The 56,518-nt window shown below is 58.3% G+C and carries 55 protein-coding genes, 1 tRNA gene and 3 pseudogenes (2 of these 59 running past the window's edge); 32 read left to right on the top strand and 27 right to left on the bottom strand.

Annotation, left to right across the window (positions count from 1 at the left end):
- The 5 genes in view from L9B60_RS01830 to L9B60_RS01810 are tightly spaced (at most 16 nt apart) and all read left to right on the top strand, a layout consistent with a single transcriptional unit that may run on beyond the window.
- On the top strand, positions 1-488 hold the final stretch of the coding sequence (locus L9B60_RS01830; RefSeq protein ID WP_249675581.1) for an ABC transporter permease. 499 nt of this gene lie to the left of the window's left edge; the window shows 488 of its 987 coding nt (coding positions 500-987); the start codon falls outside the window, past its left edge; its stop codon occupies positions 486-488.
- Positions 489-491: 3 nt separating this feature from the next.
- Positions 492-1,514 (top strand): LacI family DNA-binding transcriptional regulator, encoded by a 1,023-nt coding sequence (locus tag L9B60_RS01825; RefSeq protein WP_249675580.1) that lies wholly within the window; start codon positions 492-494, stop codon positions 1,512-1,514.
- Positions 1,515-1,530: 16 nt separating this feature from the next.
- Positions 1,531-2,451, top strand: coding sequence for a ribokinase (gene rbsK, locus L9B60_RS01820; protein WP_249675578.1), 921 nt, complete (start codon positions 1,531-1,533; stop codon positions 2,449-2,451).
- The gene (rbsD, locus tag L9B60_RS01815) at positions 2,448-2,852 is read left to right on the top strand and encodes a D-ribose pyranase (protein ID WP_249675576.1); all 405 of its coding nucleotides are present in this window, start codon (positions 2,448-2,450) and stop codon (positions 2,850-2,852) included. Before rbsK ends, rbsD begins: the two co-directional genes overlap by 4 nt.
- The gene (locus L9B60_RS01810) at positions 2,804-3,793 is read left to right on the top strand and encodes a nucleoside hydrolase (RefSeq protein WP_438866050.1); all 990 of its coding nucleotides are present in this window, start codon (positions 2,804-2,806) and stop codon (positions 3,791-3,793) included. The genes rbsD and L9B60_RS01810 overlap by 49 nt, the downstream gene beginning before the upstream one ends.
- A gap of 6 nt (positions 3,794-3,799) precedes the next feature.
- Here the strand turns inward: L9B60_RS01810 and L9B60_RS01805 are convergent, their stop codons facing one another.
- Positions 3,800-4,045, bottom strand: a complete 246-nt coding sequence (locus L9B60_RS01805; protein ID WP_249675571.1) for a hypothetical protein — start codon at positions 4,043-4,045, stop codon at positions 3,800-3,802.
- 189 nt (positions 4,046-4,234) lie between these two features.
- On the opposite strand from L9B60_RS01805, the gene L9B60_RS01800 reads away from it, so the two are divergent.
- Together L9B60_RS01800 and L9B60_RS01795 are read left to right on the top strand one after the other, a co-directional pair.
- A complete protein-coding gene (locus tag L9B60_RS01800; protein WP_249675569.1) occupies positions 4,235-4,540 on the top strand; it encodes a hypothetical protein in 306 nt (101 codons plus the stop codon).
- Between the two features lie 133 nt (positions 4,541-4,673).
- On the top strand, positions 4,674-5,006 hold the full coding sequence (locus L9B60_RS01795) for an I78 family peptidase inhibitor (protein ID WP_249675567.1): 333 nt from the start codon (positions 4,674-4,676) through the stop codon (positions 5,004-5,006).
- A gap of 73 nt (positions 5,007-5,079) precedes the next feature.
- Here L9B60_RS01795 and L9B60_RS01790 read toward each other — a convergent pair whose 3' ends face one another.
- A complete protein-coding gene (locus L9B60_RS01790) occupies positions 5,080-5,292 on the bottom strand; it encodes a cold-shock protein (RefSeq protein ID WP_003234260.1) in 213 nt (70 codons plus the stop codon).
- A 290-nt stretch (positions 5,293-5,582) separates the two neighbouring features.
- On the bottom strand, positions 5,583-5,885 hold the full coding sequence (locus L9B60_RS01785; RefSeq protein WP_249675564.1) for a hypothetical protein: 303 nt from the start codon (positions 5,883-5,885) through the stop codon (positions 5,583-5,585).
- A gap of 354 nt (positions 5,886-6,239) precedes the next feature.
- Between L9B60_RS01785 and thrS the strand changes: the two genes are divergently transcribed.
- From thrS to L9B60_RS01735, 10 genes are all read left to right on the top strand, one after another.
- Complete coding sequence (gene thrS, locus L9B60_RS01780) at positions 6,240-8,162, top strand: threonine--tRNA ligase (RefSeq protein ID WP_249675562.1); 1,923 nt, start codon at positions 6,240-6,242, stop codon at positions 8,160-8,162.
- Positions 8,162-8,713 carry a translation initiation factor IF-3 gene (infC, locus tag L9B60_RS01775; protein WP_249679637.1) on the top strand — a complete coding sequence of 184 codons (552 nt, stop codon included), beginning with the start codon at positions 8,162-8,164 and terminating at the stop codon, positions 8,711-8,713. Before thrS ends, infC begins: the two co-directional genes overlap by 1 nt.
- Positions 8,714-8,773: 60 nt before the next feature.
- A complete protein-coding gene (gene rpmI / locus L9B60_RS01770) occupies positions 8,774-8,968 on the top strand; it encodes a 50S ribosomal protein L35 (protein ID WP_002553160.1) in 195 nt (64 codons plus the stop codon).
- A 29-nt stretch (positions 8,969-8,997) separates the two neighbouring features.
- Positions 8,998-9,354: a 50S ribosomal protein L20 gene (gene rplT / locus L9B60_RS01765; RefSeq protein WP_007905879.1), complete on the top strand. Its 357-nt coding sequence runs from the start codon at positions 8,998-9,000 to the stop codon at positions 9,352-9,354.
- Between the two features lie 109 nt (positions 9,355-9,463).
- Positions 9,464-10,480 carry a phenylalanine--tRNA ligase subunit alpha gene (gene pheS, locus L9B60_RS01760; RefSeq protein ID WP_249675560.1) on the top strand — a complete coding sequence of 339 codons (1,017 nt, stop codon included), beginning with the start codon at positions 9,464-9,466 and terminating at the stop codon, positions 10,478-10,480.
- Positions 10,481-10,501: 21 nt separating this feature from the next.
- Complete coding sequence (gene pheT / locus L9B60_RS01755; protein WP_249675558.1) at positions 10,502-12,880, top strand: phenylalanine--tRNA ligase subunit beta; 2,379 nt, start codon at positions 10,502-10,504, stop codon at positions 12,878-12,880.
- 3 nt (positions 12,881-12,883) lie between these two features.
- Positions 12,884-13,186, top strand: coding sequence for an integration host factor subunit alpha (ihfA, locus tag L9B60_RS01750; RefSeq protein WP_002553164.1), 303 nt, complete (start codon positions 12,884-12,886; stop codon positions 13,184-13,186).
- On the top strand, positions 13,167-13,523 hold the full coding sequence (locus L9B60_RS01745) for a MerR family transcriptional regulator (protein WP_249675556.1): 357 nt from the start codon (positions 13,167-13,169) through the stop codon (positions 13,521-13,523). The genes ihfA and L9B60_RS01745 overlap by 20 nt, the downstream gene beginning before the upstream one ends.
- A 107-nt stretch (positions 13,524-13,630) precedes the next feature.
- Positions 13,631-13,707 (top strand) — tRNA-Pro (locus L9B60_RS01740).
- A gap of 29 nt (positions 13,708-13,736) precedes the next feature.
- Positions 13,737-14,327 (top strand): hypothetical protein, encoded by a 591-nt coding sequence (locus tag L9B60_RS01735; protein WP_249675552.1) that lies wholly within the window; start codon positions 13,737-13,739, stop codon positions 14,325-14,327.
- Here the strand turns inward: L9B60_RS01735 and L9B60_RS01730 are convergent.
- From L9B60_RS01730 to L9B60_RS01720, 3 genes and pseudogenes are all read right to left on the bottom strand, one after another.
- Positions 14,328-15,439, bottom strand: a pseudogene (locus L9B60_RS01730) (phage integrase Arm DNA-binding domain-containing protein).
- Positions 15,439-15,651, bottom strand: coding sequence for a hypothetical protein (locus L9B60_RS01725; RefSeq protein WP_249675549.1), 213 nt, complete (start codon positions 15,649-15,651; stop codon positions 15,439-15,441). The pseudogene L9B60_RS01730 and the gene L9B60_RS01725 overlap by 1 nt, the downstream one beginning before the upstream one ends.
- Before the next feature lie 39 nt (positions 15,652-15,690).
- Positions 15,691-16,014, bottom strand: coding sequence for a hypothetical protein (locus tag L9B60_RS01720; RefSeq protein ID WP_249675547.1), 324 nt, complete (start codon positions 16,012-16,014; stop codon positions 15,691-15,693).
- Between the two features lie 118 nt (positions 16,015-16,132).
- Here L9B60_RS01720 and L9B60_RS01715 point away from each other — a divergent pair, with 118 nt between their 5' ends.
- Positions 16,133-16,423, top strand: a complete 291-nt coding sequence (locus tag L9B60_RS01715; RefSeq protein ID WP_249675546.1) for an excalibur calcium-binding domain-containing protein — start codon at positions 16,133-16,135, stop codon at positions 16,421-16,423.
- 53 nt (positions 16,424-16,476) lie between these two features.
- Here the strand turns inward: L9B60_RS01715 and L9B60_RS01710 are convergent, their stop codons facing one another.
- From L9B60_RS01710 to L9B60_RS01695, 4 genes and pseudogenes are all read right to left on the bottom strand, one after another.
- Positions 16,477-16,863: a DUF7694 domain-containing protein gene (locus L9B60_RS01710; RefSeq protein ID WP_249675543.1), complete on the bottom strand. Its 387-nt coding sequence runs from the start codon at positions 16,861-16,863 to the stop codon at positions 16,477-16,479.
- Positions 16,860-17,180, bottom strand: a complete 321-nt coding sequence (locus L9B60_RS01705) for a hypothetical protein (protein ID WP_438866049.1) — start codon at positions 17,178-17,180, stop codon at positions 16,860-16,862. The genes L9B60_RS01710 and L9B60_RS01705 overlap by 4 nt, the downstream gene beginning before the upstream one ends.
- 179 nt (positions 17,181-17,359) lie before the next feature.
- Positions 17,360-17,581, bottom strand: coding sequence for a hypothetical protein (locus L9B60_RS01700; RefSeq protein WP_249675539.1), 222 nt, complete (start codon positions 17,579-17,581; stop codon positions 17,360-17,362).
- 276 nt (positions 17,582-17,857) lie between these two features.
- A pseudogene (locus L9B60_RS01695) lies at positions 17,858-19,840 on the bottom strand (DNA cytosine methyltransferase).
- A gap of 419 nt (positions 19,841-20,259) precedes the next feature.
- On the opposite strand from L9B60_RS01695, the gene L9B60_RS01690 reads away from it, so the two are divergent.
- The 4 genes from L9B60_RS01690 (at position 20,260) to L9B60_RS01675 (ending at position 24,482) form a co-directional block, all read left to right on the top strand.
- Complete coding sequence (locus tag L9B60_RS01690) at positions 20,260-20,880, top strand: hypothetical protein (RefSeq protein WP_249675537.1); 621 nt, start codon at positions 20,260-20,262, stop codon at positions 20,878-20,880.
- A gap of 34 nt (positions 20,881-20,914) precedes the next feature.
- On the top strand, positions 20,915-22,036 hold the full coding sequence (locus L9B60_RS01685; protein WP_249675536.1) for a hypothetical protein: 1,122 nt from the start codon (positions 20,915-20,917) through the stop codon (positions 22,034-22,036).
- 751 nt (positions 22,037-22,787) lie between these two features.
- Positions 22,788-23,687 (top strand): LysR family transcriptional regulator, encoded by a 900-nt coding sequence (locus tag L9B60_RS01680; RefSeq protein ID WP_249675533.1) that lies wholly within the window; start codon positions 22,788-22,790, stop codon positions 23,685-23,687.
- A 432-nt stretch (positions 23,688-24,119) separates the two neighbouring features.
- The gene (locus L9B60_RS01675) at positions 24,120-24,482 is read left to right on the top strand and encodes a hypothetical protein (protein WP_249675531.1); all 363 of its coding nucleotides are present in this window, start codon (positions 24,120-24,122) and stop codon (positions 24,480-24,482) included.
- Positions 24,483-24,692: 210 nt separating this feature from the next.
- Here the strand turns inward: L9B60_RS01675 and L9B60_RS01670 are convergent, their stop codons facing one another.
- The 5 genes from L9B60_RS01670 to L9B60_RS01650 all read right to left on the bottom strand — a co-directional run bounded on the left by L9B60_RS01670 (position 24,693) and on the right by L9B60_RS01650 (position 29,860).
- On the bottom strand, positions 24,693-25,016 hold the full coding sequence (locus L9B60_RS01670; RefSeq protein WP_438866117.1) for a type II toxin-antitoxin system HicB family antitoxin: 324 nt from the start codon (positions 25,014-25,016) through the stop codon (positions 24,693-24,695).
- Between the two features lie 5 nt (positions 25,017-25,021).
- Positions 25,022-25,276 carry a type II toxin-antitoxin system HicA family toxin gene (locus tag L9B60_RS01665; protein WP_249679636.1) on the bottom strand — a complete coding sequence of 85 codons (255 nt, stop codon included), beginning with the start codon at positions 25,274-25,276 and terminating at the stop codon, positions 25,022-25,024.
- A 156-nt stretch (positions 25,277-25,432) separates the two neighbouring features.
- Positions 25,433-27,823 carry a membrane-bound PQQ-dependent dehydrogenase, glucose/quinate/shikimate family gene (locus L9B60_RS01660; RefSeq protein ID WP_249675525.1) on the bottom strand — a complete coding sequence of 797 codons (2,391 nt, stop codon included), beginning with the start codon at positions 27,821-27,823 and terminating at the stop codon, positions 25,433-25,435.
- 38 nt (positions 27,824-27,861) lie between these two features.
- Positions 27,862-28,626 (bottom strand): SDR family NAD(P)-dependent oxidoreductase, encoded by a 765-nt coding sequence (locus tag L9B60_RS01655; protein ID WP_249675523.1) that lies wholly within the window; start codon positions 28,624-28,626, stop codon positions 27,862-27,864.
- A gap of 31 nt (positions 28,627-28,657) precedes the next feature.
- Complete coding sequence (locus tag L9B60_RS01650; RefSeq protein WP_249675521.1) at positions 28,658-29,860, bottom strand: multidrug effflux MFS transporter; 1,203 nt, start codon at positions 29,858-29,860, stop codon at positions 28,658-28,660.
- Positions 29,861-30,542: 682 nt separating this feature from the next.
- On the opposite strand from L9B60_RS01650, the gene L9B60_RS01645 reads away from it, so the two are divergent.
- On the top strand, positions 30,543-31,034 hold the full coding sequence (locus L9B60_RS01645) for a (R)-mandelonitrile lyase (RefSeq protein ID WP_249675519.1): 492 nt from the start codon (positions 30,543-30,545) through the stop codon (positions 31,032-31,034).
- 143 nt (positions 31,035-31,177) lie between these two features.
- Here L9B60_RS01645 and L9B60_RS01640 read toward each other — a convergent pair whose 3' ends face one another.
- Both L9B60_RS01640 and L9B60_RS01635 read right to left on the bottom strand, forming a co-directional pair.
- Complete coding sequence (locus L9B60_RS01640; protein WP_249675516.1) at positions 31,178-32,299, bottom strand: alkene reductase; 1,122 nt, start codon at positions 32,297-32,299, stop codon at positions 31,178-31,180.
- A 48-nt stretch (positions 32,300-32,347) separates the two neighbouring features.
- The gene (locus tag L9B60_RS01635) at positions 32,348-33,538 is read right to left on the bottom strand and encodes an MFS transporter (protein ID WP_249675512.1); all 1,191 of its coding nucleotides are present in this window, start codon (positions 33,536-33,538) and stop codon (positions 32,348-32,350) included.
- Between the two features lie 108 nt (positions 33,539-33,646).
- Between L9B60_RS01635 and L9B60_RS01630 the strand changes: the two genes are divergently transcribed.
- Both L9B60_RS01630 and L9B60_RS30535 read left to right on the top strand, forming a co-directional pair.
- The gene (locus L9B60_RS01630) at positions 33,647-34,567 is read left to right on the top strand and encodes a LysR family transcriptional regulator (RefSeq protein ID WP_249675510.1); all 921 of its coding nucleotides are present in this window, start codon (positions 33,647-33,649) and stop codon (positions 34,565-34,567) included.
- A gap of 3 nt (positions 34,568-34,570) precedes the next feature.
- A complete protein-coding gene (locus L9B60_RS30535; RefSeq protein WP_349631960.1) occupies positions 34,571-34,804 on the top strand; it encodes a MarR family winged helix-turn-helix transcriptional regulator in 234 nt (77 codons plus the stop codon).
- A 4-nt stretch (positions 34,805-34,808) separates the two neighbouring features.
- Here the strand turns inward: L9B60_RS30535 and L9B60_RS01625 are convergent.
- Positions 34,809-35,186, bottom strand: a pseudogene (locus L9B60_RS01625) (site-specific integrase); the annotation flags it as partial.
- A 631-nt stretch (positions 35,187-35,817) separates the two neighbouring features.
- Between L9B60_RS01625 and L9B60_RS01620 the strand changes: the two are divergent.
- The 3 genes from L9B60_RS01620 (at position 35,818) to L9B60_RS01610 (ending at position 40,166) form a co-directional block, all read left to right on the top strand.
- Entirely contained in the window at positions 35,818-37,050 is a 1,233-nt protein-coding gene (locus L9B60_RS01620; protein ID WP_249675509.1) for an MFS transporter, read from the top strand.
- A 66-nt stretch (positions 37,051-37,116) separates the two neighbouring features.
- Entirely contained in the window at positions 37,117-38,103 is a 987-nt protein-coding gene (locus L9B60_RS01615; protein WP_249675507.1) for a DODA-type extradiol aromatic ring-opening family dioxygenase, read from the top strand.
- A gap of 146 nt (positions 38,104-38,249) precedes the next feature.
- Positions 38,250-40,166 carry a TolB-like translocation protein gene (locus L9B60_RS01610; protein ID WP_249675505.1) on the top strand — a complete coding sequence of 639 codons (1,917 nt, stop codon included), beginning with the start codon at positions 38,250-38,252 and terminating at the stop codon, positions 40,164-40,166.
- A 387-nt stretch (positions 40,167-40,553) separates the two neighbouring features.
- Here the strand turns inward: L9B60_RS01610 and L9B60_RS01605 are convergent, their stop codons facing one another.
- Positions 40,554-41,543, bottom strand: coding sequence for a hypothetical protein (locus tag L9B60_RS01605; protein ID WP_249675502.1), 990 nt, complete (start codon positions 41,541-41,543; stop codon positions 40,554-40,556).
- Positions 41,544-41,966: 423 nt separating this feature from the next.
- Positions 41,967-42,905 carry a helix-turn-helix domain-containing protein gene (locus L9B60_RS01600; RefSeq protein WP_249675500.1) on the bottom strand — a complete coding sequence of 313 codons (939 nt, stop codon included), beginning with the start codon at positions 42,903-42,905 and terminating at the stop codon, positions 41,967-41,969.
- A gap of 275 nt (positions 42,906-43,180) precedes the next feature.
- On the opposite strand from L9B60_RS01600, the gene L9B60_RS01595 reads away from it, so the two are divergent.
- Positions 43,181-44,488 (top strand): MFS transporter, encoded by a 1,308-nt coding sequence (locus L9B60_RS01595; RefSeq protein ID WP_249675498.1) that lies wholly within the window; start codon positions 43,181-43,183, stop codon positions 44,486-44,488.
- 60 nt (positions 44,489-44,548) lie between these two features.
- Positions 44,549-45,700, top strand: a complete 1,152-nt coding sequence (locus tag L9B60_RS01590) for a lactonase family protein (protein ID WP_249675496.1) — start codon at positions 44,549-44,551, stop codon at positions 45,698-45,700.
- A 25-nt stretch (positions 45,701-45,725) separates the two neighbouring features.
- Here the strand turns inward: L9B60_RS01590 and L9B60_RS01585 are convergent, their stop codons facing one another.
- From L9B60_RS01585 to L9B60_RS01555, 7 genes are all read right to left on the bottom strand, one after another.
- A complete protein-coding gene (locus L9B60_RS01585; RefSeq protein WP_249675493.1) occupies positions 45,726-47,273 on the bottom strand; it encodes a phosphoenolpyruvate carboxykinase in 1,548 nt (515 codons plus the stop codon).
- 189 nt (positions 47,274-47,462) lie between these two features.
- Positions 47,463-48,341 (bottom strand): substrate-binding domain-containing protein, encoded by an 879-nt coding sequence (locus L9B60_RS01580; RefSeq protein ID WP_249675490.1) that lies wholly within the window; start codon positions 48,339-48,341, stop codon positions 47,463-47,465.
- Between the two features lie 28 nt (positions 48,342-48,369).
- Positions 48,370-49,920 (bottom strand): acetolactate synthase large subunit, encoded by a 1,551-nt coding sequence (locus L9B60_RS01575; RefSeq protein ID WP_249675487.1) that lies wholly within the window; start codon positions 49,918-49,920, stop codon positions 48,370-48,372.
- 4 nt (positions 49,921-49,924) lie between these two features.
- Complete coding sequence (locus L9B60_RS01570) at positions 49,925-50,782, bottom strand: HpcH/HpaI aldolase family protein (protein ID WP_249675485.1); 858 nt, start codon at positions 50,780-50,782, stop codon at positions 49,925-49,927.
- Positions 50,783-50,811: 29 nt separating this feature from the next.
- Positions 50,812-51,657, bottom strand: coding sequence for an amidohydrolase family protein (locus tag L9B60_RS01565; RefSeq protein WP_249675483.1), 846 nt, complete (start codon positions 51,655-51,657; stop codon positions 50,812-50,814).
- Positions 51,658-51,671: 14 nt separating this feature from the next.
- Complete coding sequence (locus tag L9B60_RS01560) at positions 51,672-52,697, bottom strand: amidohydrolase family protein (RefSeq protein ID WP_249675480.1); 1,026 nt, start codon at positions 52,695-52,697, stop codon at positions 51,672-51,674.
- A gap of 17 nt (positions 52,698-52,714) precedes the next feature.
- Positions 52,715-53,674, bottom strand: coding sequence for an ABC transporter substrate-binding protein (locus tag L9B60_RS01555; protein ID WP_249675478.1), 960 nt, complete (start codon positions 53,672-53,674; stop codon positions 52,715-52,717).
- 246 nt (positions 53,675-53,920) lie between these two features.
- On the opposite strand from L9B60_RS01555, the gene L9B60_RS01550 reads away from it, so the two are divergent.
- Positions 53,921-54,877, top strand: coding sequence for a LysR substrate-binding domain-containing protein (locus L9B60_RS01550; RefSeq protein ID WP_249675475.1), 957 nt, complete (start codon positions 53,921-53,923; stop codon positions 54,875-54,877).
- A 198-nt stretch (positions 54,878-55,075) separates the two neighbouring features.
- Positions 55,076-56,518 carry the 5' portion of an aldehyde dehydrogenase (NADP(+)) gene (locus L9B60_RS01545; protein WP_249675474.1) on the top strand. Its footprint extends 84 nt past the window's final position, so 1,443 of the gene's 1,527 nt are visible here — the first part of the coding sequence; it begins with the start codon at positions 55,076-55,078; its stop codon lies off the right edge, out of view.

Here is a 56,518-nt window from a genome sequence, read left to right as displayed (position 1 = left end):
CCATCGCCCTGGGCATTTCACCCTCGTTCATCATCGCCTTGCTGGTGATCATCGTTGCCCAGGCCGTGCTGACCCGCACGGTATTCGGTCGCTACTTGATCGGCATCGGCACCAATGAGGAGGCGGTGCGCCTGGCGGGCATCAATCCAAAACCCTACAAGATCCTGGTGTTCTCGCTGATGGGGCTGTTGGCGGGCCTGGCTGCCCTGTTCCAGATATCTCGCCTGGAGGCTGCCGACCCGAACGCCGGTTCCGGCCTTGAACTGCAGGTGATCGCCGCCGTGGTCATCGGCGGCACCAGCCTGATGGGCGGGCGCGGCTCGGTGATCAGCACCTTTTTTGGCGTGCTGATCATTTCGGTACTGGCCGCAGGGCTGGCCCAGATCGGTGCCTCCGAACCGACCAAACGGATCATCACGGGCGCGGTGATCGTGGTCGCCGTGGTGCTGGATACTTATCGCAGCCAACGCGCTCGCAAACGGACCTGAACCATGGCAACCATCAAAGATGTCGCGGCGCTGGCGGGCATTTCCTACACCACCGTATCGCATGTACTGAACAAGACCCGCCCGGTTTCCGAGCCGGTGCGGCTCAAGGTAGAGGCCGCCATTGCCCAATTGGACTACGTGCCCAGTGCCGTGGCGCGCTCGCTCAAGGCCAAGAGCACGGCGACCATCGGCTTGCTGGTGCCCAACAGCACCAACCCCTATTTTGCCGAACTGGCCCGGGGTATCGAGGACCATTGCGAGCGCAATGGCTACTGCGTGATCCTATGCAACTCCGACGATGACCCGGGCAAGCAGCGCAGCTATTTGCGCGTGTTGCTGGAAAAGCGCGTCGACGGCCTGATCGTTGCCTCGGTGGGTGCCGATGGCGACCTGCTGAGTAGCCTGGCCGCGGTGCGCACGCCCATGGTAGTGGTCGACCGCGCGCTGGAGGGGGTGGACACGGACCTGGTGTGCATTGATCACGAACTGGGTGGTTACCTGGCGACCCTGCACTTGCTGGAGCTGGGCCATCGCGACATTGCCTGCATCAGCGGGCCTTTGGCCACCAGTGTCGCGCAGATGCGCCTGGCCGGTTATCGCCGGGCCCTGGCCGAATTCGATCTCAAGGTGGTGCCGGAGCGCGTCATCGAAAGCGACTTTACCGGGCAGGGCGGCTACGAAGCCGCGGGTCAATTGCTCGACGACCACCCGCCCACCGCTATTTTCGCCGCCAACGACATGATCGGCCTGGGCGTGCTGCGCGCCGCTGCCGAACGCAATGTGCCGGTACCGGCGGCGCTGTCGGTGATCGGTTTCGATGACATCCAAATGTGTCGCTACGTGTACCCCGGGCTGACCACGGTCGGCCAGTCCATCCGTGAATTGGGCGAGTTGGCTGCCGAGCGCTTGCTCACTCGGGTGGCTGGCAAGGGGCAGGGGCAGGCGATGAAACAGGTGGTGCCACCGCTGATCATCCTGCGTGAGTCTACGGCCCCGCGTACTGATCTCTTCAACGAATACCGCTGATACAAGGCAACGTCACATGCAAGCAAAAGTTGTGGTAGTAGGCAGTCTGAACATGGATCTGGTCACGCGCGCACCGCGCCTGCCGCGCGGCGGGGAAACCCTGCATGGCGACTCGTTCGTCACGGTGCCGGGTGGCAAGGGGGCCAACCAGGCCGTGGCCGCCGCTCGGTTGGGGGCGCCGGTGGCAATGATCGGTTGCGTGGGCGGTGACGCCTATGGCGAGCAATTGCTCGCCGGTTTGCTGGTGGAGGGCATCGATTGCCAGGCCGTCACCCCGATCGCCGATGTCGCCAGCGGCGTGGCATTGATCGTGGTCGACGACAGCAGCCAGAATGCCATCGTGATCGTCGCGGGCGCCAATGGCCGGGTGTCACCGGCCTCGGTGCAGGCCGTCGACCACTTGTTGGTGCAGGCCGAGGTCATCATCTGCCAGTTGGAAGTGCCTAACGAGGCGGTGGCCTTTGCCCTCAAGCGCGGCCGTGAGCTGGGCAAGACGGTCATTCTCAACCCGGCGCCTGCCAGCGGGCCTTTGCCCAGCGACTGGTACGCGGCCATCGACTACCTGATCCCCAATGAGAGCGAGGCGCAGGCCTTGACCGGCCTGGTGGTGGACTCGCGCGCCAGTGCCGAGCAGGCGGCCAGCCAGTTGCTGGCCATGGGCGCGGGCAAAGTGATCGTGACCCTGGGCGCGCAGGGCTCGTTGTTTGCCGATGGCCAAGGTTTCGAGCATTTTCCGGCGCCCCAGGTCAAAGCCGTGGACACCACCGCAGCCGGTGACACCTTCGTCGGTGGCTTTGCCGCCGCCCTGGCCCGTGGCGACACTGAGCGCCAGGCCATTGCCTTCGGCCAGGTCGCCGCCGCGCTGTCGGTGACCGCTGCCGGCGCCCAGCCGTCGATTCCTACCTTGAAAGAAGTACAGGCCTTCACACCGCTATGAAAAAGACCCCCCTGCTCAACATCGCGCTCTCGCGCCTGATCGCCTCCCTTGGGCATGGTGACATCGTGGTGATCGGCGATGCCGGGTTGCCGGTGCCGCCCGGCGTCGAGTTGATCGACCTGGCCTTGACCCAGGGTATCCCGGGCTTCGTGGCCACCCTTGAGGTGCTGCTCAGTGAATTGCAGGTGGAAAGCCACGTGCTCGCCGAAGAAATCCTGCAGGCCCGGCCGCCGGCCCTGGCGGCGCTGCAACGCCTGCAAGGGGAGGGCGCCCTGGGCCGCGAGCGCCTGGTCAGCCACGCTGACTTCAAGCGGTTGTGCAGCCAGGCGCGGGCGATCGTGCGCACCGGCGAATGCCAGCCCTACAGCAATATCGCGCTGGTGGCCGGGGTGACCTTCTGATGAGCATCGACCTGATCATCGACACCGACCCGGGCGCCGACGACGTGGTGGCGCTGTTGCTGGCCCTGGCCTCGCCCGAGCAATTGAGCGTGCGTGCCATCACCACCGTCGCCGGCAACGTCACGGTCGACAAGACCTCGCGCAATGCTCGCCTGGCACGCGAATGGGCAGGCCGTGAAGAGGTGCCGGTGTATGCAGGTGCCGCGCGCCCTTTGGTACGCGCGCCGATCTACGCCGAGCACGTGCATGGCCAGGAAGGCTTGCCGGGTATCACGGTGCATGAGCCGGTTGCGCCGTTGGCCCAAGGCGGCGCGGTGCAGTACCTGATCGACACCTTGCTCGCAGTGCCGGCCGATAGCGTGACCATCGCCATGCTCGGCCCGCAGACCAACCTGGCGCTGGCGCTGGACCAGGCTCCCGATATCGTACGTGGCATCAAGGAAGTGGTGGTGATGGGCGGCGCGCATTTCAATGGCGGCAACATCACCCCGGTGGCCGAGTTCAACCTGTATGCCGACCCCCATGCCGCCCAAAGGGTGTTGGCCAGTGGCGTCAAACTGACCTACATCCCGCTGGACGTGACCCACAAGATCCTCACCAGTGAGTCGCGCCTGGCGCAGATCGCCGCCTTGGGCAACCGTGCCGGGCAGTTGGTCAGCGATATTCTCAATGAGTACGTCAAACTCGACATGGTGCACTACGGGCTACCGGGCGGGCCGGTGCACGATGCCAGCGTGATCGCCTACCTGCTAAAGCCCGGGCTGTTCAGCGGCCGCCACGTGCACGTTGCCGTCGACAGCCGCGACGGTCCCACCTCGGGCCAGACCATTACCGACTGGTACGGCACCTTGAAACAACCAGGCAACGTGTTTTGGGTCGAAAATGGCGATGCCCAGGGCTTTTTCGACCTGTTGACCGAGCGACTGGCACGCTTGCAATAGCCGGCGTCAGGCAGGAAAGGGCGGTGGCTCTGCCGCATGGGGGGCCTTTGCGTGGTGCGCGGCATGCCCGTGGTCGGCGGAGTACTTTTCGAATACCTGGGTGATGAACGACAGCGCCGCGTCGTTGCCGATGTCCTTGACCAGCAGGTCGATGGCGATGATAGCCAGTTCTTCCGGGTTGCCGGGGCTGTAGGAGCCCTGCGCCTGGTCCCACTTGGCCTTGATGTCAGCGTCTACGGTTACGTTGGCCATGAAATATCGTACTACCTGTGAGCGTTGGAAGAGCGCGAGCGGTACCGGTTCCCTGGTCGTCGCGGCCGCGGTGGTCTGCCTCACCGTGCACTACCAGTAAACCATTACCGGCGAAATTTGGCACTGCTACTTAGGCATAAGGCCGCTGGCATGCCAAACTTGGGCCTCTTTGACCGGCTGGAGACCCTTGTGCAGATCGATTTGAATGACCCGCAAGCCTTGACTCTGGACGCGGTGCGGGGGCTGATCGCCTCCGGCAACAACGCCGTGCATAACCAGTTGCGCGTCAGCAAGGCAGGCCAGGCCTGGCTTTCGACCAGCGCGGTGGGGGGCGTGGCCGTCGACGGCTTGGCCTTTCGCTTGGAAACCTGGGCGGCGGGGTCCGGTTGCGTTGGGCCGGTACCGGCTTGCGACGATGTCTGGGTGCAGCAGATTTTCAATGCGTTGAAAGATAATTGGCCCAAACCGTCGTCGGACTACATCGACGTCTACTGAGTATCTTCGTTAACATTCAGTCACGATTGCGCTGCCTCAAGGCCGGCGCGCTCGGGCAGACTGATGATCTTTTGCAACCCGAGGGGGCCTGCGCGGTCCCATGGGTTCTGACTTTTTTCAACAAGGAGGCTACATGTCTTGCGTACGCGCATCTTGGGTAACCCTGCTGGCTGCAGTGGTTTTGGCGGGCTGTTCGACATCGGGGTCGCCTGAAAAGGCGTCGGGTACTTCGGCTGCACCGGCTCCGGCCGTTGCCAATGACGGGCGCTGCAACGCCGACGGCGCGCAATATGCGATAGGCAAACCGGCTTCAGCAGCCCTGCTGGAAGACGCCCGCAAGCGCTCTGGCGCGCAAATCGCTCGCATCCTCAAGCCCACCGACGTGATGACCCTGGAATATCGTTCCGATCGGGTCAACCTCAACACCGATGACAAGGGCGTGGTCGATCGCGTCAACTGCGGTTGAGGTAAGCCCTGGCTAAACGCCAGGCATAAAAAAACCCGCCACCAGGGCGGGTTTTTTTTAGTTCAGCAGAGAATTACTCGCCGCGAACTTGAGCAGCTTGCATGCCCTTTTGGCCTTTCTCAGCCACGAACGAAACGGTCTGGCCTTCTTTCAGGCTTTTGAAACCGTCGGATTCGATAGCTTTGAAGTGTACGAACAGGTCGTCACCGCCACCTTGAGGAGTGATGAAGCCGAAGCCTTTCTCATCGTTGAACCATTTTACGGTGCCGGTCTGGCGATTAGACATGGTGTATCTCCAAGAAACATAATATTCAGTAGTGCTGTGCTGCTCAGGCCAACTGGGCACACGGAGACATCATAGTCTAAATGTTCGGCCCGGTAGCTGTTTAGATGTGCGATTAGTCCGGGTATTTTTGTCCGCTGCCGGTCATAAATCCGCTAAACCCCTTATTTCATTGGGTTTTGCCAGAAAAAATGGCGTGAAAAAAAAGCCGTAAAAAACTCGAAAATTTGTAGGAAATGGCATTTTTTCAGTGTGAGGGGGCGCCGGCGGGGTCGCTCGGCGCCTCAAAAGGTCTATTTCTTGGTGCGGCAACCCTGGGCTGCGTCCATCATTTTCTTCTGCAGGGCAGGGTCCACCCCCTGGTCGGAATTGGCTACAGACTTAAGTTCATCAGAGCTCATTTTCGAGCTGATGGCTTTTTCACTGCATTCGCAATGGGTCTTGGCGGCCGCCGCACCCACGCGTTCCCCGGCCGCGCTTTCGCACTGGCTGAGGAATGAGGCCTTGGCGCCCGCAGGCCACTCACCGGCGTGGGCGCTGATAGGCAGGGCGAAGGCCAGGCAGGCGGCGAGGGGGAAGAGAGACTGGAAACGCATAGCGAGGTGCTCCTTTGTGGAAGAAGTAACTTACTTTACATAGGAGCCAGAAATGTAAGTGCAAGTTCCTCAGCCGTTTCCTACCGCCGGCGGCGCCTGCGGGCAAGGTTTTTTAGCGTTTATCTGTGCTAGGATGTGCGGCCTTGATGGTGTCTGGTCGCTGCTTTGGCAACCGCAACATCGGGTTTTCTTTATTACTATCCAGTCACTCTGGTTCGGTTACCGGTTGGCCTAATAGGCTCCTGCCGTTGTAAGGCAGGCGTTCGCATGCGAACGGCCTGGTACGAATCGCGTACTGGCTCATCCCAACCCACGTGACCTTTGGTAGGGGTCACCACTAGGAGAGGAGGCGCCATGCCAACTATTACTCTTCCCGACGGCAGTCAGCGTTCGTTCGATCATGCGGTATCGGTAGCCGATGTCGCCGCATCCATTGGTGCAGGCCTGGCAAAAGCCACCGTGGCCGGCAAGGTCAATGGCCAGTTGGTCGACGCCAGCGACATGATCACCAGCGACGCCACCTTGCAGATCATCACCCCCAAAGACGAAGAAGGGCTGGAAATCATCCGCCACTCTTGCGCGCACCTGGTGGGTCATGCGGTCAAGCAGCTGTACCCGACGGCGAAAATGGTGATCGGCCCGGTCATCGAAGAAGGCTTTTATTACGATATCGCGTTCGAGCGCCCGTTCACCCCGGACGACATGGCTGCCATCGAAGCGCGCATGCAGCAACTGATCGACACCGAGTACGACGTGATCAAGAAAGTCACGCCGCGTGCCGAAGTGATCGAGGTGTTCAAGGCCCGTGGCGAGGAATACAAGCTGCGCCTGGTCGAGGACATGCCCGATGAACAGGCCATGGGCCTGTACTATCACGAAGAATACGTCGACATGTGCCGCGGTCCGCACGTGCCGAACACCCGCTTCCTGAAGTCGTTCAAACTGACCAAGCTGTCGGGCGCCTACTGGCGTGGCGATGCCAAGAACGAGCAATTGCAGCGCGTGTATGGCACGGCCTGGGCTGACAAGAAGCAGCTGGCAGCCTACGTCAAGCGCATCGAAGAGGCCGAAAAACGCGACCATCGCAAGATCGGCAAGCGCCTGGGCCTGTTCCACCTTCAGGAAGAAGCGCCGGGCATGGTGTTCTGGCACCCCAACGGCTGGACCACCTACCAGGTGCTCGAGCAGTACATGCGCAAGTTGCAGCGCGACAACGGCTACCTTGAGATAAAGACGCCGCAAGTGGTTGACCGCAGCCTGTGGGAAAAATCCGGGCACTGGGCCAACTACGCCGAGAACATGTTCACCACCGAGTCGGAAAGCCGCGACTACGCCATCAAACCGATGAACTGCCCGTGCCACGTACAGGTGTTCAACCAGGGCCTGAAGAGCTACCGCGAGCTGCCGATGCGCCTGGCCGAGTTCGGCGCGTGCCATCGCAACGAGCCTTCGGGCGCGCTGCACGGCATCATGCGCGTGCGTGGCTTCGTTCAGGACGACGCGCACATCTTCTGCACCGAAGAGCAGATGCAATCCGAATCGGCTGATTTCATCAAGCTGACCATGGACGTGTATTCGGACTTCGGCTTCAAGGATATTCAACTTAAACTGTCAACTCGTCCGGAAAAGCGTGTAGGTTCCGACGAATTGTGGGATCGTGCCGAGGCTGCGCTAGCCGCTGCTTTGGATAATGCAGGTCTTGCGTATGACCTGCAGCCGGGCGAAGGCGCCTTCTACGGTCCGAAAATCGAATTTTCCCTGAAGGACTGCCTGGGTCGCGTCTGGCAGTGCGGTACGCTGCAACTCGATTTCAACCTGCCGATCCGTCTGGGTGCCGAGTACGTCACCGAAGACAACGGCCGTAAACATCCGGTCATGCTTCACCGCGCAATTCTCGGCTCGTTCGAGCGTTTTATCGGTATCCTGATCGAGCACTACGAAGGTGCATTCCCTGCCTGGCTCGCGCCAACGCAGGCAGTGGTCATGAATATCACTGATAAACAAGCAGAATTTGCCCTCGAAGTAGAAAAAAACCTGGCTCAGAGCGGATTTCGTGCCAAGTCTGACTTGAGAAATGAAAAGATCGGCTTTAAAATCCGCGAGCATACTTTGCTCAAGGTTCCTTATCTCCTCGTCATCGGAGATCGGGAAGTCGAAACGCAAACTGTCGCTGTGCGTACCCGTGAAGGCGCTGACCTGGGCTCCATGCCCGTCGCCCAATTCGCCGAGTTCCTTGCACAAGCGGTTTCCCGGCGTGGTCGCCATGATTCGGAGTAATTATTATTAAGCGTGAAATGAGACAAGATAAACGAGCTGCACCGAAGGCCCCGATCAACGAGAATATCTCGGCACGCGAGGTTCGGTTAATTGGCGCTGACGGCGAGCAGGTTGGCATCGTCTCGATTGATGAAGCGCTTCGTATCGCTGAAGAAGCGAAGCTGGACCTGGTGGAAATTTCCGCCGACGCAATCCCGCCAGTCTGTCGCGTGATGGACTACGGCAAGTCGATCTTCGAGAAGAAGAAGCAGGTTGCTGCGGCGAAGAAGAACCAGAAGCAGATCCAGGTCAAAGAAATCAAGTTTCGTCCAGGGACGGAGGAAGGGGATTACCAGGTAAAACTACGCAACCTGGTACGTTTCCTTAGTGATGGGGACAGGGCCAAGATCTCGTTGAGATTTCGCGGCCGTGAGATGGCGCATCAGGAGCTGGGGATGGAGCTTCTCAAGCGGGTCGAAGGTGACCTGCTCGAGTACGGCTCGGTCGAACAGCATCCTAAGATGGAAGGACGCCAGCTTATTATGGTCATCGCCCCCAAGAAAAAGAAATAACCACCAGGGCACGGCAGGCCTTGCGGTTATGTTTATCAACTGAATGCGGAGTATCCGAACATGCCAAAGATGAAGACTAAAAGTGGTGCTGCTAAGCGGTTTCTGAAAACTGCTAACGGTATCAAGCACAAACACGCTTTCAAGAGCCACATCCTGACCAAAATGTCGACCAAGCGTAAGCGTCAACTGCGCGGTAGCAGCTTGCTGCATCCGTCTGACGTGGCAAAAGTCGAGCGCATGCTGCGCCTTCGTTAATTTTTGGTTAAGACTAGAGGAGTTTACTCATGGCTCGTGTAAAGCGTGGCGTCATTGCCCGTAAGCGTCACAAAAAAATTCTGAAACTTGCTAAAGGTTACTACGGCGCACGCAGCCGCGTGTTCCGTGTTGCCAAGCAAGCGGTAATCAAGGCAGGCCAATACGCCTACCGTGACCGTCGTCAGAAAAAACGTCAGTTCCGCGCTCTGTGGATCGCTCGTATCAACGCCGGTGCACGTATTAACGGTCTGTCCTACAGCCGTTTCATCGCTGGCCTGAAAAAAGCGTCCATCGAGATCGACCGTAAGGTTCTGGCTGATCTGGCAGTGAACGAAAAAGCGGCGTTTGCTGCGATTGTCGAGAAAGCTAAAGCCACCTTGGCTTAAGTAACCCCCGACAATCACCCAAGGCCGTTTCGGCGGCCTTCGGTGTTAAACGTCTTAAACAGGGGAAGAGCCTTAAGCTCTTCCCCTGTTTTGTATCTGGAGTCTGTACATGGAAAACCTGGATGCGCTGGTCTCTCAAGCTTTGGAGGCCGTGCAAAACGCTGAAGACATCAATGCCCTGGAGCAGATCCGGGTTCACTACCTTGGCAAGAAAGGCGAGCTGACTCAGGTGATGAAGACCCTGGGCAACCTGCCGGCCGATGAACGCCCGAAAGTCGGTGCGTTGATCAACGAAGCCAAGGAACGTGTCACAGAAGTCCTGAATACGCGCAAGGCCGGCTTTGAAGAAGCTGAACTGACCGCCAAGCTCGCCGCCGAACAAATCGACGTGACCTTGCCGGGCCGTGGCCAGACCTCCGGTGGCCTGCACCCTGTCACTCGTACGCTTGAGCGTATCGAGCAGTTCTTCACCCACATTGGCTACGGCATCGCCGAAGGCCCAGAGGTTGAAGACGACTACCACAACTTCGAGGCGCTCAACATCCCAGGCCACCACCCGGCCCGGTCGATGCACGACACCTTCTATTTCAATGCGAACATGCTGTTGCGCACCCACACCTCGCCGGTGCAGGTCCGTACCATGGAATCTTCGCAGCCACCGATTCGCATTGTGTGCCCGGGCCGGGTATATCGCAGCGACTCGGATATCACCCACTCGCCGATGTTCCATCAGGTCGAGGGTCTGCTGATCGACCGCGATATCAACTTCGCGGACCTGAAAGGCACCATCGAGGAATTCCTGCGGGTGTTCTTCGAGAAAGAACTGGCGGTGCGTTTCCGCCCCTCCTACTTCCCCTTCACCGAGCCTTCGGCTGAAGTCGATATCCAGTGCGTGATGTGCAGTGGCAAAGGCTGCCGCGTCTGCAAGCAGACTGGCTGGCTGGAAGTCATGGGCTGCGGCATGGTGCACCCCAACGTGCTGCGCATGTCCGGTATCGACCCTGAAGAGTTCCAGGGCTTTGCATTTGGCATGGGCGCCGAGCGCCTGGCGATGCTGCGTTATGGCGTCAATGACTTGCGCCTGTTCTTCGACAACGACTTGCGCTTCCTCGCGCAATTTCGCTAAACGAATTATTAGGAGAGCAGGATGAAATTCAGTGAACAATGGCTGCGCGGCTGGGTAAGCCCGCAGGTTAGCCGCGATGAGCTGGTGGCTCGTCTGTCCATGGCCGGTTTGGAAGTGGACAGCGTCACCCCCGCGGCCGGTGTTTTCACAGGCGTCGTCGTCGGTGAAGTCATCAGCACCGAGCAACACCCCGATGCCGACAAGCTGCGCGTGTGCCAGGTCAGCAACGGCAGCGAGACCTTCCAGGTCGTCTGCGGCGCGCCCAACGTGCGCCCGGGCCTGAAAATTCCGTTCGCCATGATCGGTGCCCAGCTGCCAGGCGACTTCAAGATCAAGAAGGCCAAGCTGCGCGGCGTCGAGTCCAACGGCATGCTCTGCTCGCAGTCCGAGCTGCAAGTGGGCGAAGGCAACGACGGCTTGATGGAACTGCCGGCCGATGCGCCGGTGGGCGAAGACTTCCGTGTGTACCTGGAACTTGACGATGCCAGCATCGAGGTCGACCTGACCCCGAACCGCGGCGACTGCCTGTCCCTGGCCGGCCTTGCCCGTGAAGTGGGCGCCCTGTACAACGCCCCGGTCGCCCGCCCAACCGTGGCCAGCGTACCGGCCGTGAACGACGAAGTGCGCCCGGTCGACGTACTGGCCCCCAACGCTTGCCCACGTTACCTGGGCCGCGTAGTGCGCAACGTCGACGTGAGCAAGCCGACCCCGCTGTGGATGGTCGAGCGCCTGCGCCGCGCCGATGTGCGCAGCATCGACGCCATCGTCGACATCACCAACTACGTGATGCTGGAACTTGGGCAACCGCTGCACGCCTTCGACCTGGCTGAAATCAACGGCGGCATCCGCGTGCGCATGGCCGAGGAGGGCGAGAAACTGGTCCTGCTGGACGGCCAGGAAGTCACCCTGCGTGCCGACACCCTGGTCATCGCCGACCACTCCCGTGCACTGGCCATTGCCGGCGTCATGGGCGGCGAGCACAGCGGCGTTACCGCCAACACCCGCGACGTTTTTCTGGAAAGCGCCTTCTTCGACCAGATCGCCGTCGCTGGCAAGGCCCGCTCCTACGGCCTGCACACCGATGCCTCGCACCGTTACGAGCGTGGCGTGGACTGGCAATTGGCCCGTGAAGCCATGGAGCGCGCCACCGGCCTGCTGCTGGACATCACCGGCGGCGAGCCAGGCCCGATCATCGAGACCGTCAGCGAGCAGTACCTGCCGTCGATCGCGCCGATCACCCTGCGTGCCGAGCGTGTTTCGCAGATGCTGGGCATGGACATGGACAGCGTCGAAATCGAGCGCCTGCTGTCTGCACTGGGCCTGGGCATCACCGCCCAAGGGGCAGGGCAGTGGCACGTCGAAGTGCCAAGCCACCGCTTCGACATCAGCCTGGAAGTCGACCTGATCGAAGAGCTGGCCCGCCTGTACGGCTACAACCGCCTGCCGGTCCGCTACCCGCAAGCCCGCTTGGCCCCACAGGCCAAGGCCGAGGCGCGCAGTGACCTGCCGGAGCTGCGTCGCCTGCTGGTCGCCCGCGGCTACCAGGAAGCGATCACCTATAGCTTCATCGACCCGAAGATGTTCGAGCTGTTCAGCCCAGGCGTAGAACCGCTGCTGCTGGCCAACCCGATCTCTGCCGACATGGCCGCCATGCGCGCCTCGTTGTGGCCGGGCCTGGTCAAGTCGCTGCAGCACAACCTGAACCGCCAGCAAGACCGCGTGCGCCTGTTCGAAAGTGGCCTGCGCTTCATCGGCCAGTTGGAAGGCCTGAAGCAAGAGCCGATGCTGGCCGGCGTGGTGTGCGGTAGCCGCCTGCCAGAAGGCTGGGCACAGGGCCGCGATACCGTGGACTTCTTCGACGTGAAAGCCGACGTCGAAGCGGTACTGGGTTTCGCCGGTGCACTGGGTTCGTTCACCTTCGCCCCCGGCAAGCACCCAGCGTTGCACCCAGGGCAAACCGCGCGCATCGAGCGCGACGGTCGCGAAGTTGGCTACCTGGGCGCCTTGCACCCAGAGCTGGTCAAGCAGTTGGGCCTGGACCGTCCGGTGTTCGTCTTCGAGCTGGTATTGGCCGAAGTCGCCCTGGGCAAACTGCCTAAATTCCAGGAACTGTCGCGCTTCCCGGAAGTGCGCCGTGACCTGGCTTTAGTGGCCGATCGTGAAGTGGCTTCGAGCGCCGTACTCCAGGTAATCCGTGAAAATGCAGGGGAATGGCTCACAGACCTCAGCCTATTTGACGTTTACCAGGGTAAAGGCATTGATCCGCATAGAAAAAGCCTTGCAGTTGGCTTGACCTGGCAGCATCCATCGCGCACTCTTAATGACGATGAGGTGAATTCCACAACGCAAGCTATCCTCACCTCGCTCGAACAAAGGTTGAACGCCACGTTAAGGAAGTAGCGCATGGGGGCTCTGACGAAAGCTGAAATGGCGGAACGTCTTTATGAAGAGCTGGGCCTGAATAAACGGGAGGCCAAGGAATTGGTCGAACTGTTTTTCGAGGAAATCAGGCACGCTCTCGAAGACAACGAGCAGGTCAAATTGTCCGGTTTCGGCAATTTTGACCTGCGGGACAAACGCCAGCGGCCTGGCCGCAATCCAAAAACGGGAGAAGAAATCCCGATCACGGCTCGCCGTGTGGTCACCTTTCGTCCAGGGCAGAAGTTGAAGGCCCGAGTTGAGGCATATGCTGGAACCAAGTCATAACGACGAGCTTCCGCCGATTCCTGGCAAACGCTACTTCACCATCGGTGAGGTCAGTGAACTTTGCGCTGTAAAACCCCACGTACTGCGGTACTGGGAACAGGAATTTCCCCAGCTCAACCCGGTCAAGCGCCGCGGAAACAGGCGGTATTATCAGCGCCAAGACGTGCTGATGATCCGCCAGATCCGCGCGCTGCTGTACGACCAGGGCTTCACCATCGGCGGCGCACGCTTGCGCCTGTCGGGTGACGAGGCCAAAGACGACACCACGCAATACAAACAGCTCATCCGCCAGATGATTTCGGAGCTGGAGGATGTGCTGGTGGTGCTCAAGAAGTAGGCAACGCAGGCACAAAAAAATCTGCGGGAAAATACTTCCACAATTCAAAAGCTTAAGGTATATTCTTAAGCGTTCCCTGAGGTTAGGGAGCAAGTTACACGCCTAGTCGGGGCGTAGCGCAGTCCGGTAGCGCACTAGCATGGGGTGCTAGGGGTCGAGTGTTCGAATCACTCCGTCCCGACCATATTTTGATAAGGGGATCAGTCACTTACGGTGCTGATCCCCTTTGTCGTTTCTGGCTTGCGCAAAACCCGCGCAAAACTGGCGCAAAACGAACGGGAAAACTTCGTCCTACCGGAGGGCTGCATGGTCAACGTGGAGTTCAGCGAAAAGCACGACGAGCGATTCGAAAAGCACTTTTCGTCACAGATGGATGACATAACGCTCATCTTAAAATGCCACTTATTGCTTGAAGAGATGCTTCGCGATTTTTGCTCAGAGATGGTTCCCCAGTCCCAGTTTTTGAAAGACTCGCGTTTTACATTTGCGCAGATTTTGGACCTATCCCGAGCCTTGTATCCGGCGGACATAAAGCTCGGAAGCATGGCGGAACTGTGGTCAGTCTGCGAAAAGATCAATCGAATCCGCAACATGATGGCCCATGCGCTTGATCCGGACTCCTCCAAACTAGAAAGTCACAAGGCCAGCATCATTGAAGCCATCAGGCTGCGGGGGGAGGGGAACACCTCTTCCTTGGAGTTCGCGGGATGCCTCACATACGTCTTGGGTGCGTTTAGCCTCATCCTGCAGGTGGGTGTTACGCACAAAAATGGCGAAGACTTTCGGCATATCCCCAGGAAGTAGCTATGAACCTCTGCCTTCACTGATATCTAGATCAGGCACAGCGTCTGACCAGATTACATTCGCGTGATCCTTCAGATAGTTTTTCGTCATCTCCTCGCTGGCGTGCCCGGCGATCTTCTGCCCGTCTTTTCCGGCTTTCTTATACAGGAATAGCGAAAGCGCCCTGACTTCGAGCCCGGCATCTCTTCTTCCTTCCAGGCCTTGTAACAGTCCGCCGCCTCTCTGGCCTCCTTGAATGCTCTGGTCAAATACCGCTCCTCAATCTTGGTCCAGTGCTCTTTCGTTTCGGCCTGCTTCTGCTTTTTCCGCTCCGGCCGGCGGTGAATCAGGAACGGTGACACGACATTGTCGCGGCACCTGCTGATCACCCGCTGAAGTTCGTCTGTTACCTTGAATCTGACCCAGGCGGCATCGCTGGCTTTTGCCGTCTTCTGCTGGACGACATAGAGGTAACCGTCGCGCTGGTCCTCGAATTTCATGGCGAGGATATCGGTTCGTCGCTGGGCGGTGATAAGGGCGAAGTCGATTGCGTTCTGCAGCCAAATCGGCGACTTCTCGCGGATAGCCTTCAGCCCTTCGACGGTGTGGCGCTTTCGTGTCTTTATCTCGATGCGGTTGATGGTGCTCGCCGCAGGGTTGTCCGGGCACAACCCCTTTGACGCCGCGTGATTGAAGATATCGATCAGCAGCGCCCGGCATTGGTTTGCCGTGCGCGGCGTCAGTGAGTCCAGCATCTCCGCGACCATCCGAATGGTGATCTGGTCCACGGCCTTGCCCTCGAACGCCTTACGGAAGCGCCGGAAGTGTACGGCGTACAGCCCCAAGGTGCCCTTCGCCAGCTCGCGCTCGGGTAGGATCTTGGATTCGTAAAGGTCTAGGAAGGCCGTAAACAGGTCGGAAGTCTCGCCCAGTACGGCACCGACCAGGTCGGCACCCTTGAGGAACGCCAGGTTCAGCTGCTTCGCGGCATCTATAGCCTTGAGCCGGTCAGTGCAAAACTGGAACCACTTGCCATCCGTGGGGCGCCGGTACCGGTAAGTGCCCCGGCGCTCATCGACGTACAGGTTCTGGGGAAGGCCCCGATTTGATTTGTTGCGTGGGCGCGGCGCCATTACGCGGCTCCTTTCAATACCATCGCGACCAGGTCGTTACCGTCAGATTTCGTGAAGGCCGCCCAGTCAACGTACCAGAGCTTGCCGATTTGTTCGCCTGGGATCAGGCCGTTACGGATGTGGTTGCGGATGGCTTGCGAGCACTGCGGGGTGCCATTTGGGCCCCAGCGCCGCCGGCGGAACTCGCTGATCTTGATCAGTTCTCGCTTCATGGATACCTCTGGGTGGCCGCCCTATGGCGGCGGAAGGGATTAATCGACTTGGTAGTAGACGTAGCAGTCCACGCCCTGGTCCTGCAGTGACTTGTGCATGGCGCGTACGCCGGCGGCGCGCTGATTGCCTTGGCCGGGGAATGGGGTGTCGAGGTGCAGCCCGCGCGGGTGCCTGGTACTGGCTTTCGTCAGGTAGCCCGGCAGGCCGATCACCGCGGACTCGCGCATATCTCGCATGCGGATGACGACCCGGTCGAGGTTGGCGCTGCCGCCGTCATTGGGGCAGGCAGCCGCCGCATCCAGGCCGGCCTGGGCCGCGGTCTTGATCTGTGCCGGCAGGGCGGCAAGCTGTTCTTTGGTCATAACGATTCCTTCCCGCCGAACCCCGGCAGGCTAGATGGATGATTGGTCGGAACGTTGCGTTGAGGCCCGTGACGGCCGAAAATGCTCGGTCAGGATTTATTGATCAAGGAAGAAGGGTATGAAGACTGTGATCTGGCTGCTTGTAGCAGCCGCTGTAGCATGGAAGTTTTTCCCTCACGTCGAGGAGTGGCTGAGTGCAAGGCAATCGGTTCAACCTGTTCAAGAATCCATTTCGGTGTCGTCTGCAATCCCTCCTGCTGACAGCGCTCCGTTCAGTTGTGATGGGCGGCAGTACTGCTCTCAGATGACTTCATGCGCCGAAGCTAAAGCTTTTCTTCGTAACTGCCCAGGTATGAAAATGGATGGCGACAACGACGGCATTCCTTGCGAAACGCAGTGGTGTCGGTGATACGCCGAACCCCCGCAGGCAGTAGAGATTGATTCGTATATGAGGCTCGGTCTCTAGGGCCGACACCACTTGAACGTCTGGCGCCCAGGCGGGAAGAAGAGGTGGCGCATGTTCGCGACATTCACGATGTCGCGGTCGGCCGGGTACACCTCGAAGGCATCCCGGTCGCCGCGGCCGCACTCGCGCTTGAGCTGCATTAGCTCGTCCCAGGTCAACTGGTCGACCCAGCTATCCCCGTTGTACGTGGTGCGGCTGACGCTCATGCGCTCGTAGCCTTCGGTCTCCGTATGGATCTGGACCAGGAAGCTGCGGGCGCGCCAAACCTCAATGATGGTCGGCGGCTGGAATCCGGGCCATTCGTGACGGTGGACCTTCACCAGCGCGCTGGGCTGGCGAGCATTCTCTTTTTCAAGCAGGCGGCGCTGGATTCGGCTGGTCATGGCGTCACCCGCCGGGCCCACCAGCACACAAGGCCATCGTCCGTATCGCAGATCGAGAGGATGAACCAACCATCACCATCCGGTTTGGCCGGATCCCAGTAGCTGCAATCCGGGTCATGCGACTCAAAGTAGCGATCGGCGATCGCGTCTTCGGAGTATTCGGGGCGGGCTGTTTTAACCTCCAGGCCTTGGTGTGCGAGCCACTGTTTGCGCTCTTCTTCCTCGCCCTCTTCAAACCCTGGAAGGTCTGGGTGCCAGAACATGCCGTATTCATCGCGAACGACCGGGACGGCCTGGATCAGGTTTATCGTTTCCATGGGCAATACCTCGCCACACCGCTACAGCGGATGACTTAAATATAGCTGGATTGAGCAGCTTTTATGAAGTTAGGAGGGTAGCGGTCGCGTTGTTTTTTAATGGTGGTTAGTTGTTTCGAAAAAAATAGCTATGCACTTATGGTGATGGCCATTTTTTTTGTGGGGGGTTAGCTTTTAGCTTAGATTAGATTCTTGCAATGCTTGTCGCACCATACGTTAAAGCCAAGCTTTGCCCCAATAATTAAAAAATTTGCAGGTACGGGTGCTAAGGCGGCTGCCTCATCCAGCAAGGCGAAAATCTTTGCTTTGTTTTGGCAGACAACATTTGTGCCAGTGCCAGCAGGTGCTATAGTGCCGGCGCGCTCTATGTCTTGTTCGTAAATCTCTGCAGAGGTACTCATATTTGCTCTCCTTTAATTTGTTTTTTGTCTGAAGTTTGCTTTGCCAGTTTTCAGTATTGCGTACTTCTGCTAGTTGGCGGGTCGGGTTGATTTTCCAAACCCGACTTGCAAGAAGCACATGAATAGTAGCTTTTTCTCGTAAGGATAAAAGTTGAAAAAGAAATAGGTTTAATTTTATTGCGTTATAATAGTTCCGGTTTTTTAGATGAAAGGGTTAAGCATTTCGGAAAGCGGTATGCGTTGTTAATCACTACCGGGCGGCTAGAGATTGGCAATTCAGCGTGATCTACTTTTTATTACTTCCGATCTATGCAGCTTCCGAGCTTCCGACTGATTCACTAAGGTTCGCCATGGATCGTTGGCCCTGGCCAGCGCAGCCATCGGCGGTGGGCTGACGCTGTTACCGCACATGTGCACCTGCTCGGTCTTCGTGAACTTCCGGCCGTCGGCGCCCTTGTCGATCTGGTAGCTGGCGGGGAAGCCCTGTGCCTTGTAGAGCTCATGGGGCTGCAGCATCCGTAGGCAGATATCGACAATGACGTAGGGCGTGCCCTTGATGTGCACGGTGACCAGGGCCAAGCGGTCCTTGGTGGTCACTGTCGGCGCGGGCTGATTACAGCCGCTGGTGTTCTCGGTGCCGTAGTAGCTGACTAGGAATGCGGCAACGCGCAGGGCGCCCTCCTCGTGCTCGGGTGACAGCGTGTACTCGACCAGGGCGTGGTGCTCGGCGCCGGCGGTCATCGTTGGCACAGGTTCATCCATGGGGCGCCCGATGCAGTTCTTGTGCAGCGTGGCCAGGCTGGCGCTCACCAACTGCTGCTGGCTGCCCGTGTTGGTCACCGTTGTTATCGGGTCGTCCATGGGCTTGGCGTCGGTGGTGTTGAAGCCACCGTTCATTTGCGCCATGTAGGCGGTGCAAATACCCATCGCGTGAGCGGCACCGGCCGGGCGCTGGTAGTTGCCGCCACTGGTGATGGTAGACATCGGCTCATCTAAGGCCTTGCCGGCATCATTGAACCTAAATTTGACCAGGTGCGCAGCGGCTAGCGCTCGGTGGCTCTGAGTCATAAGTGTTCCGACTGGCTGGTCGGCAGCTACAGGCTTGCCGGCGTACTGCGGCCCGCCGGCTCCCACCATTACTGGGCTGATCAGCGTCAGCTCGCCGCAGTTGGCGCAGGTTACGGTAGGCAATAGTTCGCCTGGATCGTTCACCCGGTCGCTGCCCTGGTGTGTGGCCGGGGCGATGACTGGGCTTGCCATGGCGAAGGAACCGCCGCGTGGCCAGGCCGTTACCGTGCGCAGAGGCTCATGCGCCGATTGGGCCAGCTCGCCCAGTCCAGTTCGCAATAGGCACGATGAAGGGGCTGGCGCTGTCGATCACGAACTTCTTCATGCCCTTGGCTACGCGCCTAAGGGTGGCCGGGGCCAAGTCCTTCTTACGGCCGAAGATGCTTTTGCTTGGCACGGTCCAGTCGATGCAGTCAGCTGCAGTGCGCCACTTCTGCTGGCCCTTGGCGGGCTGGCGGGCGTGGGTCGCTTCGGGCCATACGATGGGCTGGCCATCGCACCGGGCGATCATGAACAGGCGCTCGCGGCTGGTTGGCGCGCCGAAGTCACAGGCCTTGATAACGCGCCACTCCACCGCGTAGCCCATGCCTTCGAGCAGAGCAACGAAACGGCGCCAGGGAGTGCTGCGGCGCTTCGGGTCCGGCACCAAGAACTGCTGGCCGACTGGCACGATTTCGCCCGGGGCGGCGAACTGGCCGCCCAGCTTCATCACCCGCCCGGTTGCCTTGTCGCGCTTGGCGATCAACGGGCCCCATTGAAGTATCTGTTTCACGTTTTCTAGGCTGATCACCCGGGGCTTCTTCTTGCCGCCCCACTTTAGACCGATCCACGACAAGTTGCGGATCTCGCGCTTGCGCGGTTGGCCGCCGGCGGCCTGGCTGTGATGGGTGCAGTCGGGCGACATGTGAAACCAGCCCACGACGCGGCCGCCGCATTCCACGTCGGGGTCACCTCGAACACGTCAGTGGTGAAGTGACGCGCCGCCGGGTGGTTGGCGATGTGCATGCTTATCGCCGCGGCGCTGTGGTTCTTCGCGACGGCCACCGCGCGCCCTAGGCCCATCTCCAGTCCGGTACCGGCACCGCCACCACCGCAGAAGAAGTCGACCACGATCTCATCGTCTTGCGGGTCGAAGGCCAAGCCGTACTGAGTTTTGAAGTCGAGCGGATGTTTCTTCTGATGTGCAGACATGAGAAGTCCTCGCCGGTATAGTCCGGTGAAAATATGGAGGTGGTAGTTATGGCTTTGCCGAAATATGCAGCGAAATACAAACCTGAGCAGCTGGCTTATTACTCTTGTAAATCCAGAAAGTGCGGAGGTCGATCAATGCATGGCCTGGTATCTCAGAGCCCATGGGAATCGCAGGGCATATTGGTCGACACCGGCTTGTATGTCACTTGCCTGATATGCGAGACCAGACAGAAAGATTCCTATAATTGGTCGCACGTGTGAGAGTGAAGTCAAGCTGATCTGCTAGCCACCACAGTAGCCGGAGCCGCATTTGTCGATATGGAAGAGCTGCATCTGATCCCGGGCCCTGGGAGCTCCGGCCAACTTCACATGGAACGCCTCGGCGTTATATTAAGGCGCGAATTTAAGAGGGAATAGGGATGTCGATCTGTTTTGCGATCACTGACGCGGACTGGGCGCTTACAAAGGATGTGTTCAGCGTGATTGGTACAGTGGTGAGCTCGGTGGGCGTAGGAGTGGCGGGATGGGTAGGTTTCTCCGGTCTAGCGACATGGCGCAGGCAGAACAAAGGAACGGCAGATCACGACCTCTCAAGGCGGCGGCTCATAGATCTCTACCGGTTACGAGATGGCATCAGCCACGTTCGCAATCCAGTGATGCTAGGAAATGAGGGCGCCACTGGCGAAGATGAGGACCAGGACCTGAACTTTCAGCAGAAAAGGTACAGAAGCACAGTGCGCGCCTATCAGAGTCGCTTTGCGCCGATTGGCGAGGTGCGGGCACGCATCAGCACCTCACTGTTGGAAAGCGAAGCAGTTTGGGATAAGGAGTTGAAATCTCGCTTCGATCCAATCTTTCATCTCCAACATGAGCTTTGGATCAAAGTCCACGCGTACCAGTTGAGAGCCAACAACCATCGCGCGATCTCAAAGGTGTATTGCACCTTACATATTCTCAGTATCGGCCTATTAAATGCAGTCAAAAATCACTTGGCCAATAAGTTGTCCGTCATTTCTTGCAATTTTCTTGAGGCAAGCTAGTACTCCAGTACCCACCAATGCAGGAGATGCTGAGATGTCGCTATTCAAATTGGCAATGAAGAGTCAATTTTTCATAACTGTAATAATACTCTTAATCGTTTCTCAGTCAGCCGTCGCCGATGAGTGCGACGCCGTACTAAAGCAAGCGTCTGTGAACTACATTCAGAAGTATGATATCGAAGACCAAAAAAGCTTCGCCTATCACCTGATGTGCAACCAGGCCGACACGCGAAAATCAGGATCCAGTAGCTTTGGTGTACAGGCAGTTGTTGAGGAAATACCAATCGGTATTAACTGGGGGGCTTCTGAGCAATCATCGCAAGTGACAAAGTGGTGTGAAGAAAACAGAAGTTATGCTTCAAGAACTGCCTTTTCAGCGAGGATAGAAAGAACGATATTTTCCCCTGCCGTGGAAACTTGGGGCAGTTGCATGGCCGCGAAAAACAAGGACTTGAGAATCACGGTCGAGTCGCTGTCGATGGAGCACGTTGCGGTGACCATGAAAAATCTAACGGAAAGGGCCATTTTTCAAGGAGTGGTAATCAATTCCGCAAACAAAGACTCAGTCAGTTGCTCTGGAGCCTTCGGAGATAAAATCTATCAACGAGTTGATTCAAAAACAGTCATAAAATTCAACGGCGGGCAATCGATCAGTCTTGACTGCACACGCAAACCCGTTTCAAACAAATTAATAGCTGCATCAGACAAGTACTACAATCAAGCGACCATCAATTTCAGAAACACCTTATCGCCATTCCACTACGCCTTTCCTGAGTTCAATCCGCCCGTGAAGCCAGTTACGTCGGACGAGCCTGAAAAAACAATCAAAATACTGGACGGTACGCTTTACAAATCAATAGCTCACTGGGCTGGCGAACATAAACACCAAGACTTCTTATGTCCTCAGCAAGCAGAGAACATGGAAGAGCTAATCATCTCGACACGCAGCGTTAATATTGGAAAAAATAGAGGTCAATGTTTGGGGGTCGCCACGAATGGTTCTTTCTGCGACAGTGCCAATGAGTCTTGCACCGAGGTTTATGTTGAGAAGGGGTGTCTGGTGAGTAAAAATTGGCTGGCGTGGTACAAGGATCGGCTTAAGGAGCAAAAACTGAACTATACAATGGATTCAGTTTGCTACGGAAAACACCTGTAACAACAGGCGAACCACAATACGGAAGTAGTGGCCTTTCCAATTTGCTGACTACAAGTGCCGGCGCAGCGCGGGTGCGTTAATGACCACTACCGTGCGCGCATGCCACCCTAGATCGCCAGTAGCCTAAAGGCTGCTGTCGATCTGTTGGTAAGGTTTCTGGCCGTCACTACAAAATGCGTGATTTTCCTTCGTCGAGATGACTTCGCAAGACGCTTACGGTCGGCAGGACGCCGTTAGATATGGGCATGTTATGCAAAGCCGGCATAACAGCCAATTGCCCGATGGAGTTGGTGAAGTAAGGAGAGGGCCTGAATCCCTTTAGAAATCGGTCCGCAATGATATGGGTATAGCTGAAGCCATTGGTGCAAAGCACTGCAAAAATGCAGTAATTGCGGCCCAGAAAAGATGCTCAAGGCAGAGAAAAAAGGTAACCGTCCGGGCAACACACCTTTCTGATGCCATCGCTTAAGGCGATGGTGTCCACCTAAATTTAAGTGGACACCATTTTTAGCCTTTTTAAGCGGACGCCCATGCCACAAGAACGCCGTTCCTATTCCAAGTCCTTTAAGGCCCACTCCAACAATTTTGAATGTGCAGGGGAGGAAAGCTCCCCTGTTTACGCTGAGGACATTGTTGAGGTTTCGCGGCTCTAGATAAATGTGCAGAAACCAACAGGATTGTTATCCTGATCAGCAATAATCATCCAGCTAACATGCTTCCCGAGAAGAGACTTATGGAGCTTCTACAGTCGATGCAAGTATTCGCCAAGCTAGCGGAGTTGGGGAGCTTCACCAAAGTCGCTGAGGCAATGCAGGCCGGACGCCCGCACGTCACACGCACCATTCAGGATTTGGAAGCCTTGCTAGGTGTCCGTCTGTTCCAACGCACTACGCGTAAAGTAAAACTGACTGCTGAGGGCGAGCGGTTTTACGAACGCGTCAAAGAGATTTTGGCAACCATCGCAGAAACCACCTCCATGTTCGACCGTAGTGGATCGACGTTGCGAGGACGGCTTCGAATTGACATCCCCACTGCATTTTCCCAGCACAGCTTCATGGGAAGCCTTAGGAGATTTACCGAGGCATTTCCCGAAATCGAGCTTGCGCTAGGCGTGACCGACCGTACGGTAGATCTCGTAGCCGAGGGCATCGACTGTGTATTGCGAATTGGTGACCTCCCGGATTCAAGCATGGTGGCTAGAGAAATTGGCACCGCCACCATGGTCACCTGTGCGTCTCCAGGTTATCTCCAAGCCTGCGGGGCACCCATAACCCTACAAGATCTAGTAGACCACCGATGTGTCAGCTTCCTTTCCGGTCAAAATAACAGACCGCTGCCTTGGCACTTCTCGGTAGACGGCGAAGATCGTCCACATACGCCTCATGGTGGAATCACCGTGAATGAGTCGAATGCCTACGTTCAATGCGGTGTTGCAGGCTTCGGCATTGTTCAAGCTCCTGGAATTACCATTGAGACATTCCTCGCAAGCGGAGAACTGGTTGAAGTGCTCAGGGCATTTCGTCCAAAGCCCCGCCTGGTTTCCGTGCTTTATCCAAGCAGAACGCATCTTGCGCCTCAGGTCGACGCATTTGTGGATTGGCTGAAGGAACATTTTCCTGTGCTACACCCCAGCTGGTTCACAGCACACTAACCTTCGTTCGTATGCTGACTCCGCACTCAAACGGGCTGGTGCAAGATGTGTTCGGCAGACGCTTACGAAAAAAGCTAGCTAGTACGGGGGCTTAAAATCCCGTGTTCCGCGCCGTCTGCTTGCGCAAAAGCCAGGCTACAGGCCGCTTAGTGCCGTTTGCAAAAGCGTATAAAACGCCGATTTTTGTGGTGGGGGGTTGTATAAAGCCTTTATATAACAGATGGTTACGGATGTAGTGCCCGCAGCATGGGGTGCTAGGGGTCGAGTGTTCGAATCACTCCGTCCCGACCATATTACTCAATGACTTAGCCCAATCTGAAAAGGTTGGGCTTTTTCATGTCTGCGATTTTTACCATTTTGGTAGTGAATTGGTAGTGAATTGAGACTTGCTACCCCCTCCTCATCGACAGCATCCTGGGATGGTCGTCGGCGGTGAAGTTTACTGGTAGCTTCAATCTGCCAGTTCAAAATGCCGCTGGAGCGCTCACGCTGACGCCGCTACACGCGATCTATCCTGCCTCGCTCAGACTCAATTGTAATCAGTCGCGCCAAGAGCGAGCCACGCTTCAGGTCGTGCTTTTTGACCAGTTCATCAAGGAGCATGATTACGGTTGTCGACAGCATAACGTTGATCTGCTTCTTGTCTGCCGTGCGTTCGCCAAACTGCTGGCGGCTCCACCGCTGCTTGATGCGCTGAATGATGGCCTTCTGCTCGTTTTTTTCAAGTTTCGCTCTGTCGATAGCCCAGCCCCGCGCTGGCTTTTTGATTCAAGGCCAGCTCGTGCGCGCCGATAGCCTTTCACTGCATTGCGCAGTGCAAGGAGGCGTCATGAAAAGAATTGCAATTGCTGGGCTTGTCGCGCTGCTGTCGATCGTATCTGTATCCGCATCGGCATGCCCTAAGGGCACGCATCCTTCAGGTGGCACCGGATCACACCACAAAGGCGGCACCTGTTCCTGATCGAGAGAGCCCAGCCACCGCGCTGGGCTTCTTGCATCTGACTATCAGCCGTGCACCGCTTGATTCAGCGCATCGGAAACCCACTGGTTGATGCTCTTATGTGACAGCTCTGCTTTAAGGGCGACAGTGGCGTGCAACTCAGGCTCAAGGCGCAAGCTGAGCTTCCCGGAGTAGGGCTTTTGTGGGGCACGGCCAAACTTCTCGCAGGCGCTCAAGTAATCGTCGACCGCCTCGTAAAATGCAGTGCGAAGCTCTTGCACGGATTCGCCGTGAAATCCAACCACGTCACGAATGCCTGCGATGTGACCAACAAACAGGCCGTCTTCTTCGCTGTATTCGATTCGGGCTGCATAGCCTTTGTAATTCATTGCGCTCAAGGCGTAACTCCTGCTTGCTCTAGAAAGGATCGCGCATCTCGAACCTGATACGGCTTGGCTTCCTTGTCAGGATGAGGTCGGTGAAAGGTGCCGACTACTCCATTCAGTTCGAAGCGAACCCGCGAGCCGTTGCCCTCGGTCGTCTTGGCCCCGACGGCCATGAACAGTGATTCGATACGCGCCCACTCCAGCGTATTGGGGACGGGCTTCTCAAAAATAGACTTAAGGGTGCTGGTCTGTTTGCTGTTAATGGTATTGGTTTATGGTATCACTAGAATTTGAGCAATAGGAAACGTCAAGGGCTTCGGCGCCGCAAGCCAAGAGGGTTGCGAGCCTGCGGCGATGCCTTCATTCAACGCAAAAATCAGGGGCACCATTGCTGATGCCCCTGACAACGCTCTTTTCACTTACTGAGGAAGTGCGAACGCAATGATGTAGTCACCCTTCTGCGTGGTCGCCGAATTGCCGCCAGCACTGATGACCAGGAACTGCCGACCGCTGCGTGGCGAGACATACATCATGGGCGTTGCCTCTGCGCCGACCGGCAGTTCACCTTTCCATAGCTGGCGCCCAGTACGCACATCGAAGGCTCGGATATTGAAATCCTGCGTCCCGGCGATGAACACCAGCCCGGCGGAGGTGGTCACCGGTCCGCCACGCGTGGGCATTCCGATCGGGATCGGCAGGTGGGTGGCAATGCCGAGCGGGCCGGTTTCTTCCGTGGTGCCCAGTGGCGTGGACCAGACGACTTTACGTGTCGCCAGATCGATTGCGCTCAGGGTGCCATAGGGTGGCTCCTGGCAGGGCACACCTATAGGGGAGAGGAAGCGCCCTTGCTCGATACCCCATGGCGTGCCGTCCTGCGGAGCATTGCCTTCATGGCCGCCACCCGCTAGTTTTTTCGCGTCGTATGCAGCGCGGGGGATCATCCGATTCCAGATCGGTACGCGGGTATCGTTGACGATCATGTAGCCCAGGTTTTCAGCGATGGACACCGAACCCCAGTTCATGCCGCCCAGCCAACTCGGGTACTGGATCGTCAAACGCTCGCTCGGCGGAGTGAACTCACCCTCGTAACGCGCCTTCTTGAAATCGATCCGGCAGATCAATTGATCGAGCGGCGTCAGGCCCCACATCCGTTTTTCGCTGAGTGGCTCGGTACCGATCGACGGCATACCAACGGAGTACGGTTGGGTCGGTGCATGGCGATCGTCGGCCACCCCACCTTGGGGCACCGCGCGTTCCTGAACATCGGCGATGGGCATGCCTGTGCGGCGGTCCAACATGAATATCTGGCCACGCTTGGTGGTCTGGATCAGCGCGGGAATCGTCCCTCCGTGCCCATCGGATACGTCGTACAGCGCCGGTTGCGAGGGTACGTCGTAATCCCAAAGGTCATGATGCACCGTCTGGAAATGCCAGCGCTCGCGGCCCGTGGCAATGTCCAGGGCGACGATGGACGAGGAATACTTATCGTCCGCTTCTGAACGATGGCCGCCCCAGAAGTCCGGTGTGGCGTTGCCAGTGGGCAGGTAGATCAGCCCCAGCTGGTCGTCGAACGCAGGGGTGGACCAGACGTTCGGCGTGCCAGGCGTGTAGCTTTCGCCTTCAGGGGGCAGTTTGGTGGTCGCCGGGTTGCCCAGGTCCCAGGCCCAGGCGAGGGCGCCGGTGCGCACATCGAAGGCACGGACCACGCCTGAAGGTTCACCGGTTTTCTGGTTGTCCCACACCAGGCCACCCATCACCACCAGGTCGCGGACCACGGTGGGTGCGGCGGTAGGGAAGTAGAGGTCCTGGTTGTCTTTGCCCATGCCCGCGTGCAGGTTGACACTGCCATTGTCGCCGAAGTCGCTGCAGGCTTTACCCGTGGCTGCGTCGACGGCAATCAAGCGCGCGTCGACGGTGGTCGCAATGATACGACGGGTACAGGCGGCCGCTGGCGCACCGGCGTCCGGGTTGGCGGTTTGCGCAGCAGCGTTGTCCGTCGCATCGTAGTAGCCCACACCGCGGCAGCGCGGGTAGACATTGTTGGTTTTCGAGTGTGAATCGAAGTGCCACAGTTCCTTGCCCGTATCGGCATCCAATGCGAACAGCTGGCTCGATTGGGTGCAGCCATACAAGGTCCCGTTGATGTTCAGCGGGGTCACCACGTGCCCTTGTTTGTTGGCACTGGGGACCTCGCCGGTCCTATAGGTCCACGCGACCTTCAACCCGGCCACGTTGTCCGGCGTGATCTTGTCCGCCAGGGCGTGCCGTGTCCCCGAAGGTGTGCGTCCGAATGCGCGCCAGTCGCCGCCCGCTACTGCTCCTACTGCCTGGCCCGGCACAGGCGCCGATGCGCCCTCTGCGGTTTCAATCGGCTGGGGTTGGAAGGTCGAGTAGACGGTGGCTGCAAGCCCTACTGCAACTACGGCAGCCGCCGTATAGGCCAAGCGAGCGACAGGCCCACGTGCGCCACCGGTGAGCACGGGCAGTATCAGCAGCGTCGCCAACGCGAGGACGCCGAGTGCAAACAGCCGCGAGAACAATGGCCAGAACGCGAACCCTACGTCCCAGAGCGACCAAGCGATAGTGGCCACGAACGCCAGCAGGTAGAGCGCTACTCCGGCGGGGCGCCGGCGCGCGATCAGCGCCCCTGCGGCGGTCAGCGCCAGGCCGGCAACGGCAAAGTACCAGGAGCCGCCCAGGCTAATGAGGTAGCTGCCGCCCACCAGCATGAACACGCCCACCAGCGTGACGACCAGGCCCAAGGCGATGGCCAGCACCTTGGCGGCTCTGGATGGATTGGCTTGCTCCATAGGTTCTATTCTCCCTCGTTGTTTTTATGGTGGTGGGCTTAGCGCATCACAAAACCGCCGTCGACAGAGATCGATTGGCCGGTGACATAGCTGGAGGTATTGCTGCACAACCAAAGAACAGCATCGGCGATTTCTTCAGGGCGACCATGGCGCCCCATAGGGATGGCCTGGACCATGCCTTCCATCGCTTCCTTCTGCCCAGCCGCGACCATCTGATCGACCATCGGCGTCCAGATCAGCCCGGGGCAGACGGCGTTGACGCGGATATTGCGCGTCGCATATTCGAGTGCGGCACTTTTGGTCAAGCCGATGACCCCGTGCTTGGCCGCATGGTAGTTGGCGCGTTGCGCGCCGCCGACCAAGCCACCCAGCGAGGAGCAGTTGACGATGGTGCCGCTGCCCTGCTCGCGCATGTGCTGCAATTCAAACTTCATGCAGTTCCAGACCGAGCGAAGGTTGATCGAGATCACCCGGTCGAAATCTTCGATGGTTGCGTCAGCAATCTCGGCCAGGACATTTTGAATACCCGCATTGTTGAATGCGGCGTCCAGGCGACCGAAAGTAGCGACGGTTTCCTTGATCATTGCTTGAATCTGCTCCGTGTCGCCGACGTCGCATTGAATGCCGATGGCTGGATAGCCAGCGTCAACCAGCTCCTGTGCAGCAGTACGGGCGGCGTCCCCGTACAAATCTGCCAGCGTCACGGACGCACCCGCCTGCGCAAAGGCCTTGGCCGTGGCCAGACCAATACCGGACGCCGCGCCGGTGACCAGGGCTACCTGATTCTCGAATGAAAAACTCATGGCTTTAATCCTCTCTATCTCGTTTCAAAAATTAATCAGTTGAGTGTTTTACCCAGAGCGCGCTGAGCACGCAGCCGACTCCGCAAACGGCCACTACCCAACCCATGGGCCAAGGGGTGCCGTCCGCGTATATCGCTACGAGTGCAGATCCGAGTACGCCCGAGCCGTACTGCAAGCCGCCGGCGAGTGCGGATGCCGAGCCGCTGAATTCAGGCAGGCAGTTCAATGCCCCCGCCACTGAGTTGGCGACGATGAACCCCGTGGACGAGGCGAATAAAAAGCAGCCGAAGACCAATAACGGCAGTCCGCCGAAGTCGGCCCAGGTGTTGATTGCGATGACCAGGCCGGCACCGCCGGCGATCAGTGCACCGACGGTTAATAGCGTGTCGCTGTCATGGCGATTGAGCAGCCGTGCATTCATCTGGTTGGTTGCCATCACGCCTACGATGCCTGCCGCGAACAGCGCGCCGTATAGCTGAGGTGCCACGTGGTGATAGGTGATGTAGGCGAACGGCGAACCGGCAATGTAGGCGAAGGTGCCGGCGTAGAAAAATCCGCCGGTGGCCACGTAGGCCAGAAATCGTGGGCGCCGGAGCAGGGCGCCGTAGCGCAATACGACGGCGCCGAGTGAACTGGGATGACGACGCTCGCGCGGTAGCGTCTCAGGCAGCAGCAGCAAGCTGGCCAGGGTAACGAACCCGACGACCACCAAGGTCCAGAAGATTGCGCGCCAGGATCCCAAGGTCAGGATCTGCCCACCCACCGTAGGACCTGCCAGCGGTGCAATGGCCATGATAGTCATCAGGGTCGACATCTTCTGTGCCGCGCGGCGCCCTTCATAGAGATCGCGCACCATCGCCCGCGCCAGCACGACATTGGCGCAAGCGCCCAGCGCCTGAACAATCCGCCAGGCAATAATGGCTGTTCCGTCAGTGGCCAATGCGCAGCCCGCCGAACCGATGATGAACAGCAGCAGCCCCAGGGCCACTGGAAGTCTACGGCCAAAACGATCGCTCAGTGGCCCCCAGAACAATTGGCCCACACTGAAGCCAACCAGATATCCGCTCACCGTCAACTCGAGGGTGCCGCCATCGGCGTGCAAGGCGTCAGCCATGACCGGCATGGCGGGCAGATACAGATCCGTGGAGATCGAGGCGAATGCCAGCAGCGCGCTGAGTATCAGCAGAATACGCAGGCCGTGGCTCTCGGTTGCCACGGGTGCAGTCGAGGTCATGCCCTGGCTCTTTTCGGATGACAATTGATGTGCGCTCATCGGTGTCTCACGGACCCGAATCTTTAGGCAGGATGAGCACCGTTGCGGCCCGCGAGCGTTCACTGATCATTGGTGCGAGGTAGCTGCTGGAGGCGTATTTTTCCGGTATGCGGCGTCGATCTGATCGTTGATAGCGCCGCTCACGGGCTGGAAGCTCACCTCTCGGTTCATTCCTGCGGCGACGATTTCCCCCGCTTTTTGCAGCCCAGTTCATGGTTGTTCCTTGTGTAGGGACTGCCACAGCGGCCTGATCTGCGGCATTGGCTGCTGTCGCTTGACCGACGCCGGTACCGAGCAGGCACGCGAGTCCTGCGCTTCTGAGCAAGTGTGGAGTCATCCGAACCTCGGTATGGGGCGCTTACACCTGAGCAAGCGTGTGGCGAGTGGCGAATTGAATGTCGTCAGGCATTCAAATTAGCCAGATGCGTTGCGGATGAGTACCGAGGTAAACCAGCATGATCAGATGAGCATTACTCATGAGTGCCGTCAGGCGCCGGTTCAGAGGCTCTGGAGGCCAAAGCCACTTGGGCTGAAACCATTGATGAGTAGCGCTCATCGCTTCATGTCGACATTTCCCCGTAGTCACTTAGGCGAGGCTTGATCTAACGTCGGTTCGAGTTAACTTCCACGCAGGAGCGGATACATGCGAACTTTCGCCGCAACCTCTTTACTGGCCACGATCCTGGTCGCATCAGCCTCCTCGAACGCCGCAGAATTCGCAGCGGGGCAGGCCATGAACATCGTCAGAAATGGCGAGCAGGCATCGATCATGGGCGCTCCTGCCAACTTTGCCGGCAGCGCACGTATCGATCCTCTTTTCGCGGTACACGGGCCTTCGCAGGTGTCGGCCGGCGCGGTGACGTTCCAGCCGGGGGCACGCTCGGTCTGGCATACCCATCCATTGGGGCAGGCGCTGGTGGTCACCGCAGGCACTGGCTGGGTCCAGCAGGAGAACGGCGAGAAGCACGTGATCAAGGCAGGTGACGTGATCTGGACGCCGCCGGGTGTGAAGCACTGGCACGGTGCAACAGCCACGACCGGCATGACGCACATCGCTATCCAGGAGTCGCTCGACGGTAAGAACGTCGTCTGGATGGAGCCCGTATCAGAGGCCCAATACGAGGCCGCGCGATGAAGGTCGCGAAGGTTTCCATGGCAACGCTATCGCTGCGGCTGGCTGCCTGTGCCACGCAGAATCCGGTGGCAACAGCAGCGCGTGGGCCCGCTGTTCCCACGTTGGTCAGATCAATCTCGATCTCAGACGCCCCGGCTAGCGGTTCAAGCCCTGTAAGGCGAGTAGTCGATGTAGCCGCGCGCATCGCCTCCGTAGTAGCTGTCACGATCCGGTGTGGTCAGCGGCCAGCCTTGCTTCAGCCTGGCGACCAAGTCTGGGTTGCCAATGAACGGTTGGCCGAACGCGGCTAAGTCGATCAGGTTTTCCTCCAGCAGCGCATCGGCGCGTTCGCGGGTCATGTCGCCAGCGAGGATCAACGCAGTGTTGCCCAGTTCAGCCTTGCAGTGTTTGAGCAGTTCACGGAGGGCCTGCTCCTGCGCCGCTGAGCTTTCCCCAGCCATGAAGAAGTGCGTCTGGTCCATGACGTGTACGTAGGCGATGCCGCGTTCGCGCATGCCTGCACATAGCGCCGAATAAGTTTCGTCGATCTCTGGATAGAGCGGCATGTCGAACAGCTGTCCGTAGGGTGAGATGCGAATACCGATGCGGTCGGCACCGATTCGATCGCAGGCGGCATCGACGACATCGAAGACAAAGCGCAGGCGGTCCTGCAGATTGCCCGCGCCATATTGGTCTGTGCGGTCATTGACCAGGGGATTGAGAAACTGCTCCAGCAGGTAGCCGTTGGCACCATGGATTTCCACGCCGTCGAAACCGGCATCAATCGCGTTCTGCGCGGCCTGGGCGAAATCATCGATGACCCGGGAAACTTCCTCGGTGGTCAGCGGGCGCGGGACGGAGGTGGACACGAAGCCGGGTTCACCGTCCTCGCCATAGCCGAACGCGACCGCGCCCTGGGCCTGTTTGCTGGTGGCGCTGACCGGCGCTTTGCCGTCGATCTGGATTGAGGTGTGGGATACCCGGCCAACGTGCCAGATCTGAGCGAACATTCGGCCGCCGACGCTGCGTACCGAGTCGGTTACCAGCTTCCAGCCCTTGATCTGCTCCGGCGTGTAGATGCCCGGGTTGAACAGGTAGCCCTGACCTTCGCGGGAGATTGGTGTGCCTTCCGATACGATCAGTCCGGCGGTCGCCCGCTGAGCGTAGTGCAACGCTACCTGCTCGGTGGCGATGTCCTGGGGCGCGCGCGAGCGGGTCATTGGCGCCATTACGATGCGATTGCTGAGGATCGTGTTGCCGAGTTTGAATTCGTTGAACAGGGTCAAGGCAGTTCTCCTATGGATGGGGATCAAATTGGCAGTGAGGGCAGCGGCCTACTGGCGACGCATCAGCAGTAGCGCGACGATCACAGCCAATGCTGCGATGAGGGTAGCGATGACGCCAATCGAGGCGATGCCGAAGTGGCCGATACCGATGCCGCCGATAATGGCGCCCAGGCCGATACCGGCATTCGCCGCAGAAATGTTCATGGTCGCAGCCAAAGCCTGTGCGTGCGCACCGGCCTGCATGACCCGCACCTGGCAGACCACGAACAGCGCGGTGTAACCGATACCCCAGGCCATCAACGCCACGGTCAGCCAGATGTGGTGTGGCGCCAATGGCACCGCGGCGAGCATGCCCGCACCGGCCAGCACCAGGAACACCACCATGGCCACCAAAGGTTTGCGGTCGACTAGGGTGCCGGCCAGGTGGTTGCCGACCATGCCGATCGCACCGAAGCCCATCAGCCACCAGCCCACTTGGCTAGCGGGGATGCCGGCCAGGCGTTCGAGCACATCGGCCAAGTAGGTGTAGGCGGTGAACAGCGCGGTGAAGGTCAGGATCGACAGCAGCAGGTGGGCGAGGAAGCGCGGTTGGCGCAGGATCGCGGTTTGCTTCTGCTCAGGGTGCGCGCTGGGCGACACCGGCAGCGTTGGCATCACCAGATGCATCAGCGCGGCGATGAGCAGGGAGATACCTGCCAGAATCCAGAAGCTGCCGCGCCAGCCCACCGAGTCTGCCGCCAGGGTGCCCAGCGGCACGCCGAACACCAGTGCGGCGGTGATGCCCAGGTAGACCCGGCCGATAGCCTTGCCTGCTTGCCCAGGGCCGGCCAGTTGCCCGGCGGTCTCGCTGGAGGTGCCCCAGAACACTGGCAAGGCCAGGGCTGGGATAAAGCGCGCCAGCGCGAGTACCCAGATGTTGGTGGAAACCGCAGCCAGCACGTTCGACGCAGCGAACACCAGCAGGATCAGGGTGAACAGCTTCTTGCGTTCAACATGCGCCAGCTTGGCGGTGAGTACCGGCCCAAACAGCATGACCGTGAAGGCGAACAGGGTAACCACCTGGCCGGCCAGCGCGATCGAGATGTTCAGCTCGCGAGACAGCGCCGGCAACAGGCCGACGATCAGGAATTCAGTGGTAACGATAATAAAGGCCGCGACCGCCATGATCAGAATCGAAAGCCCCGAACGCGAGGTGTCAGCAGGGGCCAGTGCGGCGCTTGCCGTGGATGAGGGCTGCATACTTTTTTACTCCAAACAGGTTTTGGCATAGCCTATTGGAGAAATGATGTTTTATCTTGGCTAGTTTCTACTAAGTGAATGGAATTAAATTCATCAATTGGAGTGCCTATGTTTTCATCTGAGCGCCTGAAGGGTATCGATGTTTTCGTCATCGTCGCCGACCTGGGGAGCTTCACGGCCGCGGCTGAACGCTTGAACCTGACCAACTCCGCCATCAGCAAGAGTATTGCGCGCCTTGAAGGGCGCTTGGGCACCCGCCTGTTCCAGCGAACCACGCGCCGGTTGTCGCTCACTGAAGCGGGGGAAACCTTCTACCGTACCTGTACAACAGTGCTCTCGGACCTCGAGGAAGTCGAGATTGCCCTGACGTCGACCCAGACCGAACCACAGGGCAGGGTGCGTATTGATTTGCCCGCTTCTTATGGGCGCATGCACGTGCTGCCGCTGATTATTGAGTTCATGAAGCAGCACACACGGCTGCAGCCTCATGTGTCGTTTTCCGATCGCTACGTCGACCCGGTGCATGAAGGCATCGATATCGTTGTCAGGATTGGCGGCTCGGATGCATGGCCGGCTTCAATTGGGCACCAGTTTTTTGGGACCCAGAAACTGATTTTTTGCGCTGCACCTGAATATGTGGAGCGTCATGGCGAGCCGAAAACAGTATCGGATCTTGATAACCATCAGTGCATTGGCTATGGCCAGAACGACGGCATGGCGATCCCTTGGTACTTCAAGGGCCGCCAGCCAGGGGACATGGAGCGCAGGATCATGCATCCTCACATTGCGGTGGGCGATGGCGAGGGCGAGGTAATGGCGGTGCTGGCCGGCCTGGGCATCGCCCAGCTGCCGACCTGGCTGGCGCAGGTGCATCTGAACAGCGCAAGGCTGGTGGAGGTGCTGCCTGAACTCGCCACTGAGGGCTTACCCATGAACCTGATGTGGCTCAAGAGCCGTGAGGCCCTGCCCAAGGTCAGCGCCCTAGTCGCTTACTTGGCGGCCAATCTAACCCCCGCCGGGCGACGTTGATGAATGTTGGATCGCCTTGAGTGCAAGGGCTTGATCGTTCGTAGCCAGGACGGTCAAGACCGACGCCAGGTTCGCTTGGTGCTGACCCATAAAGGGGAGGCGATGAGGTCGGTGCTTCCGACGATGGAGGTTGCCGCGATGAATGAGTTCACTTCAGTACTCACGTTAGAGGAAGTACTGCAGTTGCAGGGTCTTTTGGAAAAGATGCTGTCCGTTGAATCACCACGGATTACATAAATGTCGGAAAGCCCCATTGGGAGTCTCCCGTCAGGGTCTTGAGTTCCTCAAAGAAATGCAGGGCGAAGGGGGAGAGAAGGACATGATGGTCCTGTTTCTTGCCCCGGGAGCCTTTGACGTTTTCACTGGGGAGGAACCAGGTCTGCCGGTCCAGGTCGACATTTTTTCATTCGGCCTGGAGCAGCTCGCCAATCCGGCACAAGGTGGCCAGGCTGATCCAGAGCGCGAGCTGTATTTCCTTCTTTAACGGCCGAATGGCGTCGTATTGTCGGCCTGTGGGGAGGGCGTTGTAATCGGCGGTCATTTGCTGGAAGCGGTTGTGCTATTCCAAGAGCTCCCCCGGGAAAAGGATGCGGCTTCTTTGCGCTTCGTAGTCGGCAGGGTCAGTGTTCGGTCAGCGGTCACACTCAGCGTTACCAAGTATAAGGAAGTAGTTGTTGACCCCGGATCGTTTGTACGCGGCGTCTTGGGTGGGCTCACTCTTTTGACTCGCCGCAGTATTTGAAAAAGTACCGGTGAAAGTGACTTTTGTGTAGGGCCATGCAAATCGATTCGGGAAATAATGTAAACCATCCCGGTAAGCTAGGGCGTGGTGTGTCGGCGCGCCTGCGTTTCAATCATTCAAGAGAATATGATTTTGAGTAAAAAAGTACCGCTCAAAATAGTGCTCGCCGAGCATCCACAGACGGTGGCCATTTGCGATGGGTCGATTCGCGTTGAAGGCGTCGACATAGCATTCGGTGCTCAGCGGATGGCATGGTACTCCAACCTTTCAGCCACATCCGCAATCCTTCCTGAAGTCCTTGCCACGGCGAAGGCTGCCCTGCAGTCGTTGGTCGAGAACGACCGCGAATGGACCTTCGGGAGGACGGCTTTGCAGTTATATCCCGCCCCTGCATAAGCCGGGTCAAGGGGCCTCCGATCGGCGTGCTACAACGCACAGGGGGTGGACACAGTTGCTCACAGGTTAAATAAAAACAATGCAAATCCTGACAAGTAGATACCGTTGGTCCGTGCTCGCACTGCTTACACTGGGCGTCCTTATTTCCTACGTCGACCGCACCAGTATTTCTTCTGCGTTGGCGGATCCCTCGTTCGTTCAATACTTTCAATTGACCAGTCTGGATCGTGGCTGGCTCAACTCGGCCTTCTTCTGGTCGTACGGCCTGTTCCAGGTTCCTATGGGCTGGGTAGCCGATCGCTATGGCGTGAAATGGCCGTATGCAGTGTCCTTCGGATCGTGGTGCATTTTTACCCTATTGTTGGGCGCCGTACATGCACTTGAAAGCCTGATCGCCTTGCGGTTACTTATCGGTGTGTCCGAGGCTATCGTTGTTCCCGCCAGTTACCGCTGGATACGCAATAATTTTGATGAGAGTCGCCTCGGCCTCGCTGCCGGCCTTCTTGCCATGGGCAACAAGCTAGGCCCGGCCATTGGTGCTCCTGTAGCGGCTTTGTTAATTGTGAGTTATTCCTGGAAAGTGATGTTCATCGCCACGGGATTGGTCGGCATGTTGTGGCTTATCCCGTGGTTGTTGACCGTAAGCAATGACTTTCCATCCAAGAGCGAACGGTCCAACGTGACGGGGCGAGCGCGGACAGTTGGCCTGCACAGCATTCTAAGCAGCCCGGTAATATGGGGTGGGCTGATTACCAACTTCTGCTATGGCTACTTTGCATTCTACTGCATGACTTGGATGCCAGCTTATCTGGTCGAGCAACGGGGCTTGTCGATATCCAAGTCGGGGCTATACACGTTCTTCAGCTTCGCCGGCATCGCCGTGGTTGCGGTGCTGGCGGGCTGGGCAGCGGACCGGATCATTGCACGGGGCTATAACGCCGTGCGGGTACGCAAGGTCTTCGTTATCTCCGGTTTTACGCTTGCGGGCACCGTGTTGCTCGGAGCTTATGCGCCCACGCAGAACATGGCACTTTTCTGGAACACTTTTTCCCTCTCGTGCCTGGGCTTGACGACGGCCAATAACCTCGTTTTGTCGCGCATGACGTTGATCCCCAAGCAGATGGTGGGACTGGTGACTGGCGTGCAGCAGCTCGCGACAAGCCTTGCCGGCGGTGTGACGGCCGGTCTTTCAGGATGGCTATTGCAGACCAGTGGCAGCTATGACCTGCCGATGAAAGTGATTCTGGCGTTTCTGCTGATCGGCGCCGCCGCCACCATCGTCCTGTATCGCCCCGAATGGGCACCCAAAAACAGCGAGCCACTTGGGCAGTTGCATAACGCGTAGCACATTGCATCGTTGGCGAATCCAACCGGCCAGAGCTGGCCAGAACAAAAATGGGGTACTAATTGCATGGCAAAAATTGTATTCGGAATGGCTGTGCCGCATAGCGGCATGCTTGGACAGGCGCCAGAGGACTGGTTGCACAATGGCGAGCGCGATCGCAATAACCCCGAACTGTGGTACCGCAATCGTACCTGGACTTACCCTGAACTAGAGGCGCATCGCGGCGCGGCTTTTGAGCCATACCTCACTATAGAGGAGCGTACCGAGCGCGCCGCTCGCTGCCGTAAGGCGCTGGACGTCATGGCGCAGGCTTATCGCGATGCGGACATCGACGTGGCTATCATCCTTGGCAAGGACCAGAAGGAAATCTTCACTGATTTTTCGCCATCGATCGCCATCTACAGCGGCGAAGAGGTGCATAACGGTCCGCCGCAGCGTTCGGTCTACGCCCCCGATCACCCTGTCACCCATCAGTGTCACCCGGGGCTGGCGACGTATCTGATCAAGTATTTCCAACACGAGAACTTCGACCTCACTGATCTGTTTGCATGGCCCACCAACGTGTGGATGAAGCCAGCGCCGGAGTATCCGGTAGTGCCGCATGCCTACAGTTTTGTCTACCACCAGATCATGTCAGACAACCCACCGCCGCATGTACCGATCATCATGAACTGCTTTTACCCGCCGACTCAGCCGTCAATGTCGCGCTGCATCGAATTTGGCCGTGTTTTGCGCGACGCTATCAACGCCTGGCCCGAAAACGTTCGCGTGGGCATCTTTGCCTCTGGCGGTCTGTCGCACTTCGTCAACGACGAAGAATTCGACCATCGCATCATGAAAATGCTGTCCGAGTACGACTACGAAGGACTGGCGTCGGTGGACGAACGTTCGTATCAGTCGGGCACGTCGGAAATCAAGTTATACGTCAGCGTAATGAAGGCCGTGCAGGAGACCGGCGCACAGATGACCCTGGTTGATTACGTACCGTGCTGGCGAACGCCGGCGGGAACGGGCGAGGGCATGGGCTTCATGTACTGGCAGCCCGGCTGCTAACGCGTGGCGACGAAAAATGGGTACTCCACAAGACGTCGCAGCAAGGAAAAGAACACACACCGCGTTGTCTGGATCGCGACGCAGGAGGCCGTTGAGCGGATGTCATACCCACCGCTCGACCAAGCATAATAACGGAGGCATTGGCTGTGTATTTGAACTCGCCTGTAAAAAAGCTCATGGCTTATTCAGCCATTTGGGGCACCTGGATTGTCATCTCGGCAAGCGCACAGGCTGCGACTGCCACGCAAGGCACTGCACTGGTCAACCGTCTGGGCCCGGTGACTTCCGATCTGTATGTGTCGAATGCCGACGGTAGCGACGAGCACAAGCTGCTGCAAACACCGGGCTTCGATTACCACGCTTCATTTTCGAAAGATGGTCAGTGGATCGTCTTTACATCAGAGCGCGATGGCCTCGGCGAAGCCAATCTGTATCGCGTGAAAGTGGACGGCACCGGTCTTAAGAAGCTGACCGAACACATTGCCGTTGACGACGCGGCCGCCTTTTCGCCGACCGATCCCAACGTCATCGCTTTCGTCTCGTCGCGCCGCAATAAAGACTCGTTTGGCACAACCAACATCTGGACGTTGAATATCGCGACCGGCGCGTTGAAGAACGTGACCGGCGATATCAAATTCGATCCGAGCAAGCCGCACAGCTTCTTCCGTCCGACGTGGTCTCCGGATGGCAAGTGGATCGCACTGTCTTCCGATATCGGATCTCAATGGCGCGGTCACAATCTACCGGTCGGCTGGGAGCGCACACAGGAAAGCAGTATCTATATCATTCGTCCCGATGGCTCGGGCTGGAAGAAGATTGCCAGCAACCCCGGCTTTGACGAAGGTTCGCCGACCTGGTCGCCCGATGGCAAACGTGTCGCGTTTTATGAAACTCCAGTCGAATCTACTTGGGGCGCGCACCGTCCGGAGTTGATCAATAAGGTCAGCTCGCAGATCGAGTCGGTTGATCTGTCCACGCTGTCGCGGACCTCGCTGACGTCTACGGCTGGCCTCAAGGTATTCCCGCAATATATCTCGGACACCAACATCGCTTATCACGTGAAGGGTGGTGATGCGGAAGGTCTCTACACCACCGCAGGTACGGTCCGTTCGACCGTAAATACGGGTATCCGCTCGCCTCACTATTCTACTGACGGTACCAAGGTGGTCTACGAAAAGATCACGGCGCGCCCGGCGCATCCGAATGGCACGCCGATGTTCAGCTTTGACCCTGCGTGGAATTATCGTTATATCGACGTGTTCCCACAATTGTCGGCGGACCGCAAGAAGTTGGTGTACACAGAAAAAGCGATGGGTTCCTCGATTGCCATCATCAATCCGGATTTCACCGGCTATCAGCGCATTTACGATCCGGCTAACAGCGGCTTGGCTGCGGACATGATCCAGAAGGGCCTGGCAGGCGCGTTCCAGCCAACGTGGTCGCCGAATCGCGAGTGGGTGGCGTTCGGCATTGGCGACTGGTTCTTCACGCGTGGTATGGGGCCTGGCCGCATTGCACGTATCAAGGCCGACGGCAGCATGGACGGCAAGCCTGAAATTCTCACGGATGGTTCGATCAATGCGGGTTTTCCGAGCTACTCGCCGGACGGCAAGAAGATCGTATACCGCGTGTGGAGCCCGAAGGTTCAAGGGCTGCGCATTCTTGATGTGGAAACTCGTCAGTCGACGCAGCTGACGACCGAAGCGGACAACCTGCCGGGCTGGTCGCCGGATGGCAGCAAAATTGTCTTTACGCGCAAGGAAATCAACCCAACCGATCCCAATCAGTTTCATTACGACGTGTACACGATCAAACCCGATGGCACGGACGTAACCAGGCTGACCACACCTGGTGCGAACCAGGGCCACGCTGTGTGGCTGTATGACGGTCGTATTGCCTATAGCTCGGGGGTCTTTGGTTTTCGCGATGAACTCGCACTGTACGACAACACGTTCCAGCCTGACGGCCAAAACTGGGTGATGAACGCTGATGGCTCCGATCAGCACGGGATTTCCGATACGTTGTGGGAAGATTCAATGCCGCTGTACGTACCGAATCAGTAAGCCGGTTTTTGGTGAGAGGTAATAAAAGCGCCGTGCGAATGCACGGCGTTTTTTTTTACGCCAGGCATGGCGGGTTGCTCGTGAGCGCAACTCGCTTGGCTGGGATGGCCAAGTGGGTAAGTAGAAGGTGAGCCAGAATTGCCAAAGCCTGATACTTGGCAGAGACGATGTGGGATAGATCAGGCCGAACGCGCCGGTTCGCATGAGTGCAGTCGGCGACAAAGTGAACGAATGGGATAGCGCGAAAACCAAATTCGCGAAATCGTAGAGCGCTACAGCCGAACAAGTATTCAAGCCGAACAACACAACACCAAAGTGCTATTTTTAAAACGACTACTGGCGACCCACTTAAGGGTCGCCAGTAGGCTGGGTCACTGCAGCAATCGATTAAAAATGGACTTCAACCTGTAACATCGGAGTCGACGTCTTTGTGTTTACCGCTTCATCACTCGGCGTGCCGAACATGTTCTTCCAGTACTCATAACCAACGCCCGCATAGATCGTCCGCGGATGACCGGCGAATGAGCCGACGTCTGCCAACAACGAAGCGCGCGTGAGGTATTCGGTCGTCGTTTGAACGCCAAAACCATCTTTGCCTTTAGGGCCTGTGCTGCTCAAAAAACCACGGAATATCAACGGCACCGGGCCTACGCGGAACGGATAGAGCCACGAACTCTCGATGTGCCAGGCGGTGTCGTAATCCACGTCCACGCCGACAATACCGTTATGGTTGCTTTCGGTCCGCACACCCGCAGTCAGGTTCCAGAATCCACGTGGCAGTGCAAACTCGACTGTCGCACCCCAGACGAGCATACGGGCTCGCTGGGCGTAGGCATCGTTTTTAGTGCCAAACTCATAACCACCGGTCAGGCCGACGTCGCGAATCACACCCATACCGATCTGCTTGCCAAAAATCTTGCTGGCACTCGCAGTGACACGACCTACGCTATACACTTCCTGAGCCCCCCCGCTATTCGGCCCGCCGACTTCCGGGTTAGCCGAGTCCGACACGCGGTAGTCGACGTTGAACGCGTAGCTACCATACTTGAAGCCGCCGGTCGTTGTGAGGTAACCAATATCCTGCTTGATCTTGTCGGGAACACCCGGGAAGTGAAAGTTGTTGCCTACGCGATAGCCGATAAATGTGTCGTTCCACGACACGGGTGGCTGACCAACCTGCTCGTCTACCTTCGCAAGATCCGGGAAAGCGTGAGGCGCATTGGGGTGTTCTGGAGTCTGTTGGGTTGATTGAGTCTGTGGCGAAGCGGAAGTTGTGGGCGCATCAATAATTTCTTCAGCAAAACCAAACTCGCTAAAACAACAGAAGGTCGCCATGCCGAGAATCAACCTGGGCAAGTTTTTAGAACTTTTTTTCATGTTTCCATCCGTATAGATTTTGTTATTTTTATTGAACACGTGCTAGCTTTTCGTTGTGTGCCTTGTTTGAATTTGCTCTTCTGTCTCCATCGAAATTGAACTTATTTTCATCGGCCAGGCGTGGTCGTTTTCGACCCTGGATTCGGTCATGCCGAGGGCAACTAGCTGATGAAACCAGCACTGGATAGTTCTTTTACGGTGCTTGGAGGGAATACTATTGGGTGCCCAGGCGTCTGCCTTTACACAAAAGTGAGATTCGCTGGCATTTTTTGCGGGACGTTGCGAGATGGATGTCGTTCGCAGCCGCAGATGGATTCACCCACGGAGCGTGAACGGGATGCGAGACTGTGTTGAGGGTGATGAAAGGGCGGCTTCGCGACTAATACTTAAAAAGAAAACGAAGACGCTCCCTCGCGTCGCGACTTATTTTGTCCGTTGCGACTGTTCTCGAGTAGTCGCCCGGAACTGGCTAGGCGCCTCACCTACCTCCCGACGAAAAAAGCGTGTGAAGTACGCGGCATCTGAAAAGCCCAACCCAAAGGCAATCTGTTCGATGGGCATTTCGCCAAAAATCAGATTCCGTTTCGCCTCGGTAATGATGCGCGCGTGAATCAGCTTAGTCGGGCTTTGCCCTGTGGCGGCCACGCAAGCCGCGCGCAACTGCACCACAGACACGCCCATCATCGACGCGAAGTCCGGCAATGGCAGGTTTTGCCAGTAATGCTGATCAATGAGTTCACGATAGCGTTCTGCCAGACGGATCTCGTTGCTAGAGGCGCCGCCATCGTCAGGCTGATCCAGGCGGGTTCGCCGAACCAGCATCAGAAAGAGCTGGGTCAACAGGGCTTCCGCTCCCACCACATGGCCGAACGCCTTGGACTCCAGTTCCTGCGCCAGTTGCGTGATAAGGAACAAGAATTCAGTTGCCGTGTCGGCCGTTGACGGCAACGTAATCATCCGGGGCAGGGACCACAACTGGATGAACTCATGGAGGCGGGCGTAGAGCTGGGTCAGATAGGACACCTCAATTGTCACGACCCATCTGTCCACGTCGTTTTCATAATCGAGTCCATGGACACACTCTGTTGGCAGCAGCAGCACACACGGCCCCTGGAATGGGACGCTCGAACCTTCCAGGTTCATTACACCGTGGCCGCTGCGAACGAAGATAATCTGGCCGTACCCCGGATGCGCGTGAGGTTCGGTTCGCCAGCGTCCCCGCTCGGTGACGTGGCCGATGTTGACAAACCATTTCTCTTCTTCCTCGCGGCGCTCCACATATAAGCGGACCTGCGGTACCGTTGTAAGCATGACTCTGGTGTCTGACTCGCGTCGATATTTTGTTTTCGAACTGTGCGTCATGAAAGTCTCCTTGGCGAAGATCAACCTACACAGCCTTGCGCATAACGTAAACCCTGTCTCACCGGTCGGATGGCGTTAGTCGCTCGAAAGCGGCAATAGCACTGCAGATGAGCGTTGCTGTTTACCGTTCGGTTAACAACGGGTACGCAAAACTCACTGGACCGCACACCCAACCAGGTTGATGATTTTCACCGAGCCTCCATGCAGCCGTATCTCGAGGATGTAACGGGAAGCCTTGACTAACAACAATTAAAAAACAGGTCTGAGAGGAAGTGGTGGATATCATCCGCAAAGTGGTACGCCAGGAAAACCGGTGGGGCGTAGTCGTTCTGCTCGCGCTCGGATTGATGATTGCGTGGACAGACCGATCAAGCATGTCGGCCGCGATAGCGGACCCTCAATTCATCGGGGAATTTACGCTAACGCAGGTCGAAAGAGGCTGGTTGGGTTCATCTGTCTTTTGGGCGTACGGCATTTTACAACTACCCATGGGATGGCTGGTTGATCGCTATGGCGTCAAATGGCCGTACGCAATATGCTTTTTTCTCTGGTGCATGGCGGCAGCCACCACCGGCCTTGTGGATTCGCTCTGCGCACTGCTGGTAGTGCGCGTCATCATTGGTGCAGCCGAAGCAGTCGTGGTCCCGGCGACCTATCGATACATAGCAAACCGCTTCGAGGAAACGCAGAAAGGTTCTGCGTTGGCCATCTATGCGATTGGCGGCAAGATGGGGCCGGCACTGGGTGCGCCCTTGTCCGCCTGGCTTATCGCTGGCACATCCTGGAAAGTCATGTTTATCGTGATAGGCCTGGCCGGTCTGGTGTGGCTGATACCCTGGTCCTTAATGGTTCGGAACGACTTTCCAGATGGCACTGAGTTAGTCAAAAGAAAGCAATATGCGGCAACGGTGCCACTGCGCAATCTGCTCGTGAGCCCGGTGGTGTGGGGCGGGTTGATCACGAACTTCTGTTACGCCTATTTTGTCTTCTTCTGCATGACATGGATGCCTGCCTACCTCGTCGAACAACGTGGTTTGTCGTTAAAGCAAGCGGGCTTTTATACCGCACTGAGCTTTTGTGGCGTCGCGATCGCGGCTGGATTGAGCGGGTGGGCGGCTGACAGGTTGATCATGCGCGGATACGACGCGGTCATGGTGCGCAAGTCCTTCATGGTAGTGGGCTTCAGCGGTGGCATGACAACGCTGTTCGGCGCTTATGCGTCGACCGTATCGATGGCACTGATGTGGAACGTGCTTTCCTTGACGTTGGTAGGGCTGGTCACCACAAATAACCTCGCGCTGGTGAAGCTGACGCTGATCCCCAAGCAGGCCACCGGCTTGAACACCGGACTTCAACAAGTTGCGACGAGCCTCGCGGGCGGCGTGTCCGCCAGCCTGTCGGGCTGGCTGTTGCATATCGGTCACAGTTATACGCTGCCGATGATTGCGATTTTCATTTTTCTGTTTCTAGGCGCAGCCAGCACGATTGTTTTGATGAGACGCAGGTGGGCGCCGAAAATCAATGGGGCCGACGAAGCAACATTACCTATCAGCAGCACAGCCTTAAGCCGTAGCCAAGCATAGGGTCGCCTCACGCTTTTTCTATCAAATTAGAATTATAATTGCCAGTAGGAGACAGATTTCATGGGTATGGATATTCTAAGAAACATGATGCTCGGCTTACTTTTTGTCGCGTCCTGTGATGCTTTGGCTTTTGTAGAACCTAAAAGTAATAGCGAAGCATGGGTCTACTTCGGCACTCATGGAGATTACATTTATAACGCTGTCTTCAATCTTGAAAATGGCAGTTTCTCAAACATACGAAAAGCGGCAAGCGTGGTTCGGCCCACCTGGTTTGTTCAAGATCCTGGCGGTCATCACCTGTACAGCGTCAGTGAAGTTGGCAACAACGGCGATTCAAATGGCCAGGTTGTAGCGTTCAGTATGGATCAAAGGTCCGGTGTGTTAACGGAACTCAATCGCGTCGAGTCGGGCGGAAGTGGCCCTACCAACATGGTCTACAATAAATTCCAGAACAGCCTTGTTGTAGCCAATTATGGGGGCGGGCAGGTTGCGGTTTTACCCCTTTCAGCCGACGGCAAGATTCAGCCAGTGAGTTCGGTGCTCGCGGATTTCGGCAAGGGGCCAACGCCCAGGCAGACACAGGCTCATGCTCACAGCATCACGTTAGTTAAAAACAGCCACGACGTGCTGGTGCCCGACCTTGGGGCGGACAGGGTTTTTATCTACCAGTTGAAGGGCAAGTATAAACAGTTAAGCAAAGGCTCAACGCCATTTGTTCAAATGGCACCGGGCACGGGGCCGAGAGGCATCGAATTTCAAAAGGATGGACAGCACGGGTTCCTGCTATCTGAGCTCTCAGCGCAGGTACGTTGCGTGACGTGGAATCCAGAGACGAAAACGCTAAGTTATGGCGCCTCAGTTGATACGTTCCCCTCTGGGTTTACTGGACCGAAAAGCGCGTCGTCGATGAAAATTGGTCCCAATGAGAAATTCCTGTACGTCGCCGATCGAAGTACGGATACGCTGGTGGTTTATCGCATCGATCAGGGTTCCTGTCTTGAACCGATCCAGCGTATCAGCTCGGGTGGTAACTATCCGTGGCAATTGTCTATTGCTCCTGCCGGTCATTGGTTGGTCGTTGCCAACCTGAAATCCGATAATGTGACCTCTTTCAAGATCGACAATCAATCAGGCAAGCTCGCGCCGAGCGGTTTTCAGGCGATTATCCCGGAACCAGTATTTGCCCATTTTGTGAACTCGGACAAACACTAGTCAGCGTGTCGGCGCGGCCCCCTTCCTATAGGCTCGGCCCCGCCGCAATGATACGTTCATCAACTCCGCTGAACTGGGTGAAATTATTGATGAACTGTCCAGCCAGATTCCTCGCTGTGGCGTCAAATGCCTCTTTGTCCGCCCAGGTATTGCGCGGGTTGAGCAGCCGGGTCTCAACGCCCGGAACCGCCCTGGGAACCGACAGGTTAAGGCCCGGCAGATGTTCAGTCTCAACCTGTGCGAGGGCACCACTCTGAATCGCGGCGATGATTCGGCGCGTCGTCGGAATGCTGAAGCGCTCGCCAGTGCCATAGGCGCCGCCGGTCCAGCCAGTGTTGACCAGGTAGACCTGCGAGCCGAATTCCTCAATGCGTTTGACCAGCAGGTCGGCGTACTCACGCGCTGGACGCGGCAAGAACGCTGCGCCAAAACAGGTGGAGAAGGTCGACTTGATACCGCTGCCTGAACCCATTTCGGTAGAACCAACCAGCGCCGTGTAACCAGACAGGTAGTGGTACGCCGCCGCGTCCTTACTCAGGATCGATACTGGCGGCAGCACACCGGACAGGTCGCAGGTCAGGAAGATGATCGCCTGCGGTTCGCCAGCCTGGTTGTCCTTGGTACGTTTTTCGACGTGCTCCAGCGGGTAAGCGCACCGGCCATTTTCCGTCAGGCTGGTATCGGTGTAATCGGCTGTTCGGGTTTCACTCAAGACGACGTTCTCGACGAGGGCCCCGAAACGTATCGCATCCCAAATGATCGGTTCGTTCTTCTGGCTCAGGTCAATGGTCTTTGCGTAGCACCCTCCTTCCAGGTTGAACACCACATCCTTGCCCCAGCCGTGCTCGTCGTCACCGATCAGGTAGCGTTCAGGGTCTGCGGACAGCGTAGTCTTACCGGTGCCGGACAAACCAAAGAACAGTGTGGTGCTGCCATCGTCACCCACGTTGGCGGAGCAATGCATGGGCAGCACTTCATTGTGCGGCAGCAGGAAGTTCTGCACCGAGAACATCGCTTTCTTCATTTCGCCGGCGTACTGCATGCCGGCGATCAGCACTTTACGCTTGGCAAAGTTGAGGATTACACAACCTTCGCTCCTGGTACCGTCCCGCTCAGGATCGCATTGGAAACCCGCAACGTTGAGGATCTGCCACACGTCCTTGTCCTTGGGGTTATAGACCTCAGGGTGAATGAACAGGTTTTGTCCAAAGAGATTCTGCCAGGCAGTCTGTGTGGTCATGATGACCGGCAGGTAATGGTTCTGATCGGCGCCCACGTGGACCATCGAGACAAACCGCTCGCAACCGGCCAGATAGCCCTCGACGCGCTCCCAGAGCGCATCAAACCGGTCCGCATCAAAAGGACGGTTGACCTTGCCCCAATCGATTTCATCGCTTGTGCCAGGCTCTTTGACGATGAAACGGTCCTGGGGCGAACGCCCGGTGCGCTCGCCCGTGGTCACGACCAGGGCACCGGAGTCGGCTAGCTGGCCTTCACCACGCTCAATCGCTTTTTCAATCAGTCGAGCGCGGCTCGGATTGATGTGTACAGCACGTTCAGTTGTTACGGTCATTTCGGTTCCCTTGGCATGGCGCCAATGTGTCGAGCTGTCGCAGTCACGTAGTGGAAAGACCCAGCACAACCCGTTTAAAAGGCATGCCGGATGACCGCGCCCCCGCGTGCTCTCAACCGAGGTGCGTGGGGGGCGCAGTCATCCGGCACTACGCTTGGGTCTATCGTTTTATGGTTGGCTCGGCAGCGTTTAGCCCAAGCTGCCGGTCACGTCGTCGAACAGTTCGTCAACCGACATGGCACGCGGAATGATCTTCTGGTCGAGTGCCCAGTCGATCGCGGTCTGCAGCCCCTTGCGGTTGGCCTCAAGACCTAGCGGCGGGAATACCGCAGGAACACCGCCTTCAGTGAGCGTGCGGCTCTCGGCAATCATCCGGTAGATCTCTTTCACGGCCTCGGGGTGTTGCTTGGAGACCTCCTGATGAATAGCGAACATATGGTTGATTGGCACAAAGCCTTCGCGTTCGTACCAGGACTTGGCGGCGTTATGCGCATCGGGCACCAGCGTGCGTACGCGTAAATCTTTGGGCATGTCTTCGCCCAGCAGGGCTGCATCAAGCTCACCATCAAGCATCATCTGCGGGATGCTGGAACCTGCAGGCAGGCGGACGCAGTTTGCCGGGTCATGGTATTCAGCCAGGTGGCCGTCGCCGAGCGTCATCCAGGTGACCTTGTCCAGGTTGACGCCGTACTCATGGCGCAACACGCCGCGAATCCACAACGCGGTAGTCTGCGAATAGGTGCGCACGCCCACTCGCTTGCCTTCGATGTGCTTTGGGTCAAGGTGCCCGAAGTCGATGTTGAATCCGGCACAGTGGTGCTGGAAGCGCCCCGAAATCGGCGCAGGTAACAGCACGTAAGGTTTGCCGTAGGCCTTGGCCTGCAGGAACGTAACGATGGCCAGTTCACCGGCATCGAACTTGTTCTCGCGCACCATGGCCTTGAAGCCGTTGTGCGCCGGGGTAGGGCCGCAGTAGTCGAGCGTGACGAGGTCGGACTTCACGCGTCCATCCTTCATCGCCTTGGTAACCGGATAATCAGCCAGGTTTGTGCGCAGGGTCAGCGCCATGGGAATCTCCTTGGAATGTGGGGCTGGTTCAGAGTTTGACTTCGATCAGGCAAGGGCCCGGCTCTCGGGTCGAATTGGCCATGGCCCTATAGAAACCTTCAGCGGTATCCACGGCGACGCTTGGGACCCCCATGCTTTTCGCCATGGCTTGCCAATCGATGCTCGGACGGTCGATGTCGATCATCGATAGCGCGCGCTCTCCAGGCGTTCCGGCACCCATGTTGGCGTACTCGGCCTTGAGAATGGCGTAGGTGTTGTTGGCGAAGATGATCGTCGTGACGTTCAGGTTCTCGCGGGCCTGGGTCCACAGTGACTGGATTGTGTACATCGCGCTGCCATCACCGACCATACAAAACACCCGGCGGTCCGGGCAGGCCAGCGCCGCGCCGGTAGCCACAGGCGTGGCGTAGCCGATGGATCCGCCCATGTTATTGATGAGGTCGTGCGGCTGCGCCCCGATGGTCAGCCCGATGGACTCGCGGCCCGTGGTCAGCGACTCGTCCACCAGGATGCAATGCTCGGGCATGGCAGCTGCCAGTGCGTGGGCAATGCTAGTGGGGTTGAGTGCGCCGGTTGGAACTGCAGTCTGGATACGCGGCTGGAGCATCGCGGACACATGGGTGGCCCCCAGCGCATGCAGCAACATGTCAAAAGCGAGTTCGCTGTCCTCGTCCGCCTCGACGAGTTCATGCACCGTCGTGCCTTCGGCCTTGAGTAGGCTCGGCTTGTCCGGGTAGGCAAAGAATGCCACCGGCTCCCGGGTCTCGACCGTGATGATGTGCTTGAAGTCCTTGAGGTAGGCCATGGCCTGCGGAACTGCGTAAGGAATGCGCGAGATGGGTACGAAACCTGCGCCTCGCTCGATACGTGCGGTGAAGAACTGCGAGCCCAATTGAGCCCCGGTGGCTGCGGCTACACGCCCGGCCTTCTCCAGCGCCCCGCCGCGTGTAGCCTTGTTGGCGAGGATGATCAGTGTTGGCTCACCGCGGCGCAGTACGCGAGCGACATGCTCGACGCGCTCGACGCTCGGTGTCTTGCGCCTGGCTGCCGCAGATGGCGGTAGCACGGGGGCTGCGCCGGCCTGCTGCCACGACACGTCGCCAGGCAGGATCAAGGTGGCGATCTGTCCGGGATGCTCACTGGCCTTGGCCACCGCCTGGGCGGTGTCCCAGGCGATGGAGTCGGCAGATTCCGCGCGGCGCACCCAGTGACTCAGCGGGCGCGCCAGGCCTTCGATATCGGAGGTCAGCGGCGGGTCGTACTTGAGGTGTGACGCGGAATGCTCGCCAATGATGTTAACCATGCCCGATGAGGCACGCTTGGCGTTGTGGATGTTGGCAAGGCCATTCGCCAGGCCAGGCCCCAAATGCAATAGCGTCGAGGCTGGCTTGTCCTTCATCCGGTACCAGCCGTCGGCAGCGCCAGTGGCGACACCTTCGAACAGGCACAGCACGCTGCGCATTTGCGGGTTGCCCCCCAGTGCCGCAAGAAAATGCATCTCCGAGGTGCCCGGGTTGGCAAAGCAAATGTCCACGTCCTGATCGATCAGGGTCGCGACGAGACTTTCTGCGCCGTTCATCGCATCAGTACCCCGCCAGTTCGCGAGCCTGGCCAACCACACCGTAAGAGCGTTTTGGTGCCGACAGCAGCACGCGGTAGCCCTCGTCTAACAGGCGACGATGGTTGTTAGCGGTCACATGCGGATTGCCGACGATCACGTCGTGCTTGCGGCAGGTCTCGACGATACGGCGCATCGCGTCCTGGACTTGCGGATGCTCATACTGGCGTGGGAAGCCCAGTTCCTGACTGAGGTCGCCTTCGCCGATCAAGATGAAACCGATGCCCGGTACGTTGGCGAGAATATCGTCCAGGTTCTCGATGGCCTGGGTGCTCTCGCACATCAGGCCCACCAGGATTTCACCCTGGGGCGCCAGAGGCCAGACGTCGGCCTTCTCGTAGTACTCGCCCATGGTCAGGCCCCAATAGCGCGCGGCGTTGGCCGGGCCGTCGCCGCGCACGCCCTTGGGCTCGTAGAGCGCCGCGCCTTTGGGGCGGGCATAACGGCAGGAGGCTACCGCGTTGTAGGCCTGCTCGACGGTGGCCACGTGCGGCCAGATCACGCCATAGCAGCCGCGATCCAATACCTGCTTGGCGAAGGTCTGGTTCATCTCGATGCCGTTGGCCGGGATGCGAGCGATCGGCGTCACCCGTGGCGCTACCGAGCCCGATTCGGCGATCTGTTTGCGGTTCAGCATGTATTGCAATGAGTCGCCCAAGGCGCTGACATCGTACGGGTTGTGCTCCATCTCGTAGACGATGCCGTCGTACGGGGAGTCGCTCATCTCTATGGCGGTCTGTTTGTCCAGCTTGGCGAAGGCCATGTAGGCTGGCTTGCCTGACTCGAGGGCGCCGATGATGCTGTTGAGACGTGTGTTGCTCATGTTCACTTCCTCATGAAATGGAGTCAGCCTCAGCGCAAGGCCGGGTACAGCGTTTGCGCGGTCTTGCCGAAGATCCAGGTGCGCTCTTCGTCGGTGAGGCAGGCCAGGCCTTTCTCGGCAATCGCCAGAATTTCCTTGAGGGTGCCGGGCGAGGTAGGGAAATTGGAGCCCCAGGCCAGGTGCTGTGCACCGAACGCTTCAACGACCAGGGGGAAGAAGGTCTCGGCGCTGGCCTTGTCCTTTTCCACATCGGCGAAGATGCGCGGTGTCAGCTTCAAGTAGATGTTGGGCAGGTCGGCGAGCGCGAACAGGCTGGCGGCGTTGGCGTAGGGTGGGCCGTCGAGTACGTCCGGGCGGCCGAGGTGATCGAGGATGATGTTTACCCCGGGGAATTTCTCGGCCAGCATGCGCACATAAGGCAAGCCGGTCGGGCCAGTCTGGATGCACATCGGCAGGTTCAGTTGCGCGAGCATTTCCCAGGCCTTGAAAGACTTGGGGTTATCGAGCTCGCTGGGGTCAAAGTCTTTGGTCGAGCCGCCGGTGAAGATGCGCAGGCCGGCGAGGCCCTTGTTGACCCAGGTTTTGATGACCGCGGGCACATCGTCGGCCAGCATATCCACTGAGCCAACGGCGACGAGCCGATCCTTGTACTGGTTGCAGCCGTCGACAACGTAGCTATTGTCGAACCCGTAGGTCGTCGATGAGTGCACGACGGCGGCTTTGGCGACGCCTGCCTCGTCCATGGCTTGGACCAGTGTTTGGACGGTGCTCGGTCGCTCTTGCGACCAGTCCGAACGCTTGCCGAACAGCGGTGCGGGCGGGTAGCGATTCTCGTCGTCAGAGATGATGTGCGGGTGGATATCGATGATGTTCATGGTCTGCCCTTGCCTTATTTGCCTTTGGCCTTCAGATGCTTGTCGAGACGCGGATAGACGCGCCTTACGTTGCCTTCGAAGATGGCGTGACGGTCGGCATCGGAAAGCGCCGTACAGGCATCCAGGTAACGCTTGGTATCGTCAAAGTACTGATCGGTGTCCGGGTCCCTGCCGCGTACGGCGCCGACCATTTCCGAGCCGAACAGGACGTTGCTGGTGGGCACGACTTTGGTCAGCAACTCGACGCCTGGGTGGTGGTAGACGCAGGTGTCGAAGAACACGTTGTCCAGCAGACCTTCCAGTGGGCGCTTGGCCATCTCCAGCGACATGCCGCGGTAGCGACCCCAGTGGTAGGGCACGGCGCCGCCGCCATGGGGAATGACCAGGCGCAGGGTGGGGAAGTCCTTGAACAGGTCACTTTGCAGCAGTTGCATGAAAACCGAGGTGTCGGCATTCAGATAATGCGCACCGGTACCGTGGTGGCAGGGGTTGCACGAGGCTGCGACGTGGACCATGGCAGGTACGTCCAGGTCGCACATTGCCTCGTAAAGTGGGTACCACTCGCGGTCGGTAATAGGCGTGCCGGTCCAGTAGCCGCCGCTCGGATCAGGGTTCAGGTTGCAGCCCACGAAACCCATCTCCTCGACACAGCGACGCAGTTCGGCAATGGAGTTCTTCGGCGGCGCCAGTGGCGACTGTGGGAGCTGGCAGACCGGCACGAAGTTGTCAGGGTAGATGTCGCAGACCCGGCGCACGAGATCGTTGGAGATTTCAGCCCATTCCAGGCTGGTGCGTTCGTTGCCCAGGTGGTGGCTCATCAAGCCGGCGATCGGCGAGAACAGTGTAAGGTCGCCGCCGCGTTCTTTCTGCAGGCGCAACTGACCGTTACCGACACCTTCGCGGATCTGCTCGTCGGTCACCCGGGCGCCAGACAGTGGCGGGGCGTTGAGCGGGTCGTCGGCGAACTCGATTTGTTTGGCGCGCCAGTCACGGAACGAAGCGGGTACGGTCGTGAAATGACCGTGGCAATCAATAATCATAATCTGCTCCGGCAAATTCAGGCTTGGGGATCTACGAACAGCTCGTCCATGGACATGCGACGCGGTGTCAGGCCCTGCGCGAATGCTGTCGATTCCAGCGCCTCGATGGTCTTGCGGTTGGCTTCGATGCCGTAAGGCAGCGGGTCGTGGCCGACGACTTTGCGCAGTTCGAGATACTTTTTATCGGTCTCGCTGGTGGCATCGCCGCTATCAAGCCGGGCGAGGTAGTCCTGTTTGGCTTTCTCGAAGGCGTTATAAATGGACTTGGCTACCCACGGGTGTTCGGCAAGAATCGAGTCTTTGACGACGATGGTGCCGTGCATTGGGTAGACGCCGGTACGGGCGTAGTACTCGGCTTCGATCTCTGCGGCATTCGGGAAGAGATCGGGATAGTTGGCCTCGACTTCCTTCCAGCCGTCTGTAGGGTTGCCTGTGCGGCCGATACCGGCGGCGGCGCCAAACCCTGCAGCCAGTTCGCCGTCAGCCATCATGTCGGCCAGTGGGCGAGTGGCGTGGATAACGTTGGATGGCAGCTTGAGCTGCGTCACATGCTCTTCGTCGTCGACGACCCAGGTGACCTTGCTCGAGTCGAGGCCGAACTCGTCCATCAGCACCTGACGGGTCCACACGCCAGTAGTCACCGAGTAGGCACGCACGCCGACTTTCTTGCCTTCAAGATCCTTCGGTGCCTTGATACCGGCATCCGGACGGACCAGCAGCCCTGAATGGTGGAAGCGACGCACGACGAAAATCGGCAAGGCTACGAAGGGAGCACCGTAGGCGCGAGCGATAATGTAGGTGGTCGGGGCAATTTCGCAGACATCGAATTCGACATCGCGGACCATGCGACGGAAAGCGGCGATTTGTGGTTTGACTGTGACGAATTCGGCATCCACGCCTTCGATCTTGATGGCGCCGCTGCGAATCGCCGCGGTGTGTGGGTGGTCGGCGATAGCAATCTTGAGATGAACTGACATTGATCTTTCCTGAGTGGTGATTTTTGTCAAACGACTACTTGCAGGTGTGCACTTGAGCCGCTGCATTGAGTAGCGCCAAGGTCTCTGCGGGCCTTGAGGTGCAACAGGGCATCCACCGGGTTTTATTTCATCGCTATCTGGTTGGCCGGTGGGCGCGTTCGTATGGTGCTCGCGAGTTGCTCACCGGTCGATTGAGTAAAAATGGGTTAGGCTTAACGAAATGGTAAAGCTACTGAGGAGCACCGCATGGCAGAGTTCGACTGGTACCTGCAGGTCAACCTGAAGGCGCGGCACCTGCGCCTGCTGGTGGCGATCGACACGTACCGCAACTTGACCCAGGTGGCCGAGGTCACTCATGTGACCGTGCCTGCCGTGTCGAAGTCGTTGACCGAACTCGAGCGAGGCCTTGGGCTCGCTTTGTTTTCACGCACCGCGCAGGGCTTGATGCCCACCCCCTATGGCGACTGCCTGATTCGGCACGCGCGATCTATGTTGACGGTCCTGCATGACGCCCGCGACCAGCTCAAGGCCTTGAGTTCGGGGGCTGAGGGCAAGATCCGCATTGGCATGCTACCTGCCTCGGCCTCGGTGCTGCTGCCCCAAGCGCTGAGCCTGCTCAAGCAACGCTCGCCCAGCACCAATGTGACGATCATCGAGGGTACGATTGAGGTGCTGCTGCCCGAGCTCTGGCAGGGCCGTCTCGACTTGGTGGTAGGCCGCTTGCCGCCCCCGGGCACACTCGGTAGCTTCGAGGAGCAGGAATTGCTCGAGGAACCGGTGGTACTCATGACAGGCCTGCATCATCCATTGGCTCGCAAGAAAACAGTGGAGTGGTCGGATCTGAGTTCTTACTCCTGGATATTGCCGCCGCCCGGCTCGCTATTACGCGATCCGCTGGAGCGGGTGCTGGAAGCCAATGACGTACCGCTGAGCAGCAACTACATCGAGACGCTCTCGATTCACGTCGTCCGCGCGCAACTGCGTGTCTCTGATTCCATTGCGATAATGGCGGTGTCGATCGCCAGTGATCCCGTGCAGCCACTGCATGTGTTGCCATTGAGCCTGCCTCGATTGGTTCGTCCGGTTGGCGTGCTGTGGAATCGCAGCCGTGGTCTGACACCCAGTGCTCAACTGATGGTCCTGTGCCTGGAAGAGGCTGCCGGGCATCAGTCGGCGCGACTGAGGGGCATTTCACACGCGTAGTCGCGCTGTGCCAAATCCGAGCGACGGCCCCCTAATCAGGTTTTAACGTGGGCATCCACCGCTGCCATGGGTTAACCATTCGCTTAAACCATGGGTGGCTTTTCTCAATGGACCCTTGGGGGGCGCCCCGACACTATCTCGGCACGCCTTCTCAGCGTGTACCAGCCCCCCTAATGACATACCTGAAAAGGATGCCCCATGAGCGTCGTATCTTCTTTCGTCCCCCACGGGCAGCACTTCATCGCGGGTGCGCAGATTGCAACGCAAGCACAGTTCAGTTCTGCCCCGACCCACGGCCCCGCGCACTCCTTCTCGGTGGGTACGCCCGCTCTTGTAGATCAGGCTTGCCGTGCCGCCGAAGAGGCTTTCTGCTCCTTCGGCTACAGCTCTCGTGAGGACCGCGCGGTCTTTTTGGAGGCCATTGCGGATGAAATCGAGGCGCGAGCAGAAGCCATTACGGAGATCGGAAGCCAGGAAACCGGTTTACCTGTGGCCCGGCTGATTGGCGAGCGCGGACGAACAGTGATGCAACTGCGTTTGTTTGCAGCCCATATCCGTCAAGGTGACTACCTGGACCGGCGCAACGATACCGACCTGACTAACCCTCAATCCGCGTCGAGTCCCAAGCTGCGCTTGATGCAGCGACCAATTGGCCCGGTCGCGGTATTCGGTGCCTCGAACTTCCCGCTGGCGTTCTCGGTGGCAGGGGGCGATACCGCTTCGGCCCTGGCCGCAGGGTGCCCCGTCGTGGTCAAGGGGCATTCCGCGCATCCCGGCACTTGCGAAATCGTCGCGCAAGCGGTAGTTGCCGCCATTACTCGCTGCGGTATCCATCCAGGCGTCTTCTCGCTGGTTCAAGGCGGGCGGCGCGACGTGGGCGAAGCGCTTGTCCAGCACCCATTGATCCGCGCCGTGGGGTTCACCGGCTCGTTTGGCGGGGGCCGTGCGCTGTTCGACCTGTGCATGGCGCGTCCCGATCCGATCCCGTTTTTCGGTGAGCTGGGATCGGTCAATCCGATGTTTTTGCTGCCTGCCGCTCTTGCTGCGCGCAGTAAGGAAATCGGTGCGCACTGGGCCGCTTCGCTAACCATGGGCGCGGGGCAGTTCTGCACCAATCCTGGCATCGCCGTGGTGATGTGTGGCGCTGACGGCGTCGACTTTGCCGAAGCCGCCCAATCTGCCCTGAGCCAAACCCAGTCGCAGCCAATGCTCACCGCCGGCATTGCGGCGGCCTACCGCAGCGCACGCGACCGCATTGCCGCACAAGCCAGTGTGCGGTCGCTACTGACTTCGTCCTGCGACCTGCGTGACGCCACGCCTGACCTCTTCTGCGTGACCGCCCGGGAATGGCTGGGCAATCACATGCTAGCCGAAGAGGTTTTCGGTCCGCTGGGCATGATCGTTACAGTGCAAAGCCTCGCAGAAATGCGTGAAGTCGCCACGTCGCTCACCGGGCAATTGACCGCCACTCTTCACATGGATGAGGCCGATTGCGCGATAGCCAAAGGCTTGCTGCCGATCCTTGAGCGCAAGGCCGGGCGTTTACTAGTCAATGGGTACCCCACTGGCGTGGAGGTCTGCGATGCAATGGTCCATGGTGGTCCTTACCCAGCGTCCACGAACTTTGGCGCCACCTCGGTC

It is taken from the genome of Pseudomonas abieticivorans (assembly GCF_023509015.1).
Lineage (GTDB): Bacteria > Pseudomonadota > Gammaproteobacteria > Pseudomonadales > Pseudomonadaceae > Aquipseudomonas > Aquipseudomonas abieticivorans.
This window is presented reverse-complemented; position numbering and strand designations above follow the sequence as displayed.

Bases quoted from the DNA above. Each gene is read 5' to 3' on its own strand.
- L9B60_RS01575 (WP_249675487.1), bottom strand. From the start codon at position 49,920: ATGAACGGCGCAGAAAGTCTCGTCGCGACCCTGATCGATCAGGACGTG.
- L9B60_RS01615 (WP_249675507.1), top strand. From the start codon at position 37,117: ATGGCAAAAATTGTATTCGGAATGGCTGTGCCGCATAGCGGCATGCTT.
- L9B60_RS01795 (WP_249675567.1), top strand. From the start codon at position 4,674: ATGTCTTGCGTACGCGCATCTTGGGTAACCCTGCTGGCTGCAGTGGTT.
- L9B60_RS01590 (WP_249675496.1), top strand. From the start codon at position 44,549: ATGGGTATGGATATTCTAAGAAACATGATGCTCGGCTTACTTTTTGTC.
- L9B60_RS01690 (WP_249675537.1), top strand. From the start codon at position 20,260: ATGTCGATCTGTTTTGCGATCACTGACGCGGACTGGGCGCTTACAAAG.
- ihfA (WP_002553164.1), top strand. From the start codon at position 12,884: ATGGGGGCTCTGACGAAAGCTGAAATGGCGGAACGTCTTTATGAAGAG.
- L9B60_RS01570 (WP_249675485.1), bottom strand. From the start codon at position 50,782: ATGAGCAACACACGTCTCAACAGCATCATCGGCGCCCTCGAGTCAGGC.
- L9B60_RS01685 (WP_249675536.1), top strand. From the start codon at position 20,915: ATGTCGCTATTCAAATTGGCAATGAAGAGTCAATTTTTCATAACTGTA.
- L9B60_RS01810 (WP_438866050.1), top strand. From the start codon at position 2,804: ATGCCAGCCCTACAGCAATATCGCGCTGGTGGCCGGGGTGACCTTCTG.
- L9B60_RS01805 (WP_249675571.1), bottom strand. From the start codon at position 4,045: ATGGCCAACGTAACCGTAGACGCTGACATCAAGGCCAAGTGGGACCAG.
- rbsD (WP_249675576.1), top strand. From the start codon at position 2,448: ATGAAAAAGACCCCCCTGCTCAACATCGCGCTCTCGCGCCTGATCGCC.
- pheS (WP_249675560.1), top strand. From the start codon at position 9,464: ATGGAAAACCTGGATGCGCTGGTCTCTCAAGCTTTGGAGGCCGTGCAA.
- L9B60_RS01710 (WP_249675543.1), bottom strand. From the start codon at position 16,863: ATGACCAGCCGAATCCAGCGCCGCCTGCTTGAAAAAGAGAATGCTCGC.
- rpmI (WP_002553160.1), top strand. From the start codon at position 8,774: ATGCCAAAGATGAAGACTAAAAGTGGTGCTGCTAAGCGGTTTCTGAAA.
- L9B60_RS01660 (WP_249675525.1), bottom strand. From the start codon at position 27,823: ATGGAGCAAGCCAATCCATCCAGAGCCGCCAAGGTGCTGGCCATCGCC.
- L9B60_RS01720 (WP_249675547.1), bottom strand. From the start codon at position 16,014: ATGACCAAAGAACAGCTTGCCGCCCTGCCGGCACAGATCAAGACCGCG.
- L9B60_RS01645 (WP_249675519.1), top strand. From the start codon at position 30,543: ATGCGAACTTTCGCCGCAACCTCTTTACTGGCCACGATCCTGGTCGCA.
- L9B60_RS01745 (WP_249675556.1), top strand. From the start codon at position 13,167: ATGCTGGAACCAAGTCATAACGACGAGCTTCCGCCGATTCCTGGCAAA.
- L9B60_RS01605 (WP_249675502.1), bottom strand. From the start codon at position 41,543: ATGAAAAAAAGTTCTAAAAACTTGCCCAGGTTGATTCTCGGCATGGCG.
- L9B60_RS01550 (WP_249675475.1), top strand. From the start codon at position 53,921: ATGGCAGAGTTCGACTGGTACCTGCAGGTCAACCTGAAGGCGCGGCAC.
- L9B60_RS01560 (WP_249675480.1), bottom strand. From the start codon at position 52,697: ATGATTATTGATTGCCACGGTCATTTCACGACCGTACCCGCTTCGTTC.
- L9B60_RS01635 (WP_249675512.1), bottom strand. From the start codon at position 33,538: ATGCAGCCCTCATCCACGGCAAGCGCCGCACTGGCCCCTGCTGACACC.
- L9B60_RS01825 (WP_249675580.1), top strand. From the start codon at position 492: ATGGCAACCATCAAAGATGTCGCGGCGCTGGCGGGCATTTCCTACACC.
- L9B60_RS01715 (WP_249675546.1), top strand. From the start codon at position 16,133: ATGAAGACTGTGATCTGGCTGCTTGTAGCAGCCGCTGTAGCATGGAAG.
- L9B60_RS01630 (WP_249675510.1), top strand. From the start codon at position 33,647: ATGTTTTCATCTGAGCGCCTGAAGGGTATCGATGTTTTCGTCATCGTC.
- L9B60_RS01700 (WP_249675539.1), bottom strand. From the start codon at position 17,581: ATGAGTACCTCTGCAGAGATTTACGAACAAGACATAGAGCGCGCCGGC.
- L9B60_RS01680 (WP_249675533.1), top strand. From the start codon at position 22,788: ATGCAAGTATTCGCCAAGCTAGCGGAGTTGGGGAGCTTCACCAAAGTC.
- pheT (WP_249675558.1), top strand. From the start codon at position 10,502: ATGAAATTCAGTGAACAATGGCTGCGCGGCTGGGTAAGCCCGCAGGTT.
- L9B60_RS01600 (WP_249675500.1), bottom strand. From the start codon at position 42,905: ATGACGCACAGTTCGAAAACAAAATATCGACGCGAGTCAGACACCAGA.
- L9B60_RS01565 (WP_249675483.1), bottom strand. From the start codon at position 51,657: ATGAACATCATCGATATCCACCCGCACATCATCTCTGACGACGAGAAT.
- L9B60_RS01670 (WP_438866117.1), bottom strand. From the start codon at position 25,016: ATGAATTACAAAGGCTATGCAGCCCGAATCGAATACAGCGAAGAAGAC.
- L9B60_RS01790 (WP_003234260.1), bottom strand. From the start codon at position 5,292: ATGTCTAATCGCCAGACCGGCACCGTAAAATGGTTCAACGATGAGAAA.
- L9B60_RS01580 (WP_249675490.1), bottom strand. From the start codon at position 48,341: ATGGCGCTGACCCTGCGCACAAACCTGGCTGATTATCCGGTTACCAAG.
- thrS (WP_249675562.1), top strand. From the start codon at position 6,240: ATGCCAACTATTACTCTTCCCGACGGCAGTCAGCGTTCGTTCGATCAT.
- L9B60_RS01585 (WP_249675493.1), bottom strand. From the start codon at position 47,273: ATGACCGTAACAACTGAACGTGCTGTACACATCAATCCGAGCCGCGCT.
- rbsK (WP_249675578.1), top strand. From the start codon at position 1,531: ATGCAAGCAAAAGTTGTGGTAGTAGGCAGTCTGAACATGGATCTGGTC.
- L9B60_RS01650 (WP_249675521.1), bottom strand. From the start codon at position 29,860: ATGACCTCGACTGCACCCGTGGCAACCGAGAGCCACGGCCTGCGTATT.
- L9B60_RS01785 (WP_249675564.1), bottom strand. From the start codon at position 5,885: ATGCGTTTCCAGTCTCTCTTCCCCCTCGCCGCCTGCCTGGCCTTCGCC.
- L9B60_RS01655 (WP_249675523.1), bottom strand. From the start codon at position 28,626: ATGAGTTTTTCATTCGAGAATCAGGTAGCCCTGGTCACCGGCGCGGCG.
- L9B60_RS01705 (WP_438866049.1), bottom strand. From the start codon at position 17,180: ATGGAAACGATAAACCTGATCCAGGCCGTCCCGGTCGTTCGCGATGAA.
- L9B60_RS01725 (WP_249675549.1), bottom strand. From the start codon at position 15,651: ATGAAGCGAGAACTGATCAAGATCAGCGAGTTCCGCCGGCGGCGCTGG.
- L9B60_RS01555 (WP_249675478.1), bottom strand. From the start codon at position 53,674: ATGTCAGTTCATCTCAAGATTGCTATCGCCGACCACCCACACACCGCG.
- rplT (WP_007905879.1), top strand. From the start codon at position 8,998: ATGGCTCGTGTAAAGCGTGGCGTCATTGCCCGTAAGCGTCACAAAAAA.
- L9B60_RS30535 (WP_349631960.1), top strand. From the start codon at position 34,571: ATGTTGGATCGCCTTGAGTGCAAGGGCTTGATCGTTCGTAGCCAGGAC.